This window comes from Nonomuraea gerenzanensis (assembly GCF_020215645.1).
Taxonomy (GTDB): Bacteria; Actinomycetota; Actinomycetes; order Streptosporangiales; family Streptosporangiaceae; genus Nonomuraea; species Nonomuraea gerenzanensis.
Genome location: NZ_CP084058.1, coordinates 8773770 through 8829455 on the forward strand (window position 1 = coordinate 8773770; position 55686 = coordinate 8829455).

Genomic DNA, 55686 nt, shown 5'->3' on the forward strand with positions numbered 1-55686 from the left:
AGGAAGCCCGGCGTGCAGAACCCGCACTGCAGCCCGTGACACTCGGCGAACGCGCGCTGCACGGCCGACAGCTCGCCGCCCGGTCCCGCCAGCCCCTCCACCGTGGTGATCTCGGCGCCGTCCACGGTCACGGCGAACGTCAGGCACGACCGTACGGGCCGCCCGTCGAGCAGCACCGTGCAGCAGCCGCACACGCCGTGCTCGCAGCCCACGTGCGTGCCGGTCAGGCCGAGGTCGTGGCGCAGGCAGTCGGACAGCAGCCGCCGCGCGGGGACGCGGGCCCGCCTGGCCGTGCCGTTCACGACGAGGGTGATCTCATGCTCCACGGGCCGCCGCCCCTTCCCGCGCCGCGTCGCGCAGCGCCCGCTCGGCCAGCACGCCCACCAGGTGCCTGCGGTAGGCGGCGGAGGCGTGGATGTCGCCCTCCGGATCGGTCACGTCGCGCACGGCGGCCGCCGCCTCCCGCCAGTCACGGCACCCACCCCGATCGGCCCCGCCCCGATCGGCCCCGCCCCGATGGTCGGCCGCGCCCCTGTCCAGATCGACCACGACGGGTCGCGCGCCGACCCCGATGCAGGCGACCCTGGCGCTGTCGGGGGTGACCACGGCGCACACGCCCGCCAGCGCGTAGTCGCCGTGCCTGCGCGCGACCTCCTCGAACGCGACCCCGACCCCCTCCCCCAATGCCGGGAAAAATGCCGACACGGCCAGCTCGCCCGGTCCGACCGCCGACTCCATGGGCCCGACGAAGAACTCCTCCGCCGGCACCTCCCGCACCGTGACCCGGCCGTCCCAGCGGGCCACCCGCACGCTCCCGCCCAGCACCGCCAGCACGGCGGGCAGCTCGGCCGCCGGGTCGGCGTGCACGAGGCTGCCCACCACCGTGCCCCGGTTGCGGATCACCGGGTGGGCCACCAGCCTGAGCGCCCGGGTCAGCAGCGGGTGCACCCCGGCCCGCTCCACGTCCGCGTGCCTGGCCAGCGCCCCCACCGTCACCCCCGCCCGGCCGGCCTCGATCCCGTCGAGCCCGGCGACCCGGTTGATGTCCACGAGGTGCTCCGGCGCGGCCAGCCGCATGTTGAGCATCGGGATGAGGCTCTGCCCGCCCGCCAGCACCTTCCCGCGGACCTCCGCGAGCGTGCGCAGCGCCCCCGGCAGGTCGCGGGGTGCGTGGTAGGTGAACGGCGGCGGCTTCACCCGGCCTCGCTCCTGACGGGCTCGGGGTCGCGGCCCGCGATGGCGCGCAGCAGGTGGTAGCCGCCCAGCACCACGATCGTGCCGAGCGCGATGCCCTCCAGGGTGAAATCGCCGCCGATGGCGTGCTTCACAGGTCCGATGGCCAGGATCATGCCCGCCCCGATCGGAACCATGTTCACGGGGTCGGCGAAGTTCACCCGGTTCTCGATCCAGATCTTCGCGCCGAGCAGGCCGATCATGCCGTACAGGATCACGGTCACGCCGCCGAGCACGCCGCCCGGCGTGGCCGCGACCAGCGCGCCGAACTTCGGGCAGAGCCCGAACGCGATCGCGATGAGGCCGGCGATGTAGTAGGCGGCGGTGGAGTAGACCTTGGTGGCCGCCATGACGCCGATGTTCTCGGCGTAGGTCGTGGTGGGCGAGCCGCCGACGGCGCTGGTGACCATGGTGCCGACGCCGTCGGCCACCACGGCGCGCCCCACGTACGGGTCCACGTCCGTCCCGGTCATCTCCCCGACGGCCTTGACGTGCCCGATGTTCTCCGCGATCAGCGCGATCACGGCGGGCAGCACCAGCAGCACGGCCGAGGTCCTGAAGTCGGGCGCGTGGAAGCTCGGCAGCCCGAACCACGGCGCGTCGGCCACCGACTGGAAGCTCACCCGGTCGTGCGGGAAGGCGGTCGCCACGCAGTACGTGCCCTCGGCCGGGCAGGGGTTGCCTGCCGCGTCACGCAGGTTCGCACCGGGCAGCACGGACGTGACCGGCCCGGCGACCCTGTCGAGCACCCACGACAGCACGAACCCGGCCACCAGCCCGACCAGCACCCCGATCCGCCCGATGAACCCCTTGAACGCCACGATCACCACGAACGTGATCAGCATCGTGACGAGCGCCACCCAGTGGTCCTGCGGCCAGTAGACGTCCGCCACCACGAACGCCAGCCCGAACCCGATCAGCATCACCACCGCGCCGGTCACCACGGGCGGGAAGACCCGGTGGATGACCTGGACGCCGAGGAAGTGGATGGCCAGCCCGGCCAGCGCCAGCACGAACCCGGCGACCAGGATGGCGCCGGTGACGATCGCGTCGGCGCCGCCGGTGTCGCCGCCCGCCGCCGCCCTGATGGCGAACACGCCGCCGACGAAGGACGCGCTGGTGCCCAGGTAGCTGGGCACCTTCCCCTTCACGATCAGCAGGAACAGGATCGTCGCGACGCCCGACATCATCACGGCCACGTTCGGGTCCAGCCCCATGACCAGCGGGAAGACGAACGTCGCGCCGAACATCGCGATCACGTGCTGCGCCCCGAACCCGATCATCCGGGGCCAGCTCAGTCTCTCGTCGGGCCTGACCACCTCGCCGGGAGCCAGGTGCTTGCCGTCACCGTGTCTGGTCCATCCCATAACCATGCGAGCCCCTTGTGCACTGGGCGCCGGACGTACCGTTGCGGGCACATTAGGCCCGGTGGCACGCTCCTACACGGGCATGATCTGCCAAATCTGACCCGCCGACCAGAGAGAACCTCGCGCACACGGCGGCGACCGCCGTGTGAGGGGGCTACCGGCGCACGGCGCGCAGCAGGTGGTAGCCGAGGAGCAGCACGATCGTGCCGAGCGCGATGCCGCTGAGCGCGAACGTGCCGGTGATCGGGAAGGCGACGGGGCCGATGGCGCAGATGATCCCGGCGCCGGTCGGCACGAGGTTGCGCGGGTCGGCCAGGTCGACCTTGTTCTCGATCCAGATCTTGGCGCCGAGCAGGCCGATCATCCCGTACAGGATGGTCGTCACGCCGCCGAGCACCCCGCCGGGGGTGGCCGCGATGAGCGCGCCGAACTTCGGGCAGAGCCCGAACAGGATCGCGATGACCGCCGCGATGTAGTAGGCGGCGGTCGAGTAGACCCGGGTGGCCGCCATGACGCCGATGTTCTCCGCGTACGTGGTCGTCGCGGAGCCGCCCACGGAGGTGGCCACGACGGTGCCGATGCCGTCGGCCATGACGGCCCGGCCCATGTAGGCGTCCACGTCGGTGCCGGTCATCTCGCCCACGGCCTTGACGTGCCCGACGTTCTCCGCGATCAGCGCGATCACCACGGGCAGCACCAGCACGATGGCCGACACCTCGAACACCGGCCCGTGCAGCGACGGCAGCCCGATCCAGTCGGCCTGCGCCACCGCGTCGAGGTTCACCCGGAAGTGCTCGGTCACCTCGCCGCTGTCGTCGGGCGCCGTGATCGGGCCGCCGACGAGGTCCCACACGTAGGACAGCAGGAAGCCGAACACGAGCCCGAGCAGCACCCCGATCCGGCCGAGGAAGCCCTTGAACACCCCGATGAAGACGAACGTGGCCGCCATCGTCAGCAGCGCCACCCACGGGTCCTTGGGCCAGTAGACGTCCGCCGCCACGTACGCCATCCCGAACCCGATGAGCATCACCACCCCGCCGGTCACGATCGGCGGGAAGACCCGGTGGATGACCCCGACGCCGAGCTTGTGGATGGCGAACCCGCACGCGGCCAGCACGACCCCGACGGCCAGCAGCGCCCCGGTGACGGTCGCGTCACCGCCCCCGGCCGCCCTGATCGCGACCACGGCCCCGACGAAGGAGGCGCTCGACCCGACGTAGCTGGGGATCCTCCCCTTCACGATCAGCAGGAACAGGATCGTCGCGACCCCGGACATCATCACGGCGAGGTTCGCGTCCAGCCCCATGACCAGCGGGAAGACGAAGGTCGCGCCGAACATCGCGATGACGTGCTGCGCTCCGATCCCCACCATCCTGGGCCAGCTCAGCCGCTCCTCCGGCTTGACCACCTCGCCCGGCGTCAGGCGCTTCCCATCGCCGTGCACCTTCCACCCCAGCGCCACGAACACACCTCGATCTCCCGCCTGAACTGCGGGTATGTCTCCTGTCTGATGCTGGAGAGCACAATAGAGGGTGCCCCGGGATGCACGCGCACCGGCTAGGCGACGTGGATCTCGAACCCGTCGCCGCTGACCACCTGCCCGGCCCTGATCTTGGCGCGCTTGCGCAGCTCCACCTCGCCGTCCACCTGCACCATGCCCTCGTCGATGAGCTGCTTGGCCATCCCGCCCGTCTCGGTGATGCCGCAGTACTTCAGCAGGTCGCACAGCGGGATGTAGTCGTCGCGCAGTTCGAAGTCCAGAGATTCCACAAGGCAGCAGCCTAGATGCCGCGCATCCGCAGCACGTGCAGGGCCAGCGTCAGGTTCAGCCGCAGGTGGGGGTCGTCGGTGAAGTTGCCGAGCAGCCGCTCCAGCTTGCCGATCCGGTAGCGCAGCGTGTTGTAGTGGAAGTGCAGCCGCCGGGCGGTCTCCGCCACGTTCAGGTTGGTCTCCAGCAGCGACTGCAGCGTGCGCCGCAGGTCGGCGTTCTCGGCGTCGTCGTCGGAGGCCAGCGGGCCGAGCGTCTCACGGACGAACGCGTGCAGCTCCTCGGTGTCGTTGACCAGCGACAGCAGCCGGTAGACGCCGAGCTGGTCGAAGTGCGCCACCGCGCCCGGCCCGTGCAGCTGCCGGCCCACCCTGGCCGCCTTCAGCGCCTGCGAGTACGCCTCCGGCAGCGTCTCCGCGCCGGGGCTGGGCCGGGAGGTGCCGGTGGAGAACGTGGCGGGCGGCACGTCGGCGAAGGCGGAGGCGGCGTCCTTGGCCACCCGGGAGGCGTCGATGGCGGCGTCCACCACGGCCACCACCTCGTGCGAGAACCCGGCCACGGCGCCGCGCGGGTCGTGCCGCCTGATCGCGGCGGTCCAGCAGGAGACCAGGCGGTCCTGGGCGCTGCGCTCGTCGCCGTCGGGGTCGAGCTCGGCCACCAGGACGGTCACCGGCCGCGACAGGTCCCAGCCGAACGCCCGCGCGCGGGTGGTGACCCGCTCGGCCGTGCCGGCCCTGCCGGTGAGCACGTCGCGCAGGAAGTCGGCGCGGTACTTGCTCTCGACGGCGTTGACCGCCTCCTGCCGGGTGACGACGAGGGCGGCGACGGTGGCGGCGCGCTCCAGGATGCCGACGTCGCTGTCCCTGATCGCGGCGGCCGGGCTGTAGGCGACGATCCTGCCGTGGTGGTGGCCGCCCGCGAGCACGGGCACCGAGGCGAACGAGCGGGCGCGGGCGGCGGGCGTACGGGGCCGCGGGGCGGGCAGCCCCTCGCGGGAGATCGACTCCCGCAGGACCGCCACGTGCTCGCCCGGCCCGGCGGTGGCCAGCACCTGGCCGGAGCCGTCGACCGCCGCCACGGCCACGTCGAGGAGCTGCGCCACCTCGGCGGTGACCTCATCCAGCCCGCCCCCGGCCAGCACCACCTGGACCAGCGCCCGGTGCGCCTCCTCCGCCCGCGCCAGCACGGCGGCCTGGCGGTTGAGTATGTCGGTCAGCACCTGGTTGAGGATGTCGTCGAAGCCGACGTCGTTGGGCAGCAGGATCAGCGGGAAGCCGAGCCGGTCCGCCTGCTCCACCATCTCGCCGGGCAGCTCGTCCACGTAGCGGCCGAGCTTGATGGCCAGCGCGGCCAGCCCGCGCTCGTCGAGGTCGGCGACCAGCCGGCCGAGCGACTGCGGCGTGTTGCGCAGCGGGTAGCCGGTGGTGAGCAGCAGCTCGTGCGGCTTGACCCAGGCCAGGATGTCGGGCACCTCCATGACGTTGAGCCGTTGCACGATGCGGCCGAGCCCGCTCTCACCCGCGATCAGCCTGGCCTCCGCGAGGGTGGACACGCCGAGCACCTCTCCCACGGAGACGCCGTGGATGATCGTGCCGGTGCTGGCGAGACGGACGGGGGGCTCCATGGGGAAATTGTGAACCCGGAAGCGGTCTGTCAGGAAGAGCCAACCAACCCGCTGACTGTTGGCAAATTTACCCGTACGGAGGGTTCGGCGGCCGTTCTACGGTCAGGTCCAAGGTCGGTTGGGAGGTCCGGTGACCGTCAGTACATCCGCGCGGCGTACCCGCGTCCACGTCACGGGCGCGGCCAGCACCGCGGTCCGTCCCGTCCTCGAGTCCCAGCGCCGGCCCGCCCGCGTGCTGGCCGCGTTCCCCGCGGGCGTGTACCTGGAGGTCAGGACCGACCTGGAGCCTTCGGTGATCGCCGTCATCACGGGCGAGGCCACCCGGCTGCCGAACTCCGTGCTGCTGTCCGGCCCGCTGCCGCACCTCACCGTCGGTGACGACGCCTCGGTGGGCGACCGGACGATCGAGCTGGGCCCGCTGAGCCTGAGCGTGCGCCGCTGGTGGGATCCCGCGCCGCCGCTGGGCCGGATCGACCCGGCCCGCCTGGAGGACGACCTGCCGAAGGATCCGCCCGGCGCCGGCCTTGCGGGCAACGGCGCGGTGGACATGCTGGCGAGCAGCTGCGCCAAGGGCTGGCTGCTGGGGGCGGTGACGGCGGCGGAGCAGCTCGTGGGGCTGGGGCCCGGGCTGACGCCGAGCGGTGACGACGTGCTGGCCGGGCTGCTGGTGACGTTGCGGCACCTGGGCGCGGCGGCGGCGTGCGACCGGGCGGTCTGGCTGGCCGACTGGCTGGCGGCGACCGTGACGTTCGACGCGCGCACGCGTACGACGCCCCTCTCGGCCACGCTCCTGCACTGCGCGGCCAGGGGCGAGGCCAGCCCCGAGGTGACCGCCGTGCTGCGCGCCGTGGCGGGCGGCTCGCCGACCGAACCGGCCCTGCGCCGGCTGCACCGGCTCGGTCACACCTCGGGCACCGACCTGGCGCAGGGCATCGCCATCGGCGTGGCCGCCGTCCGCTCGCTGAGCGGGGCGCGATGACCGGCCTGCCGCAGGCGGTGCTGGTACGGCGGGGGGCCTACCACGACTCGGTCACGCTCATGCGGGTCAGCCGGGCGCTGTCGGAGCTGCCCGGCGTGGCCGCGGCCATGGTCGCCATGGCGACGGACCTCAACGTCTCGATCCTGCGCGAGATGGGCTTCCCCGTCCCCGAGTCCGACCCGGGAGACCTGCTGATCGCCGTACGCGCGCGGGACACCGACGCGGCGGCCGGCGAGGCGGAGCGCCTGCTCACCGAGGTGGACAGGCCGCGCGCCGCCCCCGAGGAGCAGCCGCCGCTGACCACCCGCTCGGCCGCCGCCCGCGGCCCCGCCGATCTCGTGCTCGTCTCCACCCCCGGCGAGTACGCCTACTTCGAGGCCCTGGACGCCGTCGAGGCCGGCCTGCCCGTCATGATCTTCAGCGACGGCGTCACCGTGGAGCGCGAACGGCGGTTGAAGGAGCTGGCCGAGGCCAGGGGCGTGCTGGTGATGGGCCCCGACTGCGGCACCGCCGCGATCGGCGGCGCCGGGCTCGGCTTCGCCAACGTCCTGACGCCCGGCCCTGTCGGCGTGGTGGCCGCGTCGGGCACGGGGGCGCAGCAGGTGACGTGCCTGCTCGACTGGGCGGGCGCCGGGGTGAGCCACGTGCTCGGGGTGGGCGGCAGGGACCTGTCCGCCGAGGTGGGCGGCCTGTCGGCGCGGCGGGCGCTGCGCATGCTGGACGAGGATCCGGCCACCGAGCTGATCGTGCTGGTCTCCAAGCCGCCCGCGCCGGAGGTGGCACGGGCCGTGCTGGGGCAGCCGCTGCGCACCCCCGTGGTGGTGGCCCTGCTGGGCACGTCCACGGGCGATCTCACGCAGGCCGCCGAGCAGGCGTTGCTTGCTCTCGGCAAGCCCGTCCCCGAATGGCCGTCCTGGCTCGCGCCGCCGGGCACGCGCCCGGCGCCCAAGCGCGTCAAGGGCCTGTACTCGGGCGGCACGCTCAGCACCGAGGCCGCGCTGCTCGCCGGTCAGGGCGACTTCGTGGACTACGGCGACGACGCCTACACCCGGGGCAGGGCCCATCCGGTGATCGACCCGACGCTGCGGGTGGAGGCGCTCGCCCGCACCGGGGAGCGGGACGTGGTGCTCATGGACGTGGTCCTCGGCCACGGCGCCGACCCCGACCCGGCCGCCTCGCTCGCCCCCGCCGTCGCCGCCACTCCCGCCACGGTCGTCATCGCCCTGATCGGCACCGAGGGCGACCCTCAGGACCTGCACCGCCAGGCGGCGGCCTTCCGCGAGGCGGGCGCGTCGGTCTTCACCTCCAACGCCCAGGCCGCCCGCCACGCCAGGAGCCTGGTGTGACGCGCCAGGAGCCGGGGTCGGCCATGCCGGGAGCCTGCGGTGACGCGCCAGGAGTCCCGTCCAGCGCGCCAGGAGTCCCGTCCGACGTGCCAGGAGTCGCCGTGACCAGCAGCCTGCTGACCTCAGCCCCGCGCGTCATCACCGTCGGCGCGGGCCTGCTCGACGAGGCGCTGCACGCGCAGGCCGTCGCCACGGCCCCGGTGGCCTGGCGCCCGCCCCTGCCCGGCACCGCCGACGCCCTGGCCAGGGTGCTGAGCGACCCGCGCCGACAGGAGGCCAACGCGCTGGCCGTGCGCAGGCTGACCTCGGCCCGCCCGCACCTGGTGGGCGTGCGCCGGGCCGCCGAGCTGCTCGACGCGGACACGTTCCTGCACGCGGGCCCGCCCATCACGTGGGAGCGCGCCTCCGGCCCGATGCGCGGCGCGCTGATCGGCGCGATGCTCCTGGAGGGCAGGGCCGCCGACGAGCACGAGGCCGCCGGCAGGCTGGCGGCGGGCGCGGTCGCGCTGCGCCCCTGCCACGAGAACGCGGCCGTGGGCCCGATGGCGGGCGTGGTGAGCCCGTCCATGTGGCTGTTCGAGGTACGCGACGACGAGCACGGCGGCACCGCGTACTGCTCGCTGAACGAGGGCCTGGGCAAGGTGCTCAGGTACGGCGCGTACGGCCCGGAGGTCCTCGACCGGCTGCGCTGGATGGACCGGGTGCTCGGCCCCGCGCTGGCGGCGACGCTGGAACGTACGGGCCCGATCGATCTGCGCTCGCTGATCGCGCAGGCCCTGCAGATGGGCGACGAGCTGCACAACCGCAACCGCGCCGCCACCTCGCTGCTGCTGCGCGAGCTGGCCCCCGCCGTGGTGGAGGCGGCGCCGGGCGCGGCGGCCGAGGTGCTGCGCTTCGTCAACGGCAACGACCACTTCTTCCTCAACGTCGGGATGGCCGCCGCCAAGGCGGCCACGGACGCCGCCCGCGACGTGCCGGGCTCGTCGCTGGTCGTCGCGATGGCCAGGAACGGCACGGACTTCGGCGTGCAGGTCTCGGGGCTGGGCGGGCGCTGGTTCACGGGCCCCGCCGGGGTGCCGGACGGGCTCTACCTCGGCTCGTACGGCCCGCAGGACGCCAACCCCGACATCGGCGACTCCACGATCACGGAGACGTCGGGCCTGGGCGGCTTCGCGATGGCGGCGTCGCCGGCGATCGTGCGGTTCGTGGGCGGGGAGGTGGCCGACGCGGTGCGGGCGACCCGCTCCATGTACGAGATCACGCTGGCCGAGCACCCCGTCTACCAGATCCCCGGCCTCGGTTTCCGCGGCACCCCGGTCGGCATCGACGTCACTCTGGTGGCGCGGACGGGTTTGCTCCCCGTGGTCAACACGGGCATCGCGGGACGCGTCGCGGGGACGGGTCAGGTCGGCGCGGGCCTGGTCACCCCCCCTACCGAAGCCTTCACCAGCGCGTTGCTGGCCCTTGCCGCAGAGAGTAAGTGATCCATTTTAATGCCGACATATCGCCACGTCAGCGGCGATGTAAGACAGCATCGCCTTCCCATGCGGATTCGCCGCCGATATCGTAACGAACCTCATAATCTGCAAGTAGCGTGAAGAACGCACGTGACGGATGAGGCGAGATGGGGGCGGGAACATGGCAGGCGACCGCTTGCTCAGCGGACCCGGCTCAGAGGGAGGGGCCACGGGGGGCGCTCCGCAGAGCCAGGGCCGGCTGATCGGCAGGCGCTACCGACTGATGTCGCCCGTCGGCAGGGGCGGCATGGGCATGGTGTGGCACGCCCACGACGTGCTGCTCGACAGGGACGTGGCCGTCAAGGAGCTGATCCTGCCCTACGGCCTGGACCACGCGGGCAAGCAGGTGGCGCATCGGCGCATGCTGCGCGAGGCCCGCTCGGCCGCGAGGCTGACGCACCCGGGCATCGTGACCGTGCACGACGTGGTGGAGGAGGACGGCCGGCCCTGGATCGTGATGGAGCTGGTCCGGGCGTGGTCGCTGGAGCAGGCCGTACGCCAGAGCGGGCCGCTCCCGGTGATCCAGGCGGCCGAGATCGGCATCCGGGTGCTCGACGCGCTCATGGTCGCGCACGCGGCCGGCATCCTGCACCGCGACATCAAGCCGGGCAACGTGCTGCTCACCCAGGACCGGGTGGTGCTGACCGACTTCGGCATCGCGGCCATCGAGGGTGACGTCACGATCACCCAGACGGGGCTGCTCATGGGCTCGCCGGCGTACATCCCGCCGGAGCGCCTGTCGGGCCAGCCGATCACGCAGGCGGCCGACCTGTGGTCGTTCGGCGCGACGCTGTACGCCGCCGTCGAGGGCCGGCCGCCGTACGAGGGGCCCGACCCGGTGGCGGTGCTCGGCTCGGTGCTCACCCAGGACCCGATCAGGCCGCAGCGGGCCGGCTCGCTCATGCCGGTCATCGAGGGCCTGCTGCGCAAGAACCCGGCGGAGCGGCTCACCGCGCCCCAGGTCATCGAGATGCTGGAGGCGGTGCTGCGCGCCCACGGCTCCCCCAGGCCGCGCGCCCCCGAGACGCTGCCCAGCCAGGCCGACCCGACCCCCGCCGGGCTGCTGCCGCCGCTGGACACCCCGTCGGGGCCGATGCCCTCGCGCATCGTGGAGACCCCGTCCGGTCCGGTGCGGGTGCCGTACGACCCGCTGAACAGCCCGTCCGGCGGCCACGCGATGCCCTACGAGGGCATGACGAGCCCGTCGGGCAGCCACCGCACCGACCAGCTCCCGCCGCTGCCGCGCGCTCCTCAGCCGCAGCAACGCGGCACCTACGACTCGCCGGCCGGCTCCTCGGGCGGCTACGACTCACTGGCGAGTTCTTCGGGCGGCTACGACTCGCTGAGCAGCAGCTCGGGCCCCTACGACTCCTTGAGCAGCAGCTCCGGCCCCTACGACTCCCTGGGCAGCAGCTCCGGCCCCTACGACTCCCTGAGCAGCAGCTCCGGCCCGTACAACGTGCAGGCGGGCCCGCGCCCGCCGTTCGGCGCGCCGCCCGGCCCCCGGCTTGGACGCGATCTCGACGACCTGGACGACCCGAGCGGCCCGCACCCGCAGCCGATCCTGCCGCTGACCACGGACAGCCGGACGTCGTCCGCCGCCACCCCGTGGCCGCTGGCCTCGCCCGACGACCTGCGCGAGCAGTCGCGCGACCTGTCGCACGACATCTCCCGCAGCCGCCTGGCCACCCTGCCCGGCGGCGGTCCGCGCACGGGCAAGAGCCGGCGCCGGGTGGAGGACGAGGACGGCCCCTGGATCCGCGACGGCCGCCCCACCGCGCTGACGATCATCAGCTCCCTGGTGGCCGTGGCCGTCGTGGCGGGCGCCCTGTGGATCGTCCTGACGGGCGGCTCCTCACAGACGCCGATCCCCGCCTCGGCCACCGTCTCGGAAAGCGCCACGACCGACGACGCCTCCGAGCCGTCGATCATCCCCGAGGGGTACCAGGAGCACACGGGCCCCGGGTTCTCGGCCGCCGTGCCGGTGGACTGGAAGCTCGCCACGTCGGGCGGCGTGGCCACGTTCAGCGGCCCGAAGGACTCGGGCATGCGGATCCTGGTCGAGCGGGCCGCCCCGCAGGCCGACGGCGGGCTGTCGGAGCTGAGCCGGCTGGAGGCCGACGGCGGCATGGAGAGCTACATCCAGGTGCAGCTCCAGCGCGTCGACTACCGCGACTGGCAGGCCGCCGACTGGGAGTACACCTACACCACCGCCAACGGTGTCCCCATGCACGCCCTGACCAGGTACGTCTCCATGGACACCGCCGCCTTCAAGATCACGATCGATCTGCCCGAGCTGAAGTGGGACGACCAGGCCGACAGCCGCAAGTTCTTCTTCGACACGTTCAGGCAGGCCACCTGAACCGTATTGCACTGACCGTTCCAAAACGGGTAACGTGCCTGCCATGGCGCGACCGAGGAAGTTCGAGGAGGACCGGGCGGTCGAGGCGGCAATGCGCGCGTTCTGGGACGCGGGCTACGAGGCCACCTCGACCCAGGACCTGTGCGCCGCCACGGGCCTGGGGCGCAGCAGCATCTACAACACGTTCGCGAGCAAGCGCGACCTGTTCGAGCGATCACTGCGGCACTACATGGACGAGCGCAACGCCCGGCTCTCCGAGCTGATGGAGGGCGAGCTGCCGATCAAGGAGAAGGTCAGGACCGTGCTGTGGTGGGCGGTCGAGCCCGACCCCGACGACCCGGCCGGCTGCCTGGTGGTCAACTCCCTGGTCGAGCTGGGCCCGCGCGACGCGGAGATCGCGGAGGTGCTGCGCCGCGACAACGACAAGCGGGTCCAGATCGTCAGGGCCGCGCTTGAGGCCGCCCGCGCCCGCGGCGAGCTCGACGCCGGGCGGGACCCGCTGGCCCTGGCCCGTTTCCTCGCCGCGACGGTCAGCGGCCTGCGCGTGGCGGCCCGTGGCGGGGCCGACCGCGCCACGCTCGAGTCGATCGCGAACACCGCGCTGGCCGTCTACTGACTTTTTCGTGCCATCATTTTGAACTGATCAATCCAAAACTATCCGGAAGGGAGTCCGCCATGCCGTTGGCGGTCTACATCCTGGGGCTCTCGATCTTCGCTCAGGGCACCTCCGAGCTGATGCTGGCCGGGCTGCTGCCCGAGATGGCGCGCGACCTCGGCGTCTCGGTGCCCGACGTGGGGCTGCTGATCTCGGCGTTCGCGATCGGGATGCTGGTGGGCGCGCCGGTGCTGGCCGTCGTGACGTTGCGGTGGCCGCGTCGTACGGTGCTGCTGGCGTTCCTGGCGCTGTTCGCCCTGACACACGTCGCGGGCGCGCTGACGTCGAGCTACGGCGTGCTGTTCGCCACCCGCGTGGTCGGCGCCTTCGTCTACGCCGGGTTCTGGGCCGTGGCGGCCACCACCGCGATCGGCCTGGTGCCCGCGAACGCCCGCGCCAAGGCGATGAGCGTGCTGGCCGGCGGGCTCACCGTGGCCACCGTCATCGGCCTGTCCGCGGGCACGGTGATCGGGCAGCACCTCGGCTGGCGGGCGGCGTTCTGGGCGGTCGCCGGCCTGTCGGCGCTGGCCGGCATCGGCGTGTTCGCCACCATCCCCGGCGGCCGGCCCGACGGCGCCGTCACGCCCCGCGTGTCCGACGAGCTGCGCGCGCTGGCCAGGCCCGCGCTCTGGCTCGCCTACGGCACCACCGCGCTGACCACCGGCGCGCTGCTGTCGACCTTCAGCTACCTCAGCCCGCTGCTGACCGACGTCACCGGCCTGGACCCCGCCTGGGTGCCTGCCGTGCTCGGCCTGTACGGCGTGGGCGCCCTCATCGGCATCACCATCGGCGGGCGGATCGCCGACGCGCGGCCCTACCCGCTGCTGTACGCGGGTGTCACCGGCCTCGTCCTGACCTCGGCGGCGCTGGCCGCGTCCGCGTCCGTGGCCCTGCTCGCCGTCCCGCTGATCTTCCTGCTCGGCGCGTTCGGCTTCGGCGCCAACCCCGCGCTGAACGCCCGCCCCTTCGCCCTCGCCGCGAACGCCCCCACGCTGGCCGCCGGCATGAACGTGGCCTCGTTCAACGCCGGCATCACCGCCGGCCCGTGGGCGGGCGGCCTGGCCATCGGCGCGGGCCTCGGCTACGCCTCCGTCGCCTGGATCGGCGCCGCGATCGGCGTGGCCGGCCTGGCCGCCGTGGCGCTCGGCGCGAGCCTGCACCGCAGGAGCACGATCGCCGGGCAACCGGCCGAAACCCGTGAGATACGGTCTGCCGTATGAGATTGGCGAGTATCTCCTACTATCCCGTCAAGTCCACCTCAGGGCACGAGGTCACCGAGGCCGAGGTCCAGCCCTGGGGGCTGGCGGGCGATCGCCGCTACCTCATCGCCGACGAGAGCGGCGCGGTGCTCACCGCCCGCGTGGTGCCGCGCCTGCTGGCCTGCGTGCCCGTGCTCGACGCCGGCACGCTCACACTGACCGGCCCGCACGCCGAGCCGCTCACGGTGACCCCCACGTCCACCATGCCCGCCGCGTCCGCCACGTCCACCATGCCCGCCGCGTCCGCCACGTCCACCATGCCCGCCGCGTCCGCCGTGTCCGCCGTGTCCGCCGTGTCCGCCGTGTCCACCGTGCGCCTGCCCGCCGCGGAGGTGCGGCTCACGGACTGCGGCGACGAGGCGGCCGAGTGGCTGAGCGCGCTGGCGGAGCGCCCCGTGCGGCTCAAGTGGCTCGACGACCCCACCCGCCGCCCGGTCAACCCCCTGTACGGCCGCCCGGACGACCGGGTGAGCCTGGCCGACGCCTTCCCGCTGCTGCTCACCACGACCGCCTCGCTCGCCCGACTCAACGACTGGATCGCCGACACCGCGCTGGAGCTCGGCGAGGAGCCGCGGGCGCTGCCGATGCGCAGGTTCCGGCCGAACGTGGTGATCGACGGCGTGGCGGAGCCGTTCGCCGAGGACGAGTGGAAGCGCGTACGCATCGGCGAGGTGGAGTTCCGCGTGACCAAGGGTTGCGATCGCTGCGTGCTCACCACGGTCGACACCACGACCTATCGCAAGGGCAAGGAGCCGCTCAGGACGCTCGCCCGTCATCGCAAGCGTGACGGCAAGGTGTGGTTCGGCGTCAACCTGATCCCCGACCTGATTCCCGGCACCTACGGTCGCATCGCGCAAGGAGATCCCGTCATCGTGCTCTAAGGATCACGACGAAAATCCTTATTTCCCGATAAACAGGATCACCGTCCTCTTTGGGGCACTGTTAGCGGTTATGCGAGACTTCACGGGTGACCAGTGCCCCCACAAAGCCCGCTGTCTCGCCCTCTGACCGGATTCAGCGCGTTCAACGCAGAACTCTGGCGGTCCTCTCGGCGGCGCAGATCGTGGGCGGTGTCGGCGTGGCCGTCGGCCTGGCGCTCAGCTCCGTCGTGGTGGACGAGCTGTCACGCTCGACGGTCATCAGCGGCTTCGCTGGCACGGCCACCGTGCTCGGCGCGGCGCTGCTGGCCCTGCCGACCGCCAAGGCGTCGGGCCGGGGCGGGCGCCGGGCGGGGCTCTCCCTGGCGTACACGGCGGCGCTGGTGGGCTGCGTCGTCTCGGCGCTGGCCATCAGCCTGCGCACGTGGCCGCTGCTGCTCGCCGGCCTGGTGCTGGTGGGCGGCGGCAGCGCGGGCAGCCTGGCCGCCCGCTACTCCGCGACCGACCTGTCGCCGAAGGACCGCTCGGCCCGCCACCTGTCGCTGGTCGTCTGGGCCTCGACCATCGGCTCGGTGGCCGGCCCGAACCTGGCCGAGCCCGCCGACCGCATCGGCAGGAGCCTCGGGCTGGTGGAGAAGGCGGGGCCGTTCGCGTTCGCCGCCCTGGCCTTCGCCCTCGCGGTGGTCGTCATCCTCGTCTTCCTCCGGCCCGACCCGCTCACCCTCGCCCGCGCGGGCGCACCGGTGGAGGAGTCGGGACGCAACCGCACGATCCGCACCGCCTGGCAGACCCTGCGCAGCACCCCGATGGCCCGCCGCGCCCTCGTCATGATCGCCGTCAGCCACACGGCGATGGTCTCGGTCATGTCGATGACCCCGGTCAAGCTGCACCACGACGGCTCGAACCTGGACGTCATCGGCATCGTGATCAGCCTGCACATCGCCGGCATGTACGTGCTCTCGCCGGTCGTGGGCTGGCTGGCCGACAAGGCGGGCAAGGTGCCGGTGCTGGTGCTCGGCTCTGCTCTGCTGCTCGCCGCCGCCGCCCTGGCGGGCACGGCCGGGCACCGGGTGTGGCAGGTGACCGCGGCGCTGGTGCTGCTCGGCCTGGGCTGGTCGTGCGGCCTGGTGGCCGGCTCCGCGCTGGTCACCGAGTCGGTGCCGATCGAGCGCCGCCCCGCCGTGCAGGGGCTGTCGGACCTGCTGATGAACGTCTGCGGCGCCACCGGCACGATCGTCGCGGGCGCGATCGTGGGGCTGCTCGGCTACGGCATGCTCGGGCTGGTGGTCGGCGTCATGGTCGCCCTGGCCGGCCTCTGGCTGACCGCCGTCTGGCGCCGCACCTCCTGACACCGCCCCAGCCGCCACCGCCCTGCCCCGGCGCCGCGCCCTGGCGGCCCGCCTCATTTGGCGTCGGCGTAGGACTTGACCGCCACCGCCTCCATCGGGAACCGCACCGGGGTCGCGCCGAACAGCAACCGGCTGGCCTCCGCCGCCGCGGCCGCCACCGCCGCGATCACCTCCTCGGCCAGCTCGGCCGGGCAGTGCACCATCACCTCGTCGTGCTGGAAGAACACCAGCCGCGCCGGCTCCGGCAGCCGCCCCCGCAGCACGGCCAGCAGCGCCAGCGCCCACTCGGCCGCCGTGCCCTGCACCACGAAGTTGCGGGTGAACCGCCCCCGGTCCCTGGCCGCGCGCCCGCCCTCCGGCCCCGACACCAGCTCCTTCCACCGCGCCGACGGGGGCGGGCTGGTGCGGCCGAGCCAGGACCGCACGATCCGCCCCTCCTCCCCCGCCTTGGCCGCGTCCTCGACGAACTGGTAGGCCTTCGGGAAGCGCTGCCGCATCACGGCCAGCAGCTTGGAGGCGTCGCCGCTGGTGCCGCCGTACATGGCGGACAGCATCGCGATCTTGGCGTTGCCGCGCTCGCCGCCGAACGACTGCGCCAGCGCGGAGTACAGGTCGATCTCCCCCGCGGCCCTGGCCAGCCCCACGTCGCCGGCCATCGCCGCCAGCACCCGCGGCTCCAGCTGGGCCGCGTCGGCGACGATCAGCAGCCAGCCGTCGTCGGCCACCACGACCCGCCGCATGACCTTGGGGATCTGCAGCGCGCCGCCCCCGTTGGTGGCCCACCGCCCTGACACGACGCCGCCCACCACGTACTCGGGCCTGAACCGCCCGCCGCGCACCCACTGGTCGGCCCACAACCACCCGTGGGCGCTGAACAGCCGGGCCAGCTCCTTGTAGGCCAGCAGCGGCGCCACCGCCGGATGGTCGATCTGCTTGAGCTCCCACTGCCTGGTCGTCTTCAGCGCCACCCCGGCGCCCTTGAACGCCTTGACGAGCTGCTGCACCGAGTCGGGGTTGACCGCGTGCCCGAACGCGGCCGCCACCTCGTCGGCCAGCGCCTGCAGCTTGGCCGGGCGCATGCCGTGCACAGGACGCGGCCCGAGCAGCTCGGTGAGCAGCGCGTCGTGCACGTCCCTGCGCCACGGCATGCCGTCGTGCGACATCTCGGCGGCCACCAGCGCGCCGGCCGACTCGGCCGCCACCAGCAGCCGGAAGCGGCCGGGCTCGGGCAGCGCGGCGATGCGCGCGAGCTGGTCGGCCAGCACCTCGGCGACCTCCGCCGCGCCGAGCGGCTCGGGCGCGAACAGCGTGCCCGGCGCGCTCGGCTGCTCGTCCGGCACCGGCAGGGCGTGCAGCCTGGCGTGCGCGGCCCTGGCCGAGCGGGGCTCGCCGTAGCGGCCCTCGTACGCGAGCAGCAGGCCCTCCGTCAGCGCGAGGTCGTGGCAGCGCGCCACCCGCACGCCCCGCTCCAGCAGCGCCGGGTACGACTCCCGCGCGTCCGCCCAGACCCAGCGGGGCCCTTCGGCGGCCTCCAGCTCCCGCACGGCGCCCGCGAGGTCGGCGGGACGGCTCACCGCGCCACCGACCGGCAGCACCGTCTCCCCCGCGACCACGACATACACGAGGTCAAGGGTGCCAAACGCCCCCGACAGAATCGACGACGGCCTGGCACCCGGCCTCCCTCAGGTGAGGCTGATGCGCACCTCGTCCTCCACCGGCGGCTCCAGCTCCTGCGCCAGGCACCCGGTGGCCGCGAAGCAGCGCAGGGTCAGCTCCTCGGGGGTGACCGTGGCGTGCAGGAACTGCTTGAAGAACGGCGGCGTGTCCCAGTCGGACAGCTCGGACAGGAAGCGGTGGAACACCTTGTCCACCGGCAGCCGCAGCGGCCACGGCCAGGCGCCGAGCAGCCGCGCCGCCCATCGCATCCGCCGCGTGATCCGCACGGGCCCCGTCGGGCTCCTGACCGGCTCGTTCCTGATGTGCTCCGACATGATGCACAGCGCCTCGGAGGGCGTCAGGCAGAGCCACTTCATCCGCAGCCGCTTGGCGTAGAGCTGGCTGTAGAAGGACAGCGAGTCGCCGCGCAGCGGGTAGCACTTGAACGCGTCCTCGTGCACGCCGGAGACGTCCACCCGCTCGATCGTGTGCGTGGCGTGCATGAAGGCCCCGCCGCCGCCCGACACGATGTACTGGATCACCCGGTCGCCCACCCGCACCGGATAGCGCTGGTAGTTGTGCACGTCGCCGCCGATGGCCGCGACGTAGCGGTGCGCCGGGTCGCGCACGATGTCGTCGATCGTCCCGCCGCCCTCCAGCGGCGACGGCTTGTACTTGTTGCCGGTGTAGATCGGCTTGCCGGTCACCAGGATCTTCGGCCGGGGGTCGAGCGAGACCCGGCGCAGCCACGCGGTCTGCTTCTCGTCGATCACGTTCCTGATGCCGGTGTCGACGCCCACGACCAGCAGGCTGTCGCTCTCGATCGTCCAGTACGGCCCCGGCTGCGTCGCCTGCTGCGCCGGTCTGCCCCTGAGCTTGCGCGCCTCGGCCAGCTTCGCCTCGTCGATGGTCTCCGGCTTGCGCCACAGCAGGCCGCGCAGCCCCCGGTCCGGCTTCGGCTTGAGCGGCGGCGCGTCGCAGAAGACCCGCATGAAGCCGCCGAGCCCGTCGTACCAGTCGTGGTTGCCGGGGATGGCGTAGATGGGAGCGTCGTAGTCCTGGTACGGGCGGAAGAACTTGTCGGCGTACTCGTTGCCCGATCCCGTCGGATAGATCACGTCGCTGGCGATGATGGCGAAGGACGTGTCCTTGCCCAGTTTCACCATGCCCGGAACAACGGCGTACTGCGAGGCGTCGCCTTCCCCGGTATCGCCCAACAGAAGAAAACTGAATTGACTCCCGAGAGACGGTTTGATGCGAAATTCCGGATCAATCCCGCGAGCCTCCTGGGACTCCACCCAGCGCTTCCGCACCTCTCCTGACGGATCACCGAACAACCCCGCCAGGATCTCGTTGCGAGACAGCCAGAGTGTCCGCACATTCAGCCAGGAAAACCCCTGCTTATTAGGTCTGAGCTGGGCAAACGCGCCCGGTTGCACACAGGCCCAACCGGCGCCCTCCTCCGACACCCGGGAGGAAACCTGCTTTCCGCGCTCAGCCGCGACTTCCACCATGACCACATCTTTACCGCGATCTACCCTTTGCGCATCCTGAACGCTCCGTACCGCTGGGAACACAGAAGGTGGGCAATGGTGTAACCTCACCCCCCAAGCAAGCGGTTGGGACTGCCCGGGAGGCTCCCATGACCCGTAACAGCCCGGACGACGCGACACGCAAAGACACTTCCGCGGTGGCGGCCATCGAGGGCCTGCTCGCGTTGGCGGCCGGCAGGCCGCGCTGGGCCGGGGGCGCGGCGCTCAACAACGCCGGCGAGGCGATCGCGCGCAGCCGGGCGCTGGTGGCGCAGTCGCCCGGCGAGCACACCGAGCTGCTCGCCCGGTGCCTGCAGACGACCGCGAGGCTGCTGCTGGCGCGAGGGCGGGCCGTGGAGGCGCTGCCGCTGGCGCAGGAGGCGGTGGCGCTGAGCCGCTCGACCGGCGGCGCCGCGCTGTCCGTCGCCCTGCGGCGCCTGGCCCAGGCCCAGGAGGCCCTGCACCGCTACAGCGACGCCGCCGCCACGCTCGCCGAGGCCGACCGGCTCCGGCCCTCGTCCGACCCGCCCTCCGACTGACCGCTCTCGGACTGGCCCGCTCTCGGACTGGCCCGCCCTCGGACTGGCCCGCCCTCGGACTGGCCCGCCCTCGGACTGCCCCCGCTCTCAAACTGAGCTGCTCGGGCTGGCCGCGCTCTCCGGCTGGCCGCGCTCCCGGAGCGGCCATGCGCGGGTTCAGTCGCGCGGGACGAGCACGCCGGGGTTGAGGATGCCTGCGGGGTCGAGTTCGGCCTTGACCGCCCGCAGGATGCCCGCGCCGACGGGGCCGATCTCGCTCGCGTACGCGTCCAGGTGATCGCGGCCCACGCCGTGGTGGTGCGTGATGGTGCCGCCCGCCGCCACGATGGCCGCGCTCACCGCCGTCTTGGCCCGCTCCCACTGCGCCACGGGGTCGGCGTCCTGCGGGGTCACGACGGTGAAGTAGAGGCTGGCGCCGGTCTCGTACACGTGCGAGATGTGGCACATGACGAGCGGCGAGCCGAGCGCGCCGAGCAACGCCAGCCGGACCGCGTCGTACAGGCGCGGCAGGTTCGCCCAGAAGCCGGCCGTCTCCAGCGTCTCGACGGTGGCGCCGGCGGCGAGCAGGGAGTCGCGCAGGTAGGGGGCGGAGAAGCGGCCGTGCTCCCACGCCTCGCCCGGCTCGGGCCCGAGCGGCTCGCCACCCAGCCGCGCCAGCACGGCGGAGGCGGCGGCATGCCGGCTCGCGACCCGCGCCCCCTCGTAACCGGCGATCAGCAGGCACCCCGAGCCCCCCGCTCCGCCGGAGCCGGAGCCGCCCGCCCCTCCCGGGCCCGCGCCGATCTCGTCCGGCTTGGCCAGGCCGATCATCGTCTCGGTCTCGTCCGAAAGCCGCAGCACGGTCGGCAGCGGCCCTTCCTGGGCGAGCGCCCGCACAGCGGCCGATCCCTCCGCGAACGAGGCGAACCGCCACCCTTCGTACCGCCGCTCGCCAGGAGCCCTGCGCACCCGCAGCCGCAACGACGTGATGACCCCGAAGGCCCCCTCGGAGCCGAGCACGAGCTGCCGCAGATCGGGCCCCGCCGCCGACTTGGGGGCGCGCCCGAGCTCCAGGGTGCCCGACGGCGTGGCCAGCGTGAGCCCCACGACCAGGTCGTCGAAGCGCCCGTACCCGGCGGAGGCCTGCCCGCTGGACCGGGCCGCGGCGAAGCCGCCGAGCGTGGCGTACTCGAAGGACTGGGGGAAGTGCCCGAGCGTCAGCCCGCGCGCGGCGAGCAGCCGCTCGGCCTCGGGCGCCCGCGCCCCCGGCTCGAACCCGGCCACCATGGACTCCTCGTCCACGAACAGCAGCCGGCCGAGCCGCCGCAGGTCGAGCGCGACCACCCCGGCGAAGCCCGAGCGGTCGGCGGCCAGCCCGCCCACCACGGAGGTGCCGCCACCGAAGGGCACGACCGCGACGCGCTCGCGCGAGCACAGCTCCAGCAGCTCGGCCACCTCCTCGTGCGAGCCGGGCAGCACCACGGCGTCCGGCGCGGCGGAGCCGTCGCCCGCGCGCATGCGCAGCAGGTCGGGCGTGGACTTGCCGCGCGTGTGGCGGACGCGGGCCTCGTGGCCGGTCAGCACGTGCTCCGCGCCGACGACCCCGGCGAGCGCGCCGAGCAGCGGCTCCGGCAGCGTGACCGCCGGGAGCACCACCTCTTCCAGCGTGGCGGCGGGCGTGCCGGGCGCGCGCACGCCGAGCAGGTCGCGCAGCAGCGCCCGCACCGGCTCGGGCAGCTCGCGGGCCCTGGCGGGATCTCCCCAGCCCGACCACGACATCGGTTCTCCAGTCACGCTTACACTGTGACACATGACGTCGATTCGTCACAATGAGGCCGTGCTGGACGCGGCCCGCGACTGCGTGCTGGCCTACGGCGTGCGCAGGACGACGCTCACGGACGTGGCGCGGCGCGCGGGGGTGTCGCGGATGACCATCTACCGCCGCTGGCCGGACGTGCGCACGCTGGTGGCCGACCTGATGACCAGGGAGTGGGTGCGGGTGGTCGAGGGGCTGGACCTGTCGGATCCGGTACGCGCCGTCGTCGCCGGCGTCAGGGGGCTGCGGGGGCACCCGTTGTGGCGCAAGATCGTGGAGGCGGATCCGGAGCTGCTCGTGCCGTACCTGCTGGATCGGCGCGGCGCCAGCCACGAGGCCATCCTGGAGGTGCTGGAGCCGGTCGTCGGCGATCCGGCCAGGGCCAGGGCGGTGCTGCTCGTGGCCCAGTCGTTCCTGCTGTCCGCCCCGACCATGCTCGACCCCGTCACGCTGGACGAGCTCGACGCCGAGCTCGCCGCCCTGCTGGAGGCCTACCTTGGATAGCTCGCTGAACGCCGCCAGACGCTCCCGGGAGCTGCGCCGGGTCGCGGAGGAGCGGGTGGACGTGCTGGTGGTGGGACTCGGCGCGACGGGCGCGGGCGCCGCGCTCGACGCCGCGTCCCGGGGGTTGAGCGTAGCGGCGATCGACGCGCACGACCTGGCTTTCGGCACGTCCAGATGGAGCTCCAAGATGGTGCACGGCGGCCTGCGCTACCTGGCGAAGGGTCAGGTCGGCGTGGCGCACGAGAGCGCGGTCGAGCGCGGCATCCTGCTCCGCCGGACCGCTCCGCACCTGGTCAGGGCACACCCGTACCTGCTGCCGCTGACCCCGGCCGTCTCCCGCCGGCAGGCGGCGCTGGTGATGACCGGCTACCGGCTCGGCGACGGGCTGCGGGCCGCCACGCGCACGCCGCGCCGCCTGCTGCCCGGCCCGACGCGGCTGAACGCGGCCCGCGCCCACACGCTGGCGCCCATTCTGCGCACGGAGGGGCTGCGCGGCGCGCTGCTGTCGTGGGACGGCCGGCTGCTCGACGACGCCCGCCTGGTGGTGGCCCTCGCCAGGACCGCCGCCGCGCACGGGGCCCGCGTGCTGACCCGCTGCCGCGCGCTGCGCCTGACGGGCCACGGGGCGCAGGTGCGCGACGAGCTGACGGGCGAGGAGTTCACCATCCGCGCCACGGTCGTGATCAACGCGGCCGGGGTGTGGGCCGGCGGGCTGGACCCCCAGGTGCGGCTGCGCCCCTCCCGCGGCAGCCACCTCGTCCTGGAGCCCGGCACGCTGCCCGGGCTGATCGCGGGCGTGCACGTGCCCGTCCCCGGCGAGAGCAACCGGTTCGCGCTCGTGCTGCCGCAGCCGGATGGGCGGATTTACGTGGGTCTGACCGACGAGCCGGTGGACGGGCCGGTGCCGGACGTTCCCGAAGTGCCCGAGGAGGACGTCAGAACGCTGCTGGGAGTGCTGAACGGGGTGCTTGAGGTCCCAGTGACCAGGGAGGCGGTTGCGGGCGCGTACGCGGGCCTCAGGCCGCTCCTGGCGGCCGACGGGAGGACGGCCGACCTGTCGCGGGAGCACGCGGTGTTCTCGGAGGGCGGGGTCGTGACCGTCGTGGGGGGCAAGCTGACGACATATCGCCGCATGGCCGAGGACGCGGTGGATCGAGCGGTCTCGTCCGGCAAGCTCCGGGCCCGCCGGTGCCGTACACGGCGCATCCCGCTCGTCGGGGCCGGCCCGAGGCCGTCCGGGGTGCCCGCGCGCCTGGCCGAGCGGTACGGCGCCGAGGCCGGGGCCGTGCACGCGCTCGTGAAGGAGCACCCCGAGGAGGTCGGGCTCGGCCTCACCAAGGGCGAGCTGCTCTGGTCGGTCCTGCACGAGGGCGCGCTCGACGAGGGCGACCTGCTGGACCGGCGGACCAGGATCGGCCTCGTCGGGCGCGACAGGGATCGGGCCCTGCCCGCGACACGGGACGTCCTGGAGCGGTTCTCCCGCGCGTAAAGCCGCCGATCCGTTAGGTTAGTCTTACCTAAGTCAGATCGAGGAAGGGGCGGGAGCGTTGGCGAGGGGCTGCGAGCATCCCATGGGATGCCACACCGGCGAGATGCCCACACTGGCCAGCGCCACCGTGGGAGCCCGGCTGTGGCTGCTCGTCGAATACACCGGAGCCTGGCCCTCCCGCCTGGAGAACTTCGAACTTCCTACGGAAATCTCGAAACTCGTCCGGCGGGCGCTCGAACGCGGTATCAGGCCCCAGCTGATCCGCCGTCCCGGCAAGCGGACCCGCCCACGGGAGCAGGGGATCCGTGTGCTAGTGGGCTATGCGGCGGGCGAGAACCCCTGGATAGCGCAGGGTGTCATCGCAGGTCCTGACGATCTTGACCTGGACGCGCTCGTGGCCGGAGTGGTCCCGGAGTCCTGCATACTTGAAGACGAGCCGGTATTTCTGGTCTGCACGCACGCCAAGCGCAATGTGTGCTGCGCCCGCATTGGACTACCCCTCGCTCGGTCCCTGGCCGAAATCTTGCCGGACAGAGTGTGGGAAACGTCACACGTTGGCGGCGATCGCTACGCCGCCAACCTCGTGTGCTTGCCACACGGAATTTTCTACGGCAGCATGTCTCAGGCTGCTGCATCGGCAGCGGCTAACGCGTACCGGTCGGGCGAGATCATTCTCGACCGCTACCGGGGACGCGCAGGCATCCCTGAGCCATTGCAGGCCGTCGAGCACTTCGCCCGAGCCCATACGGGAGAGTGCTCCGTCGGCGCGGTGGCCGTGGAATCCTCCAGGACGGACGGCGACGTCACCGAAGCCATTGTGCGCTGCGGCGACGTCCGGCTCCAGGTTGTGATCGAACCATCGGCGTTCTCGGCGCCGTGTGGTACGGCTTGCGCCGAGACGATCACCACCTACCGGCTGGTTTCGCTGGACAGGCTCACGCCTGTGCGGTACGCCACGCCCGCTCTCGCCTGACTAGGGAACATCACGGCCCGACGTTGCGTTGGAACAGTGACGCCAAAAGCGTCCAATGCGGCTCAATTACCGAAATACCTCTCACGAAGGTGGTTTTCTCATGTCTCAGGTACGTCGGCAGCTCGCCCGCCCGCGCCCCAGCTGGGGTTGGCAGGATGATGCCGCGTGCCGGGGTGAGGACCTCGTGCTCTTCTTCGGCCCCGATGGGGAGCGGCAGCCCGAGCGTGACGTACGAGAGCGGAAGGCCAAGGCGATCTGCGCCCAGTGCCCTGTCCGCAACGAGTGCCTAGACTACGCGCTGTCCCGGCCGGAGAAGTACGGCACGTGGGGCGGTCTCAACGAGGACGAGCGCGCCAGCGAGCGTCGCCGTCGCATGCGCCGCGCGGCCAGCGCCGGCATCTCCGCCGCCTGACACCCGGCAGCATCACCATCATCGCGTGATCACGCAGTTGTCCCGATGAGCCGGAGCCTGGACCTCATGGCCCAGGCTCCGGTGAACCCGGTCGGGGCAACTGCTTGATCAGGCCCGGGTGGTCCCACCCCAGCACGTGATTTCGCACCGCGGGCGCCGTCCGCGGTGGCGAAGTCAGCACATACATCGTAAATCCCCACATTTCCCGACCTGTCCGACATCTGGTGGTCATCGCCCGTTGCCGTGCGTTCGGGATCGTGTCATGTCGCCGCCCTACTGTGCCCGGCATGAAACGCATCGCCATCCTGATGAGCGCGGGCGCGCTGGCCCTCGGCCTGACAGCCGCCCCCGCCGCCGCGGACCCCGACCGGCCCTCCTTCGGGCAGGCCACGCTGACCGGGTTCGCCTCCCTCCCGGCGTTGACCTTCGTCCCCGGCAGCGAGCCGTCGGGCTCCCTCCTCGGCACGTCCCCCGTCAACGGCGTCACCCCGCCGTTCAGCGGCCAGCCCGTGCAGGGCTTCAGCGGCATCGCGCGCCGCCACGACGGCACCTACGACGTGCTGTCCGACAACGGCTTCGGCAACAAGGCCAACAGCGCCGACTTCCTGCTGCGCGTGCACCGCATCAAGCCGGACTTCAGGTCCAAGGGCGTCCAGGTGCTCGGCGGCTTCAACCTGACCGACCCGCGCGGGTTCGTCCCGTGGGCCCTGACCCGCCAGGACCGCACGCTGACCGGCTCGGACTTCGACGTCGAGTCGATCGTGCGCTCGACCGACGGCACGTACTGGATCGGCGACGAGTTCGGCCCGTTCCTGCTGCACTTCGACCACAGGGGCCGTCTCATGGACGCGCCCGTCGCGCTCCCCGGCGTCCAGGCCCCCGAGAACCCCGGCCTGAACGGCGGCCGGCCCGACCTGGCGAGCAGCAAGGGCTTCGAGGGCATGGCCAGGGGCGTGGCCGGCCGCCATCTGTACCCGCTGCTGGAGGGCACGGTCAGCGGCGACCCCGCGGGCACCCTGCGCATGTACGAGTTCGACCTGCGCAAGCGCGCCTACACCGACCGGCGGTGGACCTACGAGCTGGAGGACCCGGCGCACGCGATCGGCGACGCCATCGCCGTCGACGAGAACCGGTTCCTGATCATCGAGCGGGACAACGGCCAGGGCGACGCCGCCCAGGTCAAGCGCATCTACCTGGCCGACAAGCGCGACAGGGACCGGGACGGCGCCCTGGACAAGACCCTGGTCGCCGACCTGCTGAACCTCAACGATCCGCGCGGGCTGGGCGGGGCGCCGGGCACGTTCCGGTTCCCGTTCCAGACGATCGAGGACGTGATCATCCTCGACGACCGCACGCTCGGCGTGCTCGACGACAACAACTTCCCCTTCTCCGACGGACGCACCGCCGGCAAGCCGGACGACAACGAGTTCATCACCGTACGGCTGACCCGCGGCCTCAAGGCCGACCCGCGCGTGTACCGCTGACGCCTGCACCGGCCGCCGTCCATGGGGACGGCGGCCGTCAGCGCGCTCGCCATCGGGGTGGCCGCCATCCGCGTGGCGGATGCCCGCCGATAGGGTCCCTGCCATGCCAGCACCGTTCACCTCACCGGCAGCCGCCGCAGCCGACCTCGAAGAGATCATCCGCCTGGCCGTGGAGACACTCCGGCAGGCACCGGAGCCCGCCTGGGACGCCAAGGCGGGCTCACTCGACTGGACCTGCTGGGAAACGGCCGAGCACCTGGCCGACGACCTGTTCGCCTACGCCGTGCAGCTCGGCCTCACGACCCCACCGCTGGACGTCGACGTCCCCTTCGTGGTGGAGAGCCGCAGGCCGGGCGGCCCGGCCAACGCCGTGCACGCCGACCGCGCCGCGGGCGTCACGGGCCTGATGCAGGTGCTGCAGGCGAGCGGCGCGCTGCTGGCCGCGATGGTACGCACCGCGCCGCCGCACGCCCGGGCCCACCACGGCTTCGGTCCGGCGGACGCCTCGGCCTCCGCCGCGATGGGCCTCACGGAGACCCTCGTCCACGTGCACGACCTGGCCACGGGGCTCGGCCTCGCCTGGGACCCGCCCGCCGGGGTGTGCGCCCGCGTGCTGGCCCGGCTCTTCCCGGACGCCCCGCGGGACACCGCCCCCTGGCCGACTCTGTTGTGGGCGACGGGCCGCGCCGAGCTGCCCGGCCGTCCCCAGCTGACACGCTGGCGCTGGCACAACGCGCAGCCGTGACCGAAAACCCGCGCCGGCGAGACCGTAACCCGGCGCCCGGCCGGGCCTCAGACGATGAGGTCGTCGAACTCCCCGTCCTTGGCCCCGAGGACGAACGCGGTGATCTCGGCCTGGGTGTAGACCAGCGCCGGTCCTTCGGGAAAGCGTGAGTTACGCATGGCGATCTCCCCCGTGGGCAGGTTCGCGACTTCGACGCAGTTGCCGTTGGGGTTGCTCCGCTTGCTCTTGCGCCAGACGACGGGAAGGCGGCCGGCGGGCGTTCCGTTCAGGAACTCGTGCATGGGGGCAGCTCCTCGCGATCTTACGGATGCACGTGCATCCGCGTTTGCGAGGTGACAATACGGCAACAGGAAGTGCTCCATATAGCGGACGACCAAAAATCCGCGTATGGAGTGGATCACAGGGATATCAGCAGCTCATCCGGAAATAAGCCGTTCCAGGAAGCGCCGGGTGGCTTTGGGCTCCTCCGCCTGGATGCTCAGCCGGTCCATGACCTCCATGTAGTGGTCGCAATCGGCGGCCTTGTCCAGGTAGAGGGCGCTGGTGAGCTGCTCCATGTAGACGACGTCGGGCAGCTCCCGCTCCGGGAAGCGCAGGATGCTGAAGCTGCCGCCGGCCGCCGCGTGACCACCGCGGTCGAACGGCATGATCTGCACGGTGATGTTGCGCTCGGCCGTGACCTCCAGCAGGTGCGCGATCTGCTCGCGCATGATCTCCGGGCTGCCCAGCGTGCGGCGCACCACGGCTTCGTCGATCACGGCCCAGAGCGTCAGGCCGCTCTCCAGCCGCCCCTGCCGGGTCATCCGCAACGCGACCCTGCGCTCCAGCTCGTCCTGGGACGCCTTCTCGTGCGCCAGCTCGATCACCGCCCTGGCGTAGGCGGGCGTCTGGAGCAGGCCGGGGACGAACTGGTTCTCATAGGTACGGATGCCGGCCGCGGCCCCCTCCAGCCCGATGTAGACCTCGAACCAGGCGGGCAGCAGGTCGCCGTACTTGTGCCACCAGCCGGGGGCGTTGGCCTGCTTGGCCAGCGCCAGCAGCGGCTCGCGCTCCTCGGGGTCGGTGACGCCGTACAGGGTGAGCAGGTCGGCCACGTCGCGCTGCTTGAAGCTGACCTGGCCCAGCTCCAATCGGCTGATCTTCGCATGAGATGCGCGAATCGAGTACCCGGCGTCCTCGCGCGAGATACCCTTTTCCGTGCGGAGCCTGCGCAGTTGCGTCCCCAGGAGGATCCGCAGCACCGTCGGGCTGCCCGGCGAGTAGCTGAGAAGCTTCCCTTCCGTGCTCTGTGCGCTCACGCCACCGCTCCTAGATCCTCTGCACGTGCAGATGCGATTCGCATCGGTAAACTACGAAAAGTCTTGCATCGGTAAGCACTCCCCGTAAAGATGGGCATTGGATCACCAGACCGCGCTTCGGGGGCCAGAATGACGACTTTCGACGCTCGGCCGCAAGCCGCCATCGCTGCCCGGCCACCACGATGGCTTTCCTCCGTCCTCATGGAGGGGCACACCGGTGAGTGCGACGCCGTGTTCCCCTTTCATCGTGGCACGGCGCTGGAGCCGTCCTGTGTCGCCACGGCGCGCCGGTTCGTCGATCAGACGCTCACCTCGTGGGGCAACCTGGAGCACGCCTTCGACGTCCAGCTGGTGGTCTCGGAGCTGGTGACCAACGCCATGCGGCACGGCGGCGGGGCCGCGCAGCTGCGGCTGCTCTCGCACGAGGCGGAGCTGGCGTGCGTGGTGACCGACTACAGCCGGACCGTGCCCGTGGCCGCCGCGCCCGACGTCTTCTCGGAGTACGGGCGGGGGTTGCGGCTGGTGGACGCGTTGTGCACGGCGTGGGGGTGGCTCTCCCCCGAGGGCACCCGCAAGGTGGTCTGGGCGATCATCGCGAGCTGAGACCCGGGTTCGGGGTCGCGCGGCGTCAGTCGCGGCCCAGCAGGTGCAGCACATCGGTGTCGCTGAGCTGGTCGAAGCGCTCGTACCACTGCCCCACCGCCCTGAAGTCGAGCGGCATCCTGAGCACGACCACCTCGTCCGCCTCCTCCCGCAGGGACCGTACGGTGTCGCGGGCGCCGACGGGCACGGCCAGCGTCACCCTGGCGGGCTTGAGCGTCGCGACCGCCCTCAGCGCAGCCCGCGCGGTGCCGCCCGTGGCCAGGCCGTCGTCGACCACGATCACCTCCCTGCCCTCGACGGGAGGCAGCGGGTGGTCGCCGCGGTAGGCGCGCACCCGCCTGGCCAGCTCCCGCCGCTCCTGCTCCACCACGTCGGCGACGTCGTCCGGGGTCATGCCCAGGCGTTGCAGCAGCACCAGGTCGAACACCGGCTCGCCGCCCTCCGCCACCGCCCCCACCCCGAGCTCCGGCGTCGGCGGGTAGCCGATCTTCCTGGTCACCAGCACGTCCAGCACGGCGTCCAGTCTGCGCGCGATGGGCACGGCCACCGCGACGCCGCCGCGCGGCAGGGCGAGGACCACGGGGTCGTGCGCGTCCCGCAGCCGCTCGGCGAGCTGCGCCCCTGCGTCGGCCCGGTCTGCGAAGAGCTCCATGACCTGTGCCTACCCGCTGACGCCCGCTCCTCGCCTGCCCGGACGCACCCGGGTGAGCGGGCGCACGGGCAGGCCAGGCGGACGGATGGGCGGGCGGGCACGCGGTCGGGTGGCCCGGCGCGCGGTCAGGTAGCCGGGCGCACGGGCAGCCGGACCGGCTGCGCCCGGGTCAGGGGCGGCTGCGGCCCGAGCGGCGCATCTCCTTGGTGATGAGCTTCCACTTGTTCTGCTGCTCCTTGCGCAGCCGGGCATCGGTGCGGGTGGCCATCCAGGCAGCCTCCCGCTGCAGCTTGCGCCAGCTGTCCAGGCGCCGCTCCGGCAGCTCACCCCGCTCCAGCGCGTCGAGCACGGCGCACCCCGGCTCCCCGTTGTGCCCGCAGTCGCCGAAGCGGCACTGCTCGGCGAGGGACTCGATGTCGGAGAAGACGAGATCGACGCCCTCTCCGATGTCGTACAGGCCGATCCGCCGGATGCCCGGGGTGTCGATGACGAGGCCGCCGCCGGGCAGCGGGATCAGCTCCCGGTGCACGGTGGTGTGCCGGCCGCGCCCGTCCGCCGCGCGTACCTGCTGGGTCTCCATGACCTCGCCGCCGGCCAGCGCGTTGACCAGCGTGGACTTGCCGGCGCCGGACGGCCCGAGGATGACGGCCGTGCGCGAGCCGCCCAGGTGCTCGCCGACGACCCGGACCCCGTCACCCTGCAGCGAGGAGACGGCGTGGACGGGCACGCCGGGCGCGGCGAGGCGGACGTCGGCGAGGAGGTCTTCGAGGCCGCTCTCGAACAGGTCGGACTTGGTGATGAGCACGACGGGCGTGCCGCCGGACTCCCAGGCGAGGGCGACGAGGCGTTCGATGCGGCCGAGGTCGGCGAAGTCGGTGGCGTGCATGGACGGCTCGGCCACGAAGACGACGTCCACGTTGGCGGCGAGCACCTGGCCCTGGCCGTCGCCCGACAGGCCGCCGACCGAGTCGCGGCTGACGCCGCCCCTGATGAAGGCGGTCGTGCGGGGCAGGACCTCGTCGAGCTCGTAGCGGCCCTCGGGCAGCCACTTGAGCGCCACCCAGTCGCCGACGCACGGCAGTGCCACCGGGTCGGCGGCGCAGGCGCGGCGTACGCGGGCGCTGTAGCGGGCGTGGTGCTGGCCGTCGGCGGCGATCACCTCGGCGGCGCCGCGGTCCACGCGGGACACGCGGGCCGGGACGGTGCCCTCAGGCAGCTCGGCGGCGCGCAGATCGGTCCAGCCGAGCAGGGAAAGATCGTGAGACAACGTAGTGAAACCTTTGATCGAGAAGGAAGTGAAGCAGAGAACGGGCTGCTCAGACGAGCGCCCGGAGGTGGACTGAGGACACGACGAAGACGGTCACCCGCATAGTCCTCACCTCCTCGATCAGTTGTCGGGTCGACTCTACGCAGAGTGTCCCCGGCGATGCAATCGGATTATCTTCCGCGATCTGTTGAACCGCTCCCGGGCGGCTTCCCGTACCACCTCTCGACGGACTGAGAAAGGGGAATGATGCGAATCAGCACGTATCCCCCGCCCTCGGCCGAGGGAGCCGCCCCGATGGGCAAGCCGCGCTTACGACACTGGATCCGGCGCGTACGCCCGGACGACGAGGTGGTCGTGTCCGCGCTCTACCGGGAATACCACAGGCCGCTGCTGGCCTTCGTGATCCGGCTGACCGCGGGCGATCGGCAGTGGGCGGAAGACGTGGTGCAGGAGACCATGATCCGGGCCTGGCGGAGTGCGGAGCAGCTCGATCCCGACTCGGTCTCGCTGATGCCCTGGCTCGCCACGGTCGCCAGACGTATCGTGATCGATGACCGGCGGCGAAGGGACGCCCGCCCCCAGGAGTCGGGTGACGGGCCGCTGGAGAGCATGCCCGTGCCTGACGAGATGGAGGGACTGCTGCACCAGGTGGTCGTGTCCGAGGCGCTGAAGGCGTTGTCACCGGCACACCGCGAGATCCTCAACGAGACGATCCTGCGGGACCGGTCGGTCAACGACGCCGCCGTGGCGCTCGGCATCCCGGTGGGCACCGTGAAGTCCCGGGTGTACTACGCCGTCCGCGCGTTGCGCATCGCCTTGGAGGAGAGGGGGGTGAAGGCATGACGTCGAGAGTCGAGCACACGGACGTCGGGGCGTACGCGCTCGGGCTCCTGGACGAGGACGACCGGCTGGCCTTCGAGGCCCATCTCCTCGGCTGCTCCTCCTGCCGCTACGAGCTGTCCGACCTGGCGGGGGTGGCCAGCGTGCTGCACGGGATCGGCCCCGTGGAGGACCTCGGCCCTCCTTCCGTCGAGCCCCAGGGCGACGTGGTCGACATGCTGCGGCGCAAGAAGGCGGCCGACCGGCGGACGCGCAGGGGCACGTTCGTGATCGGGATGGCGGCGGCGGTCACGCTGGTGGCCGGCGGGCTGACGATCGGCACGCAGCTCAGCGCCGACGACCCGCCGCAGGTCGCGCAGGGGCACAGCGGCCACATGGGGACGAACATGGGGCCCGCCGAGCAGTTCTACGCCGACGGCAAGCCCATCGAGGGCAAGGGCGTGGAAGGCGTGACGGGCGGGCTGGTCGTGGAGTCCAAGGGCTGGGGCACACACGCGGCGCTCAAGCTGTCGGGGGTGAAGGGGCCGCTGGAGTGCGAGCTGATCTCGGTGGGCAAGTCGGGCGAGCGACGGGTGATGACGGGGTGGTCCGTACCTCCAGCCGGGTACGGAGTGCCGGGGTCGCCCGATCCGCTCTACATGCACGGCGGCAGCGCCACGCAACTCCAGGACATCGATCACTTCGAGGTGGTCACCTCGGGGGGTAAGAAGTTGCTCACCATCCAGGCCTGAAATCGTTCGGGAGATGCCCTCTCACCGCTGGTGGGAGGGCTTCTTCGTGTGCCGGTGAAAAATACGGGGCCGTGGATTGAACCTTCTCGGGGTCCGGCGCGTACTGCCTGCCGTACCGATTGGAAAATCGAGCCTTTTACGGGGTTTCATCATGTATATCCGAAAGATCGCAATTTATGGGGCTTTAGGGGCGTGTGCGCTCGCCGCCCCCGCTGTGCCCGCGTCAGCGTCCGCATCGACGTCCGCGCCCACGCCCGCGCCCGGGGCCGCGCTCGCGTCGGCGTCGGGGTCGGGGTCGGGGTGGGGGTCGGGGGACGACGTCTATCTCGCGGCGGGCCTGCGCGGCGCGAACGAGGTGGACAGCGCCGGCGACAAGGACGGCCGCTCGGCGGTCGTGCTCAGGATCAGCGGCAACGAGGTCACCTTCGCGGCCCGCTGGCACCGGATCGGCGCCCCGACAGCCGGTCACGTCCACGCCGGGGCCCGGGGCGTCAACGGTGACGTGCGGCTGGAGCTCCTGCCCGCGTCCCTGCCGTCCTCCGTGCGTGGCGTCACCGGCACCGTCAGAGCCACGGACGAGCTGGTCAGAGCGCTCGTCGCCGACCCCGGCGGCTTCTACGCCAACCTGCGCGACGCCGCCCACCCCAAGGGCGCGGTACGGGGCCAGTTCCACCGGCTGAGCAAGCCCGTGGACCTCGGCGGCGTGCTGCACGGCAGCGACCAGGCCACGCTCTCCGCCCAGGCGGACGGCGGCCAGGAGGCCCCGGCGGACGACGGCCGGCGGCGCGGCGACCCGGACGGCAAGGCCACGTGGTGGCTGCGGCCGGACGGCTCCTCCCTCGCCTACACCGCCTCCTGGACCGGCCTCGGCCGGGTGACGGCGGGCCACCTGCGCAAGGGCGCGCCCGGCAGGAACGGCGCGGTGGTGGCGGATCTGTTCGCGGCCCCCGAGGGGCTGCCCGAGAACGTGACCGGCGTCGCGGGGGTGATGCCGGTCACCACCAAGCTCGTCAAGCGTCTCGCGGCGAACCCGGGCGCGTACTACGCCAACCTGCACACGCTCGACTTCGACGGCGGCGCGGTGCGCGGCCCGCTCTCCGGCGCGGCGTTCACGCACCCGCGGGCGCTCACCGCGGAGGTGCTGCGCGGTGAGCAGATCTACGCCTGCACGCCGCTGCCGGCGGGCGGCCACGGGTTCACCCAGCTCGGCGTGACGGCCACGCTGCGGCGCGGCATCGACCACTCGTTCGTCACGCCCGCCTCGGGGCCGCCGCAGTGGATCGCCCCGGACGGCAGCGCGGTGCGCGGCTCGGTCGTCACCAGGACGCCGAACGGCAGCCACATCCCCGAGCTGGTCCTCGACGCCACCCGGGCGGGCGCGAGCACCGGCCTGCTCGCCCACGCCACCCAGATCCTGCGCCTCAACACGACCGGCGGCACCGCCCCCGCGGGGCCCTGCCGGCCGGGCGCCGAGGCCAGGGTTTCGTACGGGGCCGACTACATCTTCCTCGGCTAGGGCCTTCCCGGGGGGCGATTCGGTCCCGTCCTCTGAGAAGGCCGTCCCCGGCCGATCCGGACCAGTCCTCCGGGCCGGGATCGGCCACCGCGACGGGGTACTCCGGCCCACCCCGCTCGCACGAAGCGCCCCACCGCGCACCGGGAGCCCGCGCGGTGGGGCGCTTCCTCATGCCAACATCGATTTACAGGCCGGGCGCGGGGAACTGCGCGGTCAGTTCGCTGACCTCGTGGTGCACGCGGGTGATGACGTCCTCGGCGTCGCCCTTGGCCAGGGCGGTGACGACCTCGTCCATCCAGGCGCCGATCTGCCGCATCTCGGCCTCGCCCATGCCGCGCGAGGTCACCGAGGGCGTGCCGATGCGGATGCCCGACGGGTCGAACGGCTTGCGGGTGTCGAACGGCACCGTGTTGTAGTTGGTCTCCAGGCCCGCTCGGTCGAGCGCCTGCGCGGCCGGCTTGCCGCCGATGCCCTTCGGGGTGAGGTCGAGCAGGATCAGGTGGTTGTCGGTGCCGCCGGAGACGAGGTCGAAGCCGCGCGAGGACAGCTCCTCGGCCAGCGCCTTGGCGTTGCGGACCACCTGGTGGGCGTAGTCGCGGAAGGCCGGCTGGGCGGCCTCGTGCAGGGCGACGGCGATGGCGGCGGTGGTGTGGTTGTGCGGGCCGCCTTGAAGGCCGGGGAAGACGGCCTTGTTGAGCGCCGTGGCGTGCTCGTCGGTGGTGGCCATGAGCATGGCGCCGCGCGGGCCGCGCAGCGTCTTGTGCGTGGTCGTGGAGATCACGTCGGCGTGGCCGACCGGGGACGGGTGCGCACCGCCCGCGACCAGGCCCGCGATGTGCGCGATGTCGGCGGCCAGCACGGCGCCGACCTCGCGGGCGATCGAGGCGAAGCCCTCGAAGTCGATCGTGCGCGGGATCGCGGTGCCGCCGCAGAAGATCAGCTTCGGCCGGTGCTCCAGCGCGAGCTGGCGGACCTCGTCGAGGTCGATGCGGCCGGTGTCCTTGCGGACGCCGTAACGGACCGGGTTGAACCACTTGCCCGTGGCCGAGACCGACCAGCCGTGCGTGAGGTGACCGCCGAACGGCAGGCCCATGCCCATGACCGTGTCGCCGGGCTGCGCGAACGCCAGGTAGACGGCGAGGTTGGCGGGCGAGCCGGAGTAGGGCTGCACGTTGGCGTGGTTGACGCCGAACACGGCCTTGGCCCGCTCGATGGCCAGGGACTCGATCTGGTCGATGACCTGCTGGCCCTCGTAGTAACGCTTGCCCGCGTAGCCCTCGGAGTACTTGTTCGTCAGAACGGTGCCGGTGGCCTCCAGGACCGCCTTGGACACGTAGTTCTCGGAGGCGATCAGCTTGACCGTGTCGGACTGGCGGCGCTCCTCGGCCTTGATGAGCTCGGCGATCTGCGGGTCGACGCTAGCGAGAGAACTCATGACTCTCCTGTCATCGTTGACGATGTGCGAAGACCCAGGCGCACGGCCTCCGCTCCTTTCGCTCCCTGGTGGTCGATCCCACCCAATGCGCCAGTCGCGTCTCGTTCCTAGACCTTATCGGATGAGCCAGGGGGCTCATTTCCCGGTGATCAGCAGGTTCGCGAAGTGTCCGAGCGCCTCCAGGTTGGCGCCGCGCATGGGACCGCGCGTCTCGAGCATGCCCGTCAGGTCGGGGCCCTCGACGTACTCGGTGACGAGGTAGGCGGTGCCCCCCTCGATGCCCCCCTCGATGCCCGCGTCGAGCACGGGCGCCGTGCAGAACCTGGCCACCTGCCTGGCCGCCTCGGCCTCCCGGGTGAAGCGGCGCCGGAAGTCCTCGCGCCCGGCCAGCTCGGGCCGCAGCACCTTGAGCGCGACCGGGGAGAAAGCGGGGTCCTGGGCGAGGTAGACGATGCCCATGCCGCCTTCGCCCAGCTTGCGCAGGAGGGTGTACGGCCCGATGCGCCTGCTCTGATCGTTCATCCTGTCCTCAGTGGGAGGGCCGGTCACGCCTCGGTGACGGCCACGTTCTTGATCGAGCCGAGCGGCCCCAGGTTGACGTCCACCCGGTCGGCGGTCTCGGGCAGCCCCTCGAAGACGGCCCAGAGCTGGAGCTGCGCGCCTTGGCCGAACGGCGCGTTGGGGACGGCGAAGCACTGGCAGTGGCCGTCCTTGAAGGCGGGGTGCAGCGGGTTGCCGACCCCGGGCGGGACGATACTCACCCGCGACACGGTCGCGTCGAAGACGCTCGAGCCGAGCTTGCCGTGCAGGGGCGCGTTACCGGTGCCGACGTTCTTGACCGTCCACTGCAGGCGCGCCCTGGTGCCCTGCCGCACCAGGGAGTCGATCCGCACCTCCAGGCGGCTGCCCAGGGCGTCGATCGTGCTGACGGCCGCCGGTGTGCCCGGCTCCTTGCCCGGCTGCTCCCAGGGGCGTACGGCGGCGAGGGTGACGCCCACGCCCACGGCGGCGGCGAGGACCCCGATGAGGATCGGCGTCCAGGGGATCCTGCGCGGCGCGGACCGTGACGCGGACCGTGACGCGGACCGGGGCGCGGACCGCGCCAGGGGCGTCCAGCTCTCCGCGACCGCCTTGGTGGCGGCGGCCACCGGCACGCCATTGCGGCCGAGGAGCCCGTCCACGAGCTGCTGGGCGGTCGGGCGGCGCGCCGGGTCCTTGTCCAGCGCCCGCTCGACCAGGGGCCTGATGCGCTCGTCGAGCCCGTCGAGCTTGGGCGCGTGGTTGATGACGCGGTAGACGACCTCGGGCACGCCGCCGGTGCCGAACGGCGGCCTGCCGGTGCCCGCGAACGTCACCAGGGCGCCCCAGGAGAAGATGTCGCCCGCCGGGGTCACGTGCTCACCCCTGGCCTGCTCCGGCGACATGTACGCGGGCGTCCCCATCGCCGTGGCGATCGTCGCCGCCGCCCCCGGAGTGTCGGCGAGCTGGGCCACCCCGAAGTCGATGACCCGCGGCCCGACCGGGCTGAGCAGCACGTTCGACGGCTTGAGGTCGCGGTGCACGACGCCCGCCTGATGGATGGCGGCCAGCGCGGTGGCCACGCCGACGGCCAGCGCCTCCAGGTTCGAGCCGGTCAGCGGGGCCCGGGCGACCACGGAGGCCAGGTCGGGGCCCTCGACGAACTCGGTGACCAGATAGGCGGTGCCGCGGTCGTAGCCGGCGTCCAGCACGGGCGCGGTGCAGAACCTGGCGACCCGCCTGGCGGCCTCGGTCTCCTTGCCGAACCGCCGCCTGAACTCCTCCCGCGCGGCCAGCTCCGGGCGCATCGTCTTCAGCGCCACGCGCCGCCCCGACGGGTCCCGCGCGAGATGGACGACGCCCATCCCGCCCTCTCCGAGCTTGTCCAGGAGGGTGTACGGCCCGACCCGCTGCTGCACGCTCACCGGTGGGATTATTCCGGACATGATCCGGCCGCGGAATGGCTATCTGGTGCGGCCCACGCCCGGCCAGAGCCGGTCCACCTCGGCGTTCAGGATGGCCCCGATGAGCACGGCCAGCGCCGTGATGTAGAGCCACAGCAGCAGCGCGATGGGCGCGGCCAGCGAGCCGTACACCGAGACGGGCGAGAACCAGGCCGCCAGCACGGCGCGCAGCACGGCCGCGCACAGGATCCACAGGAACAGCGCCAGGATCGCCCCCGGCAGCTCGCGGTACCACTTGGTGCGCACCGGCACGCTCACGTGGTAGAGCACGGTGAGGAAGAGCACCGAGCCGATGATGACGACCGGCCAGTAGAGCAGGTCGATGAGGATGCCGTAGTCGGCGGGCAGCGCGTCCTTGATCAGGGTCGGGCCGACGACGAGGATCGGCATGACGATGATGCCGATGATCAGACCGATGACGTAGAGGCCGAACGACATCAGCCGGGTGCGGATGATGCCGCGCTCCTCCCCCAGCCCGTAGGCGACGGAGATGAGGTCGACGTACACGTACAGGGCCCTGGAGCCGGACCAGAGCGACAGCAGGAAGCCCAGCGAGATGATCGACACCTTGCCGGCGTCGTCGCTGAGCACGTCGGTGAGCAGCGGGTTGATCACCTTGTTCACCGCGTCGTCGGTGAACAGCAGCCCCGCCTGGTCGATCACCCAGGTCTTCACCTGGGCCACGACGGTGGGGCCCAGCCAGGTGCCGAGCTTGCCCAGCACGCCGATCAGGCCCAGCACGAACGGCGGCAGTGACAGCAGCGCGAAGAAGGCCGCCTCGCCCGCCAGGCCGGTGACGCGGTAGGTGACGCCGGCGTTCGTGGCGGCCCGCACGATCGCCCACGACTTGGTGTCGAGCACCCAGTTCAGCCTGGCCCGGGCATGGGAGACGAGCCCGCGCTTGGGCCTGGGAGGCGCATCGGTGGACGTCATGGCACCCAACGGTATTTCGCAGTGACTCTACGGGACAGCTTACGTCCCGGACCTGCCCTAGTCGTCGTCGACGATGCGCGCGCCCAGCGGGAGGAGGGAGACCGGGATGAGCTTGATGTTCGCCACGCCCATCGGGATGCCGATGATGGAGATGAACAGGGGGATCGAGGTGACCACGTGGCCGATGGCCAGCCAGATGCCGGCGACCAGGAACCAGATGATGTTGCCCAGGAGTGAGAGGACACCGGCGTCCGGGTCGCGGACCACGGTGCGGCCGAACGGCCACAGCGCGTACTTCGCGATTCTGAACGAGGCGATGCCGAACGGGATCGTGATGATGAGGATGCAGCAGATGATGCCCGCCAGCGCGTAGCCCATCGCCAGCCAGATCCCCGCGAACACCAGCCAGATGATGTTCAGGATTGTGCGCATGCTCACAGCATGTCACGGATCATGAGGCGAGCGTCATCCGGAATGACCCCGATCAACCCCTGACATCGGGCTCCGGCCCTTTCCGGGTGGCCCGGCGAAACACTGCGCGATCCGCATCCAGGACCGCGCGGGCTCGCCCGTCAGCTCCAGGCCGGTGTCCGACAGGTGGATGCGCTGGGTGACGGCCAGGCAGAAGTCGAGCACGGTGCCGCGGACGAGGGAGGCGGCCCCGGCCGGGCCGGCCGTCCAGGTGCCGCCGTCCGGCAGGGCCAGCTCCACGCGTACGGGCTCCTCGGGGACGGGCAGGCCGCGCACGGCGAAGCTGTACGGGCGGGCCCTGAAGCCCATCGTGGCCACGTGCCGCAGCCGCGCCGTCGGCTCCCTGACGACGCCGAGCGCGTCGGCCACGTCCTGGCCGTGCGCCCACGTCTCCATCAGCCGCGCGGTGACGAACGAGGCGGCCGACATCGCCGGGCCGAACCACGGCACGCGGTCGCGGGCGCCGAGCGTGGCGAAGACCTCCAGGCTGTGCGCCCGGGACGCGCGGAACCAGGCGTGCAGCTCCCGCGGCGCGCTCCCGCGCGACTGCGCCGCGACGTCGTCCACGGAGGTGAACCGCCGCACCCAGTCAGGGAAGCCTTCGGGGTCGCCCGCCGCCCGGACGGCGGCGTCGTCGAACCAGGCCAGATGGCTCACCTGGTCGCGGACCGCCCACCCCTCGGCGGGTGTGGGCCGCTCCCAGTCGTCGTCGGAGAGGGGCTGCAGCAGGGCTTCGAAGGACGCGGTCTCGGCACGCAGATCGTCGAGCAACTCGGCCATGAGGTCCACGCGCGCCAGCCTAACCGGAACGACGTTCTGGGAGAATAATGCTTAACGTGATCTGCGACAGCTGTAAGGACAAACGCCACGAGGACTGCCGCGGCGGCTCCTGGTGCGACTGCCAGCACAAGGAGCAGGCGCTGCCGGAGGAGTCGGAGCTCGACTGGCCCCGGCAGGGCTGAAGGCCAGGCAGAGGGGGCCACTATCCCACACTCTGGACCCGGTATTGGACATCTCGGACAGCCGGAGTAGTCTCGAAGCATGCCAGCGGACCCCATGCTCGTCGGTCGACGACACGTCGATCTTCAGCGTGTCCGCAGTGCCATCTGTTGCGACGCCCGCTAACCCATCTCGATTTCTACCGCTGAGCGCGTCGCACTCCATCCTCTCCAGCCCTGCCCTTCGATGATGAAGGCAGGAGGACGTTGCGCGCGCCCATGATCCGAAGGACGCGCAATGAGCACCCCTGCCAGCCGCACTCCTGCCAGCCGGCACCACAAGCGCCCGCGCGGCGAAGGCCAGTGGGCCCTTGGCTACCGTGAGCCGCTCAACAAGAACGAAGAGAACAAGAAGAACGACGACGGTCTCAACGTCCGCCAGCGCATCATCGACATCTACTCCAAGCGGGGCTTCGACTCGATCGACCCGGCCGACCTGCGTGGCCGCATGCGGTGGTACGGCCTCTACACCCAGCGCAAGCCGGGGATCGACGGTGGCAAGACGGCGGTGCTCGAGCCGGAGGAGCTCGACGACAGCTACTTCATGCTGCGGGTGCGCATCGACGGCGGGCAGCTCGACCTGGCCCAGCTCCGCACGATCGCCGACATCTCCAACGACTACGCCCGCGGCACCGCCGACATCACCGACCGGCAGAACATCCAGCTCCACTGGGTGGAGATCGAGTCGGTGCCCGACATCTGGGAGCGGCTGGAGGCCGTGGGGCTGTCCACCACCGAGGCGTGCGGCGACACCCCGCGCGTGATCATGGGCTGCCCGCTGGCCGGCATCGACACCGACGAGGTGCTCGACGCCACCCCGCAGATCAGCGAGATCTACGACCGGGTCGTCGGCAACCCCGCCTACTCGAACCTGCCGCGCAAGTTCAAGACGGCGCTGAGCGGCTGCCCGGCGCACTGCACCGTGCACGAGATCAACGACGTGGCGTTCGTCGGCGTGGTGAACGAGCGCGGCGAGGCCGGCTACGACCTGTGGGTGGGCGGCGGCCTGTCGACCAACCCGATGCTGGGCAAGCGGCTCGGCGTGTTCGTCAGCCCCGAGAAGGCGGCCGACGTGCACGAGGGCGTCGTCGGGATCTTCCGCGACTACGGCTACCGGCGGCTGCGGCACCGGGCCAGGATCAAGTTCCTGGTCAGCGACTGGGGGCCGGAGAAGTTCAGGGACATCCTGGAGACCGAGTACCTCAAGGAGAAGCTGCCCGACGGGCCCGCCCCGCAGCAGCCGCGCAGCAACCGGCGCGACCACGTGGGCGTCTTCCCGCAGAAGGACGGCAACTTCTACGTCGGCTTCGCGCCCAAGGTGGGCCGGGTCGACGGCGACAAGCTGCACCTGATCGCCGACATCGCCGAGCGGCACGGCTCGAACCGGGTGCGCACCACGGTCGAGCAGAAGATGGTCATCCTCGACATCGCGCCCGAGCGGGTCGACTCCATCGTGGCCGAGCTGGAGGCCAACGACCTTCAGGTCAAGCCCTCCACGTTCCGCCGGCAGACGATGGCCTGCACCGGCATCGAGTACTGCAAGCTCGCCATCGTCGAGACCAAGGCCACCGCGATGGACCTGATCGACGAGCTGGAGCGGCGGCTGCCCGACTTCGACGAGCCGCTGACCATCAACCTCAACGGCTGCCCCAACTCCTGCGCCCGCATCCAGGTCGCCGACATCGGCCTGAAGGGCCAGCTCGTCGTGGACGAGAACGGCGACCAGGTCGAGGGCTTCCAGATCCACCTCGGTGGCTCGCTGGGGGTCAACGCCGGGTTCGGCAGGAAGGTCCGCGGCCTCAAGACCACCGCCAAGGCGCTGCCCGACTACGTGGCGCGCGTCGTGTCCAACTACGACAGCCAGAAGAAGGAAGGCGAGTCGTTCGCGGACTGGGTTCAGCGAGCAGACGAGGCCGACCTGAAATGACCACACGAGCGGTTCCCTTCCACTGCCCCTACTGCGGCGAAGAAGACCTTGAACCCTACGAGGGAGACGGCGGCTGGTACTGCCGCGCCTGCGCTCGTGCCTTCAAGCTGAAATTCCTTGGAATCGGAGTGAAGATATGACGCTGGTCGACATAGAGGTCGGGCTCAGACAGCAGCGTGGCACGCTCGACCTCCAGGACATCGTCGAGTCCGCCGCCGAGTTCCTGGAGGGCGCCCCCGCGCGCGAGATCATCCGCTGGGCGGCGGCCACGTTCGGCGACCGGCTGTGCCTGACCTCCTCGATGAGCGACGCCCTGCTCATCGACCTGGTCAGCCGGGTCAAGCCCGGCGTGGACGTGTTGTTCATCGACACCGGCTACCACTTCGCCGAGACCATCGGCACGCGGGACGCCGTGCAGCAGGTCTATGACGTCAACGTGATCGACATCAAGCCGTCGCGGACGGTCGCGGAGCAGGACCGCGACCTCGGGCCGCGCCTGTTCGGCCGCAACCCGGACCTGTGCTGCTACCTGCGCAAGGTGGAGCCGCTGAACCGGGCGCTGGAGCCGTACCTGGCGTGGATCTCCGGCATCCGCCGCGACGAGTCGCCCAGCCGGACCGGCACCAAGGTCGTGGAGTGGGACGCCAAGCGGCAGATGGTGAAGGTCAACCCGATCGCCTCCTGGACGCAGGAGGACGTGGACAACTACATCGCCGACAACGGGGTGCTGATCAACCCGTTGCACTACGACAACTACCCCTCGATCGGCTGCGCCCCGTGCACGCGGCAGGTCGCCGAGGGTGAGGATCCGCGCAGCGGACGCTGGGCGGGCCTGGGGAAGGTCGAATGCGGCATTCACCTGTGATCCCCAGCGGGGGACCCGTCCCGTTGGCAGGCGGGACGGCCCCCGGCCGCGTGCCACTGGTGGCGGTGGCGCACGGGTCACGTGACCCGCGCGCCGCCGCCACCGTGGCCGCGTTGCTCGACCGGGTGCCGCTGGACGTGCGGGTGGCCTACCTGGACCACTGCGCCCCGACCCTCGGCCAGGCCCTCACCGGCCTGCGCGAGGCCGTGGTGCTGCCTCTGCTGCTCACCGAGGCCTACCACAGCCGGGTGGACCTGCCTGCGGCGCTGAACGAGGTGCGTGCGCGCGAGCCCCGGCTGCGCGTCCGCTACGGGCACACGCTGGGCCCGCACCCGCTCCTGCTGACCGCGCTGGAGCGGCGGCTGGGCGAGGCGGGCGTGCCGGCGGGCGACCCCGACACGGCGGTGGTGCTGGTGTCGGCGGGCTCCAGCGACGCGCGGGCCAACGCGGTGGTCGCGGAGACCGCGCGGGCGTGGCGGCGGTCCGGCTGGTGGACCGTCACCCCCGCCTACGCCTCCGCCGCCTCCCCCACCCCGGCCGAGGCCGTCGCCTCGCTGGTGCGGGCGGGGGCGCCTCGGGTGGTCGTGGCGCCGTACCTGCTGGCTCCGGGGTACTTCGCCGACAAGGTGCGCCGCGACACGCTGGCGGCTGGGGCGTCGCTGGTGGCCGATGTGCTGGGGGCTTCACCCGAGCTGGTGGACGTGCTGCTGGAACGGTACGAGGCCGCACAGCGCCAGCCGGTCACCCTGGCGGGCTGAGCCTGGGCGGCGCCCCGGGCCGCCCACGGGGACGCCGGCCGTGGTGGCCAGTGTGGCGCAGCGGTGCGGCGCGGATCACGTGGCCGCGCCAGGCGGTGCGGCCGCCGCAGCGGCGCGGTGGGGTGTCAGAGGCCGAGGTGGCGGTGCTGGTCGCGGATCTGGCGGCGCAGTTCGCGCTCCTGACCGCGGATCTGGCGCCCGATCTCGCGCCAGTCCTCCCCGTGCAACCGCCGCCAGTGCTCGCGCCACGCCGCGAAGCCGCGCTGGAGCGGCTGCGCCTGCGAGTCGCCGATCACCTTGACGTCGCCCATCACGGCGTACGCCTGCACCCGCACCACAGGCACGTTCATCCCCGGCGGCGCCTGCTGGACGTTCACCTTCTTGTCGCCCATGACCGCCATCCCGTCGAGGTCCACGTACACCCCGTCAGGCACGATGATCTTGACGTCGCCCATGACGGAGACGGCCAGGATCTCCACCCGGTCCGTGCGCACCTCCGCCTCGCGCAGGTCGAGCAGCACGTCCCCCATCACGGCGACGGCGCCGAGCTCCTGGTCGATGCGCCAGGTGCCGCGCCGCTTGGAGTCGCCCATGACGCCCACGAACCACCGCCGCTTCTTGCCCTGCGGCGCGGGCGCCTGCATGGGGGCGGCCACGCCGGCGCCGGGCAGGTCCTGGGTGAGCAGGGCCAGCTCGGCGTGGGTGGTCGCGGTGTAGGCGGCCTCCGTGCGGTCGGTCAGCTCGGCGAGCGTCAGACGGCCCTCGACCGAGGCGACACGGAGCTGCTCGACGACGGCCTCGCGCTCGGCGTCCGACGCGCGGACCTCACCGGGATCAGTCATACTCGCAACATATCGCGTTTGGGGCCGGAAGCAGCATCCTCCTTGGGGAGGAATCCTGCCATCCGTCGAAACATGCACATTCGGGATGGAATCTGAACCGGTCCGTGGGCGGGGCACGTACCACGCGATGACACGGGGCCCCGGCCTTGGTCCGGGGCGCGGCCGGACCAGGCTAGGGTCCCTTGTCATGCATGCAGAACAGCTCTACCGCGCGGCGTTGATCGGAGACATCGAGACCGTGGGCAAGCTGCTCGCCGGTGGCCTCGATCCCAACACGCCCAGCGAACGTCCGGAGGATGGCTCCGAGGAGGGCGGGCTGGCCCTGTGCGCGGCGGCCTCCCGTGACCGCACGGAGGTGATCACGGCCCTGCTGGCCGCCGGCGCCGACGTCAACGCCAGGGAGGACGGCGGCTGGACGGCGCTGCTGTGGGCCGCCGCCAACGGCCACGCCGACGCCGCCAGGCTGCTCATCGAGGCGGGCGCCGAGGTGGACGTCACCAACGACGTCGGCGACACCCCGCTCACGCTCGCCGCCAGCCGTGGCGCGCCCGGCGTGGTGCAGGTGCTGCTGGAGGCGGGCGCCGACCACGAGAAGTACGACGGCGACGGCGACACGGCGCTGGAGGTCGCCCTCGGCTGGGCGGGCGTGCATCTGGAGAGCGCGCTGCTCGAGCAGATCGAGCAGGACGGCTGGGAGTACGTGGTGGCCCGCCAGTACGCCAAGGACGGCACGGAGCTGATCACCGTGGCCGGCCGCTCCGCCGACGGCGAGCAGAGCGAGCAGGTGCAGGCCCAGCGCGGCCACGCCGCCGTGGCGACCCTGCTGGAGGACGCGGCGGGCATCCAGTCGCCGGTGGAGCAGCTCGTGGCCAGGGCGCTGGCGCACCGCGACGTCGACGAGGACGCCGAGACCTGGTGGATCGTGGCCGACTCGCTGGGCAGGCGGGCCGACGACGAGACGTACGAGGCACTGGCCCGCCTGTGCGTGAGCGAGGACGCCAGGGAGCGCGAGTTCGGGGTGGACGCGATCGCGCAGTTCGGGTTCTCCGACGGGGAGAAGCCGTACCTGGAGCGGACGCTGCCGCTGCTGCAGAAGATGGTCACCACGGAGGGCAACCCGCAGGTGCTGCGCTCGGTGCTGGCCGCGCTCGGGCACCAGGGCGATCCGCGGGCGCTGCCGTACGTGCTGGACATCCTCGGCCGTCCCGGCCACAAGCGCACGATGACGGACGCGATCGCGCTGTCCGACGTGCTGCCGCCGGACCATGAGGAGGGGCTGGCGCTGCTGATCTCCATGACCGAGGACGACGACTCGGAGATCCGCGACTGGGCCACCTCCGGCCTCGCCGGTCTGGCCGCCGACACGCCGCGGATCAGGGAGGCGCTCGCCGCCCGGCTGTCGGACCCTGACCTGCGTACCGTGGCCGAGGCCACGCGCGGCCTGGCCGACCGCGGCGACGAGCGGGCCGCGCAGGGGGTGGAGAGGGTGCTGGCGGAGAGCGACGACGAGTACGCCAGGGAGCTGGTCACCCGGCCCGCCGCGGAGTCCTGACCCGCGGGGGGCTCGGTCGTCGTCGAGCACGCGGCTCAGTCCTGACGCGCACGGGCTCGGTCGCCGTCGAGCAGGCGGCGCGGTCCTGGGCCGCGCAGAGCTCAGTCGCCGTTGAGCACGCGGGTCACCCAGTCGAGGGTCCCCGTGCTCAGGGCCTCCTCGGCCAGGCGCTTGCCCGTCTCGGTGGTGATCGCGGCCAGTGAGCTGTCGATCCAGCCCTGGACGTTCTGGTGGCCCTGCTCGCGGTACTCGACGGCCTGGATGAGGCACTCCAGCTTGTCGGCGTCGCGGGCGCAGACGGCTTCGAGGGTGGCCTTCTCCTCGTACTCGGCGACGGCGTCGCACACGACGGAGGCCACCTCCGCCGGCAGGCCGCGCACCTGGTCGGCGGTGACGTCCTCGTTGGAGGCGGCCTTGAGATAGCGCTTGCCGATGTACGGGATGTCGGTGACGCGGGTCTCCTGCGTGTCGTGGAAGAGGCTCATGAACGCGGCCCGCTCCGGGTTGCCGCCCTCCATGCCGGCGATGACGGCCGCGATGACCGCCGCGCGGAAGGAGTGCTCGGCGATGCTCTCCGGATCGCGTACGCCCGCGACCAGCCAGCCGGTTCGCTTGTAGCGCTTGAGCAGCCCGAACTCGTACAGAAACCCCGCCAGACCCGTCACGTCACCTGCCACGAGGACCCCCTTCTCGTCATGCGCGGAGTCTGATTCTTCCCCCGAAACCACAAGACGAATGCCGTGACCGGCCGACTGGTCACGGCATTCGCCCAGGGCGTCGTGCGGGCGCACGCCTGGGCGCTCAGGACGTCCGCACGCCGGGCGCGAGGGCACGGGCGCACGCCGGGCGCGAGGACACGGGCGCACGCCGGGCGTAGGAGGCGTGCGCCCCCGGTGCAGGGCGCGGGCGCCTGCCCGGCCTCCGGTCAGCCGTAGTTCTCGTCGCCGAACGGGGACCACTTGTGGAAGTCCCACTTGAACGGGTCCTCCTTGTGGTGGTCGTCCTTGATCGGCTTGTGGCCGTCCTTCACGGGCGGCTCGACCGGCTCGACCGGCTGCTCGGCCCGCTCGGGGGCGGGCTCGACGTGGTCGCGGTGGTGCCGGTCGCCCGAGTGGAAGTCGTGCTCGTAGTAGTGATCATGGTGGCGGTGGTGACGGTGGTGGTGGCCGTGGCAGCGCCAGCCGCCGCACCAGCGCCGGCCCCAGCCATTGCCGCACCAGCGGTCGCCGCAGCCCAGCACCGGCTTCTCGCCTGCGACGTGGGAGACGCCGGTGGGGACGGCGGTCGCGCCGGCGACCCCCTGGCCCGCGGGAAGCAGCATGATGCCGGCGGTGGCGCCGGCCAGCGCAAACGCCGCAATACGCCGATAAGCACGACGCTTCTGTGATATTTCGGAATTCACGTGCATTGTTTCCGTCCTGGGTAGTTCGACCCGGAATGCCGCAACCCTTTTCTCAAGGGCACTCGGACAAGGGCAGACGTACCCATGCACAGAATCCCATTTACCTCCACCAACCCAAACAACCCGTCAAATCCCAAGCCGGAAATGACCGCCGCAGATATCAGCCCTATTTGCGGGGTTACGGGCCTGAAAGGCTGGGGGCAGTGGCCAGCACGTCCCTGGCCAGGGAGAGATCACCTTCCAGCTCGGCGGGGAACTCGGCCGGATCACCCCGTCCGCCGAGCAGGAAGCAGAACTGCTTCACGTCCGCCGTGATGCGCGCGTCCGGCTCGCCCGGCGCGGCGTCCGCCACCCCCAGCGCGATCCGCCACTCTCCCCCGCCCGCGCCGGTCAGCGTGAGGTGCAGGGTGCGGCCCGCACCGTCCACGCCGCCGAAGAGCATCGTGAAGGGCAGCAGGCGGGCGCACAGGTCGGCGGTGGGGTGGATGTGCTGCGCGATCGGGTCGGGCAGGCGGATCTCGGCCGTCTCCGCCGCGTCGGAGGTGTGCACCCACGTCTCCAGGCACCTGGCCAGGATGTGGTCGTTGACCGGGGCCTCCAGGCCGTCGACCGTGGCCGGCGTCGCGGGCGGCAGGTCGGCCAGATGGCGGCAGAGGGCGTCGGCCTGCGCGCGCCAGTCCCTGCGGGTCTGCTCGGGGCTGCGCGCCCGCTCGTACGCCTGGACGTCGTTCGTCCGGGACGCCGAGTCGACGGCACCGATCGGCGGGCCCAGCACGGGAGCGCCGACGGAGGCGGCCAGCAGGCCGTCCTTGGCGGCCAGGTGGGCGACGAGCTCCTGGAGCGTCCAGCCCTCGACGATGATCCGCGACCAGTCGTCGTCCACCGCCGAGGCCAGCAGCGCGTCCATGGCGGCCACGCGGCCCGCGTACGGCTCCGCCCAGGCGGCGGTGGGTGCCGCCGGCCGGCGCCTGGCCCTGGCCCCGGCGAGGAGCTGGGGCCGCAGCGAGCGGGCCGGCACCTCGGGGTCCTCCATCAGCGCGTCGAGGTAAAGACGCTCGACGGGGTCCATCACACCTCTTCCTCAGTATGCGGCTCCACCTGAGCCGTGTGCGGCGGCCAGGCGTCCATCACACTTCTTCCTCTGCCAGCGCGTCCGCCAGGCGCCGTAACGCCAGCCGGATGCGCGACTTGGCCGTCCCCTCCGGCACGCCGAGCTCCTCGCCCACCTGCCGATAGGTCCTGCCACCGAAATAGGCCAGCTCCACCGCCTCGCGCAAGCCCTCGGGCAGTGAGGTCACCGCCTGCCGTACCCGCTGGGCCTCGTCGGCGGCGAGCACGGTGTCCTCCAGCCGCACGGGCTCACGCTCGAACAGCCTGGGCCCCAGCGCCGACACCCTCCTGCGCTCCTCGGCCCGCACGTGGTCGACCGCGCGCCGATGCGCGATCGTGGCGAGCCAGGCGCGCAAGGTGCCGCGTTCCGGGTCGTAGGCCAGTGGCCGCTCCCAGAAGACCAGGAACACCTCCTGCGTGATGTCCTCGGCGATCACCCGGTCCCTGGTGACCCGCAGGGCAAGACCGAAGATCAGCGAGGAGAGCCGATCGTAGACCTCCCCCAACGCGGACTCATCGCCGCCGACCACCCGCTGGTGCAGCAGGCGGTCGTCGTACGGTGCCTCCACTGGCACCACACTCCCGTTTATTCCGGACCAAGGCGGCGGGTGCGCCGCGACCCGAGCATGTCACTATTCGCACCAAATGTAGAGCCGGATGACCGACCGGCAAGACTCTTTCGGGCCACGATAGGGTCGAACGGTAACAACGGAGGGAGCATTCGCCATGGCCACCACTCGCACCGCCACCACCCAGTGGAAGGGCGCCCTGATCGACGGTTCGGGCACCGTCTCGCTCGACACCTCGGGTGTCGGCACCTTCGAGGTCTCCTGGCCGTCCAGGGCCGAGTCCGCCAACGGCAAGACCTCCCCCGAGGAGCTCATCGCCGCCGCCCACTCCTCCTGCTTCTCGATGGCGCTGTCGCACGGCCTGGCCGGCGCGGGCACACCGCCGGAGTCGCTGCAGACCAGCGCCGACGTGACGTTCCAGCCGGGCGAGGGCATCACGGGCATCGTGCTCACGGTGAAGGGGCACGTCCCCGGCATCACGGCCGAGCAGTTCCAGGAGGCGGCCGAGACGGCCAAGGCCAACTGCCCCGTGAGCAAGGCGCTGGCGGGCACCACGATCAGCCTCAAGGCCGAGCTGCTCTAGCTCGCGGCGCACCTACGGAGAGCGATCAGGTCATTGGAAGACCAAGAGCGCTTTAGCGTGCGACAATCGGGTCACATGCGCGAGGTCTGGCCGGGCGAGCCCTATCCACTCGGCGGCACCTGGGATGGCGTTGGCACCAGCTTTTCGGTGTTCTCCGAGGTCGCCGAGCGGGTCGAGCTGTGCCTTTTCCACGATGACGGCTCAGAGGAACGCGTCGACCTCCCCGAGGTCGACGGGTTCGTCTGGCATGGCTACCTGCCGGGCATCCAGCCGGGGCAACGCTACGGCTACCGGGTGCACGGGCCCTACGAGCCGTCGCACGGCCACCGGTGCAACCCTGCCAAGCTGCTGCTCGACCCGTACGCGAAGGCGATCGACGGCGACCTGGAGTGGAACCAGGCGCTGTTCCCCTACTACTTCACCGACCCCACGCGGCGCAACACCGAGGACAGCGCCCCCTACATGCCGAAGAACGTGGTGATCAACCCGTTCTTCGAGTGGGGCAACGACCGGTCGCCGCGCGTGCCGTACCACCAGACGGTGATCTACGAGGCGCACGTGCGCGGGCTCACCATGCGCCACCCCGACGTGCCGCCCGACCTGCGGGGCACCTACGCCGGGGTGGGGCATCCGGCGATCATCGAGCATCTGCTGTCGCTCGGGGTGACGGCGGTCGAGCTGATGCCGGTGCACCACTACGTGCCCGAGCACTTCCTGGTGGCCAGGGGCCTGACCAACTACTGGGGCTACAACACCATGGCCTACCTGGCACCCCATGGGCGCTACTCCAGCTCGGGCACCAGGGGGCAGCAGGTGCTGGAGTTCAAGGCCATGGTGCGGGCGCTGCACGAGGCGGGCATCGAGGTCATCCTCGACGTGGTCTACAACCACACGGCCGAGGGCGACCACATGGGCCCGACGCTGGGCTTCAGGGGCATCGACAACGTCGCCTACTACCGGCTGCACGACGGCGACCGGCGCTACTACCTCGACTACACCGGCTGCGGCAACTCCCTCAACGTGCGCTCGCCGCACGCGCTGCAGCTCATCATGGACTCGCTGCGCTACTGGGTGCTGGAGATGCACGTCGACGGCTTCCGCTTCGACCTGGCCTCGGCGCTGGCCAGGGAGCTGCACGACGTCGACCGGCTGAGCGCGTTCTTCGACCTGATCCAGCAGGATCCGGTGATCTCGCAGGTCAAGCTGATCGCCGAGCCGTGGGACGTGGGCCCGGGCGGCTACCAGGTGGGCAACTTCCCGCCCCTGTGGACGGAGTGGAACGGCAAGTACCGCGACATCGTCCGCGACTTCTGGCGGGGCACGCACTCGGCGCTGCCCGAGTTCGCCTCCCGCCTGACCGGCTCCGCCGACCTGTACGAGTCCTCCGGCCGCCGCCCCGTAGCCTCGATCAACTTCGTCACCTGCCACGACGGGTTCACGCTGAACGACCTGGTCTCCTACGACCACAAGCACAACGAGGACAACGCCGAGGACAACCGCGACGGCACCAACGACAACCGCTCCTGGAACTGCGGCGCGGAGGGCCCGGTCGAGGACCCGCAGATCGTCACGCTGCGCCGCCGCCAGCGCCGCAACTTCCTGGCCACGCTGTTCCTGTCGCAGGGGGTGCCGATGCTCTCCCACGGCGACGAGATCGGCCGCACCCAGCGCGGCAACAACAACGCCTACTGCCAGGACAACGAGCTGGCCTGGGTCGACTGGTCGCTGGTGCACGCAGAGTCGGAGCTGCTGGACTTCGTCCGGGCGCTGTCGAAGCTGCGCCGCGAGCACCCGGTCTTCCAGCGGCGGCGCTTCTTCCACGGCCGCCATCCCGACAACGGCGCGCGCGACCTGGTGTGGCTGACGCCCGGCGGGCAGGAGATGACGGCCGGCGACTGGCACATCAGCTACGCCAAGTCGCTGATGGTCTACCTGAACGGCGACGCGATCACGGAGATGGGGCCGCGCGGCGAGCGGATCACCGACGACTCGTTCCTGCTGCTGATCAACGCCCATCACGAGAACCTGCCGTTCACGCTGCCCGGCGAGGAGTTCGGCGAGCGGTGGCTGCCCGTGCTCGACACCACCCACGACGTGGTGGAGGAGGCGTTCGCGGAGGACGGGTGGCAGGCGGGCGACGTGGTGGCCGTCACCTCGCGCTCGCTGCAGGTCCTGCGCCGGCCCAGGCCCGCCAGGTCCTGAGCGCCGCGCGCAAGGCGCGGGCCGCGGGTCCCTGAGCGCGGCTCAGAAGACGCGGGCCGCGCTGGCGGTGAGGAAGACCAGCGTGAACGCCGCCACCCCGGCCAGCCCGTGCAGCGTCACGGCCAGGACGGGGAAGCCGCGCCCGGCCATCTGGTGGCGGCCGGCGCCGAGCCACCGGGTGAACATCGTGAAGCCGAGCAGCGAGGCCGCCGCCAGGCCCGCGAAGGCCGCCCAGGCGAGCGCCCGGCTGCCCGTGGCGAGGCCCGCGACGTAGCAGGCCAGCGCCGAGACGGCCAGCACCGGGTGCGCGAAGACGACGGCGGCGGGGAAGCGGGTGACCTTGGCGCGGCGCAGGCCGCCCCCGGACAGCCACAAGGAGAGCAGATACACCCCGGCGAGCGCGGCGACCGTCCATGCCACGGCGGTGAGCAGCCCCACAGCGTGCCTCCCGTCAGTCCCCATCCCTATCGTCACGTTAAGCGGACAAATGCTGGTACGTCCTCCGATACGGAAAAGCGGTATCCGTCCGCAAAACCCCTGGCCGATGGAGTGTCGGTGGCGTGTGCCAAGGTAGAGGGGTGCGGCGCATCTATCCCGACATACAGGACAATCCGGATATCGTGCAGGCTTACGCCTACCCCGACGACCGGCCATGGCTGCGGCTCAACATGGTCGCCAGCGCCGACGGCGCCGCCTGGCTCAAGGGGCGGTCAGGGCCGCTGTCGAGCAAGGGCGACAAACGCATCTTCCAGACGTTGCGCGGGCTGGCCGACGTGGTCGTCGCCGGCGCCGCGACCGTGCGCAAGGAGGGGTACGGCCCCGTCCCGCCGCGCGACACGTGGGCGGAGATCCGGCAGGGGCGGCCCGAGGTGCCGCCCATCGCGGTGATCACCCGCAGCCTCGCCCTCGACCTCGACGGCGAGCTGTTCTGCGACGCGCCGAGCAGGACCATCGTGATCACCTGTGAGGCCGCGCCGCACGAGCGGCGCGCGGAGGCGGCCAGGCGCAGCGACCTGATCGTGGCCGGCGAGGAGAGCGTGGACATGCGGCGGGCCGTGGCCGAGCTGCACGAGCGCGGGCTGACCAGGGTCCTGTGCGAGGGCGGGCCCCGCATCAACGCCCAGCTCTCGGCCGCCGACCTGGTCGACGAGCTGTGCCTGTCGATCAGCCCGCTGCTGGTCGGCGGCGGTGCGGCGCGCATCCAGAACGGCGAGCCCGCGCAGGTCACACTGGATCTGAGCCAGGTGCTGGAGGAGGATGGCGTCCTCTTCTGCAAGTACACGAGGGCCACTCACGGGGACGACGAGGGAGCGCAGCCATGACCGACGAGCCGACCGCACCGGAGGTGCCCGAGGAGCCGGAGCCGGTGCCCAACCTGGTGGTGCGGCCGCCGGTGGCGCCGATGCTGGCCAAGCCGGTCAAGGCCATGCCGAAGCAGGACGGCACCCTGCTCTACGAGCCGAAGTGGGACGGGTTCCGCTGCATCATCTTCCGTGACGGTGATGAGGTCTACTTGGGCAGCCGCAACGAGCGGCCGTTCACCCGCTACTTCCCCGAGCTGGTCGAGGCGGTCAGGGCCGAGCTGCCCGACAAGGTGGTGATCGACGGCGAGATCGTGCTGCCGGTGGGCACGCAGCTCGACTTCGACGCCCTGCAGCAGCGCATCCATCCCGCCAAGTCGCGGGTGACGATGTTGTCCGAGCGCACGCCGGCCCAGTTCATCGCCTTCGACCTGCTGGCGCTGGGCGAGGAGTCGCTGATGGAGACGCCGTTCTCGCAGCGGCGGGCGCGGCTGGAGTCCCTGTTCGGTGAGAAGGCGGGCTCGGTGCGGCTCACGCCCGTCACGACCAGCTACGAGCAGGCACTCGAATGGTTCGAGACCTTCGAGGGGGCCGGGCTCGACGGCATCATCGTCAAGCCGGGCGACCAGCCGTACGTGCCCGACAAGCGCACGATGTTCAAGGTCAAGCACGAGCGCACCGCCGACGTGGTGATCTGCGGCTACCGCGAGCACAAGACCGGGCCGATCGTGGGCTCGCTGCTGCTCGGCCTGTACGGCGACGACGGGCGGCTGCACCACGTGGGCGTGGCGGCCTCGTTCCCGATGAAGCGCAGGGCCGAGCTGGTCGAGGAGATCAAGCCGTACCTCGCGGAGCTGAGCGAGCACCCGTGGGGGCACTGGGCGGAGCAGGCGCAGGCCAACCTCGGCCAGCCGGCCGCCGGGCCGGCGACGGGCGGGCAGCGGGTGCCGGGCGCGGTGTCGCGGTGGAACGCCAAGAAGGACCTGTCGTTCATCCCACTGCGGCCGGAGCTGGTGATCGAGGTGGCCTACGACCAGATGGAGGGTGACCGGTTCCGGCACACGGCGCAGTTCCGGCGGTGGCGGCCGGATCGTACGCCCGAATCGTGCACGTATGAGCAGTTGGAGCGTCCGGTTAGTTACAACCTTGACGACATCCTTGCCCGGTAACGCCGTATCCCGTTATATCTCGACATATGGCAACAGGGGATGAGTTAAAGGCCGCAGTGTCCGCGCGTCGCGACCTCGGGCCGGAGTTCGAGGACGCCGTCGTGGAGTCGTTCCTCGACAAGATGGGGCAGGAGATCGACCGGCGGGTGGACGAGCGGCTGGCTCAGGCCGGGCCGAAGGGCGGCAAGCTGGCCAGGCCCGGCCCGTCGGAGGGCCAGCGGCTGGCCCTGGCGATCGTCTCGCTGTCTCTGGCGACGCTCTCGACCGTTCTGTTCGTGCTGGTCGACAGCGAGAGCAGCGCGGCGTTCTGGATCTGGCTCGGCACCATCATCGTCAACGGCCTCTACAACGCGCCGCGCAAGGGTTAGGCCAGCCAGATCAGCCCGGCGAACCGGCCGCCGGGCTGCTCCCTGCGGTGGGAGTAGAGCTCCTGCGACTCGATCGTGCAGCGCGCGTCGTGCCGCACGTCGGTCAGGCCCGCCGCCCTGAGCTGGGCCTCGATCCCGGCCCGCAGGTCGAGCGCGGGCGTCTGCCAGGACGTCGTGGACCAGGTCGCGGGGACCTTGGCCGCCACCCGCTCGCGCAGGTCGGCGGGCACCTCGTAGCAGCGGCCGCACGCGCCCGGGCCGATCAGCGCGACCATCCTGCCCGGCTCGGCGCCCTTGGCCGCCATGGCCTCCACCAGCGCCGTGGCGATGCCCGCCTCGGTGCCGGGACGGCCGGAGTGGGCCGCGCCGGCCATGCGGGCGACCGGGTCGGCCACCAGCACCGCCGGGCAGTCGGCCCCGAGCGAGGCCAGCGCCAGGCCGGGCTCGGTGGTGAACACGCCGTCGAGCGGGGGCGGGTCGTCGCCGAACGGCTCGCTCACGTACGCGACGTCCGCGCTGTGCACCTGACGCATGAACACCACGGCCCGCACGCCCAGCTCGGCCCGGAGGCCGTCGCGGTTGGCGCGCACGTTCGCCGGATCGTCGCCGACGAGGCCGCCGAGGTTGCGCGAGCCGTAGGGCGGGGCGCTGACGCCTCCGTGGCGGTCGGTGACGGCGACGTGGACACCGGGAGCGAGCTGCATGCCCCCGATCCTAGAGCCCCTGCCAGGCGACCTGCCGCTCGGCGAGGAAGGCGGGCACGGCGGCGTGGAAGTCGGCGCTGCCGAACACCGTGGCCACGATGTCGTCGCCGTCCGGCAGGTTCGCCACGCGCAGCCGCCGCAC

Annotated in this window: 57 protein-coding genes and 1 riboswitch (2 of these 58 running past the window's edge); of the genes, 30 read left to right on the forward strand and 27 right to left on the reverse strand. The window is 71.9% G+C overall.

Annotated elements, in window-relative coordinates:
* From LCN96_RS40775 to LCN96_RS40800, 6 genes are all read right to left on the reverse strand, one after another.
* Window positions 1-326, reverse strand: partial view of a (2Fe-2S)-binding protein gene (locus tag LCN96_RS40775; protein ID WP_225267756.1) — the 5' portion only. It extends 154 nt beyond the left edge of the window; 326 of the gene's 480 nt are visible here — the first part of the coding sequence; its start codon is at window positions 324-326; its stop codon lies beyond the left edge, outside the window.
* Window positions 316-1197 (reverse strand): FAD binding domain-containing protein, encoded by an 882-nt coding sequence (locus tag LCN96_RS56930; protein WP_263657384.1) that lies wholly within the window; start codon window positions 1195-1197, stop codon window positions 316-318. The genes LCN96_RS40775 and LCN96_RS56930 overlap by 11 nt, the downstream gene beginning before the upstream one ends.
* Window positions 1194-2606 (reverse strand): uracil-xanthine permease family protein, encoded by a 1413-nt coding sequence (locus LCN96_RS40785; protein WP_225267757.1) that lies wholly within the window; start codon window positions 2604-2606, stop codon window positions 1194-1196. Before LCN96_RS40785 ends, LCN96_RS56930 begins: the two co-directional genes overlap by 4 nt.
* 148 nt (window positions 2607-2754) lie before the next feature.
* The gene (locus LCN96_RS40790) at window positions 2755-4062 is read right to left on the reverse strand and encodes a uracil-xanthine permease family protein (protein ID WP_225267758.1); all 1308 of its coding nucleotides are present in this window, start codon (window positions 4060-4062) and stop codon (window positions 2755-2757) included.
* 95 nt (window positions 4063-4157) lie between these two features.
* Window positions 4158-4370, reverse strand: a complete 213-nt coding sequence (locus LCN96_RS40795) for an RNA-binding S4 domain-containing protein (protein WP_225267759.1) — start codon at window positions 4368-4370, stop codon at window positions 4158-4160.
* A gap of 11 nt (window positions 4371-4381) precedes the next feature.
* On the reverse strand, window positions 4382-5992 hold the full coding sequence (locus tag LCN96_RS40800) for a PucR family transcriptional regulator (RefSeq protein ID WP_225267760.1): 1611 nt from the start codon (window positions 5990-5992) through the stop codon (window positions 4382-4384).
* Window positions 5993-6122: 130 nt separating this feature from the next.
* Here LCN96_RS40800 and LCN96_RS40805 point away from each other — a divergent pair, with 130 nt between their 5' ends.
* The 8 genes from LCN96_RS40805 (at window position 6123) to LCN96_RS40840 (ending at window position 16337) form a co-directional block, all read left to right on the forward strand.
* On the forward strand, window positions 6123-6971 hold the full coding sequence (locus LCN96_RS40805) for a DUF2877 domain-containing protein (protein WP_225267761.1): 849 nt from the start codon (window positions 6123-6125) through the stop codon (window positions 6969-6971).
* Window positions 6968-8317 carry an FdrA family protein gene (locus LCN96_RS40810; RefSeq protein WP_225267762.1) on the forward strand — a complete coding sequence of 450 codons (1350 nt, stop codon included), beginning with the start codon at window positions 6968-6970 and terminating at the stop codon, window positions 8315-8317. Before LCN96_RS40805 ends, LCN96_RS40810 begins: the two co-directional genes overlap by 4 nt.
* A 101-nt stretch (window positions 8318-8418) precedes the next feature.
* On the forward strand, window positions 8419-9801 hold the full coding sequence (locus tag LCN96_RS40815) for a YlbE family protein (protein ID WP_225267763.1): 1383 nt from the start codon (window positions 8419-8421) through the stop codon (window positions 9799-9801).
* Window positions 9802-10057: 256 nt separating this feature from the next.
* On the forward strand, window positions 10058-12196 hold the full coding sequence (locus LCN96_RS40820) for a serine/threonine-protein kinase (RefSeq protein WP_225267764.1): 2139 nt from the start codon (window positions 10058-10060) through the stop codon (window positions 12194-12196).
* A 43-nt stretch (window positions 12197-12239) separates the two neighbouring features.
* Window positions 12240-12812 carry a TetR/AcrR family transcriptional regulator gene (locus LCN96_RS40825; RefSeq protein WP_225267765.1) on the forward strand — a complete coding sequence of 191 codons (573 nt, stop codon included), beginning with the start codon at window positions 12240-12242 and terminating at the stop codon, window positions 12810-12812.
* Window positions 12813-12871: 59 nt separating this feature from the next.
* A complete protein-coding gene (locus tag LCN96_RS40830) occupies window positions 12872-14071 on the forward strand; it encodes a Cmx/CmrA family chloramphenicol efflux MFS transporter (protein ID WP_225267766.1) in 1200 nt (399 codons plus the stop codon).
* On the forward strand, window positions 14068-14991 hold the full coding sequence (locus LCN96_RS40835) for an MOSC domain-containing protein (protein WP_225267767.1): 924 nt from the start codon (window positions 14068-14070) through the stop codon (window positions 14989-14991). The genes LCN96_RS40830 and LCN96_RS40835 overlap by 4 nt, the downstream gene beginning before the upstream one ends.
* Before the next feature lie 182 nt (window positions 14992-15173).
* Window positions 15174-16337 (forward strand): MFS transporter, encoded by a 1164-nt coding sequence (locus tag LCN96_RS40840; protein ID WP_225267768.1) that lies wholly within the window; start codon window positions 15174-15176, stop codon window positions 16335-16337.
* Between the two features lie 53 nt (window positions 16338-16390).
* Here the strand turns inward: LCN96_RS40840 and LCN96_RS40845 are convergent, their stop codons facing one another.
* Both LCN96_RS40845 and LCN96_RS40850 read right to left on the reverse strand, forming a co-directional pair.
* Window positions 16391-17959 (reverse strand): bifunctional 3'-5' exonuclease/DNA polymerase, encoded by a 1569-nt coding sequence (locus LCN96_RS40845; protein ID WP_311132049.1) that lies wholly within the window; start codon window positions 17957-17959, stop codon window positions 16391-16393.
* Window positions 17960-18019: 60 nt separating this feature from the next.
* A complete protein-coding gene (locus LCN96_RS40850) occupies window positions 18020-19462 on the reverse strand; it encodes a metallophosphoesterase family protein (protein WP_404823990.1) in 1443 nt (480 codons plus the stop codon).
* Between the two features lie 221 nt (window positions 19463-19683).
* Between LCN96_RS40850 and LCN96_RS40855 the strand changes: the two genes are divergently transcribed.
* Window positions 19684-20064: a hypothetical protein gene (locus tag LCN96_RS40855; RefSeq protein WP_225267769.1), complete on the forward strand. Its 381-nt coding sequence runs from the start codon at window positions 19684-19686 to the stop codon at window positions 20062-20064.
* A 156-nt stretch (window positions 20065-20220) separates the two neighbouring features.
* Here LCN96_RS40855 and LCN96_RS40860 read toward each other — a convergent pair whose 3' ends face one another.
* On the reverse strand, window positions 20221-21822 hold the full coding sequence (locus LCN96_RS40860) for an FAD-binding oxidoreductase (protein ID WP_225276164.1): 1602 nt from the start codon (window positions 21820-21822) through the stop codon (window positions 20221-20223).
* 31 nt (window positions 21823-21853) lie between these two features.
* On the opposite strand from LCN96_RS40860, the gene LCN96_RS40865 reads away from it, so the two are divergent.
* The 6 genes from LCN96_RS40865 to LCN96_RS40890 all read left to right on the forward strand — a co-directional run bounded on the left by LCN96_RS40865 (window position 21854) and on the right by LCN96_RS40890 (window position 27466).
* Window positions 21854-22363, forward strand: a complete 510-nt coding sequence (locus LCN96_RS40865) for a TetR/AcrR family transcriptional regulator (protein WP_225267770.1) — start codon at window positions 21854-21856, stop codon at window positions 22361-22363.
* The gene (locus tag LCN96_RS40870; protein ID WP_225267771.1) at window positions 22356-23852 is read left to right on the forward strand and encodes a glycerol-3-phosphate dehydrogenase/oxidase; all 1497 of its coding nucleotides are present in this window, start codon (window positions 22356-22358) and stop codon (window positions 23850-23852) included. The genes LCN96_RS40865 and LCN96_RS40870 overlap by 8 nt, the downstream gene beginning before the upstream one ends.
* Before the next feature lie 103 nt (window positions 23853-23955).
* Window positions 23956-24825, forward strand: coding sequence for a sucrase ferredoxin (locus LCN96_RS40875; RefSeq protein ID WP_225267772.1), 870 nt, complete (start codon window positions 23956-23958; stop codon window positions 24823-24825).
* 100 nt (window positions 24826-24925) lie between these two features.
* The gene (locus LCN96_RS40880; RefSeq protein ID WP_080036407.1) at window positions 24926-25237 is read left to right on the forward strand and encodes a WhiB family transcriptional regulator; all 312 of its coding nucleotides are present in this window, start codon (window positions 24926-24928) and stop codon (window positions 25235-25237) included.
* A gap of 287 nt (window positions 25238-25524) precedes the next feature.
* Window positions 25525-26721 carry an esterase-like activity of phytase family protein gene (locus tag LCN96_RS40885; protein WP_225267773.1) on the forward strand — a complete coding sequence of 399 codons (1197 nt, stop codon included), beginning with the start codon at window positions 25525-25527 and terminating at the stop codon, window positions 26719-26721.
* A gap of 103 nt (window positions 26722-26824) precedes the next feature.
* On the forward strand, window positions 26825-27466 hold the full coding sequence (locus LCN96_RS40890) for a hypothetical protein (RefSeq protein WP_225267774.1): 642 nt from the start codon (window positions 26825-26827) through the stop codon (window positions 27464-27466).
* Window positions 27467-27513: 47 nt separating this feature from the next.
* Here the strand turns inward: LCN96_RS40890 and LCN96_RS40895 are convergent, their stop codons facing one another.
* Window positions 27514-27747, reverse strand: a complete 234-nt coding sequence (locus LCN96_RS40895; RefSeq protein ID WP_225267775.1) for a DUF397 domain-containing protein — start codon at window positions 27745-27747, stop codon at window positions 27514-27516.
* 135 nt (window positions 27748-27882) lie between these two features.
* On the reverse strand, window positions 27883-28764 hold the full coding sequence (locus tag LCN96_RS40900) for a helix-turn-helix domain-containing protein (protein ID WP_225267776.1): 882 nt from the start codon (window positions 28762-28764) through the stop codon (window positions 27883-27885).
* 201 nt (window positions 28765-28965) lie between these two features.
* Between LCN96_RS40900 and LCN96_RS40905 the strand changes: the two genes are divergently transcribed.
* Window positions 28966-29367: an ATP-binding protein gene (locus LCN96_RS40905; protein ID WP_225267777.1), complete on the forward strand. Its 402-nt coding sequence runs from the start codon at window positions 28966-28968 to the stop codon at window positions 29365-29367.
* Between the two features lie 25 nt (window positions 29368-29392).
* Here LCN96_RS40905 and LCN96_RS40910 read toward each other — a convergent pair whose 3' ends face one another.
* Together LCN96_RS40910 and rsgA are read right to left on the reverse strand one after the other, a co-directional pair.
* Window positions 29393-30019, reverse strand: a complete 627-nt coding sequence (locus LCN96_RS40910) for a phosphoribosyltransferase (protein WP_225267778.1) — start codon at window positions 30017-30019, stop codon at window positions 29393-29395.
* Window positions 30020-30188: 169 nt separating this feature from the next.
* A complete protein-coding gene (gene rsgA, locus LCN96_RS40915; protein ID WP_225267779.1) occupies window positions 30189-31286 on the reverse strand; it encodes a ribosome small subunit-dependent GTPase A in 1098 nt (365 codons plus the stop codon).
* A 294-nt stretch (window positions 31287-31580) separates the two neighbouring features.
* Between rsgA and LCN96_RS40920 the strand changes: the two genes are divergently transcribed.
* The 3 genes from LCN96_RS40920 (at window position 31581) to LCN96_RS40930 (ending at window position 34373) form a co-directional block, all read left to right on the forward strand.
* Entirely contained in the window at window positions 31581-32129 is a 549-nt protein-coding gene (locus tag LCN96_RS40920) for a sigma-70 family RNA polymerase sigma factor (RefSeq protein ID WP_263657385.1), read from the forward strand.
* Window positions 32126-32857: an anti-sigma factor family protein gene (locus LCN96_RS40925; RefSeq protein WP_225267780.1), complete on the forward strand. Its 732-nt coding sequence runs from the start codon at window positions 32126-32128 to the stop codon at window positions 32855-32857. Before LCN96_RS40920 ends, LCN96_RS40925 begins: the two co-directional genes overlap by 4 nt.
* Window positions 32858-33071: 214 nt before the next feature.
* Complete coding sequence (locus LCN96_RS40930) at window positions 33072-34373, forward strand: CHRD domain-containing protein (RefSeq protein ID WP_225267781.1); 1302 nt, start codon at window positions 33072-33074, stop codon at window positions 34371-34373.
* 184 nt (window positions 34374-34557) lie between these two features.
* Here the strand turns inward: LCN96_RS40930 and glyA are convergent, their stop codons facing one another.
* From glyA to LCN96_RS40960, 6 genes are all read right to left on the reverse strand, one after another.
* Window positions 34558-35832 (reverse strand): serine hydroxymethyltransferase, encoded by a 1275-nt coding sequence (glyA, locus tag LCN96_RS40935; protein ID WP_449867120.1) that lies wholly within the window; start codon window positions 35830-35832, stop codon window positions 34558-34560.
* Window position 35833: 1 nt separating this feature from the next.
* Window positions 35834-35916, reverse strand: a riboswitch (ZMP/ZTP riboswitch).
* A gap of 27 nt (window positions 35917-35943) precedes the next feature.
* Complete coding sequence (locus tag LCN96_RS40940; protein ID WP_225267783.1) at window positions 35944-36330, reverse strand: serine/threonine-protein kinase; 387 nt, start codon at window positions 36328-36330, stop codon at window positions 35944-35946.
* Between the two features lie 23 nt (window positions 36331-36353).
* Entirely contained in the window at window positions 36354-37751 is a 1398-nt protein-coding gene (locus LCN96_RS40945) for a serine/threonine-protein kinase (RefSeq protein ID WP_225267784.1), read from the reverse strand.
* 39 nt (window positions 37752-37790) lie between these two features.
* Entirely contained in the window at window positions 37791-38723 is a 933-nt protein-coding gene (locus LCN96_RS40950; RefSeq protein ID WP_225267785.1) for a YihY/virulence factor BrkB family protein, read from the reverse strand.
* Between the two features lie 57 nt (window positions 38724-38780).
* Window positions 38781-39155: a YccF domain-containing protein gene (locus LCN96_RS40955; RefSeq protein ID WP_225267786.1), complete on the reverse strand. Its 375-nt coding sequence runs from the start codon at window positions 39153-39155 to the stop codon at window positions 38781-38783.
* 33 nt (window positions 39156-39188) lie between these two features.
* The gene (locus LCN96_RS40960; protein WP_311132607.1) at window positions 39189-39974 is read right to left on the reverse strand and encodes a TIGR03084 family metal-binding protein; all 786 of its coding nucleotides are present in this window, start codon (window positions 39972-39974) and stop codon (window positions 39189-39191) included.
* 56 nt (window positions 39975-40030) lie between these two features.
* Between LCN96_RS40960 and LCN96_RS56935 the strand changes: the two genes are divergently transcribed.
* From LCN96_RS56935 to LCN96_RS40980, 5 genes are all read left to right on the forward strand, one after another.
* A complete protein-coding gene (locus LCN96_RS56935; protein WP_263657386.1) occupies window positions 40031-40156 on the forward strand; it encodes a hypothetical protein in 126 nt (41 codons plus the stop codon).
* Between the two features lie 79 nt (window positions 40157-40235).
* Entirely contained in the window at window positions 40236-40319 is an 84-nt protein-coding gene (locus tag LCN96_RS57540; RefSeq protein WP_311132608.1) for a putative leader peptide, read from the forward strand.
* A 111-nt stretch (window positions 40320-40430) separates the two neighbouring features.
* Complete coding sequence (locus LCN96_RS40965) at window positions 40431-42119, forward strand: nitrite/sulfite reductase (RefSeq protein ID WP_225267788.1); 1689 nt, start codon at window positions 40431-40433, stop codon at window positions 42117-42119.
* A gap of 136 nt (window positions 42120-42255) precedes the next feature.
* A complete protein-coding gene (locus LCN96_RS40975; RefSeq protein WP_225267789.1) occupies window positions 42256-42984 on the forward strand; it encodes a phosphoadenylyl-sulfate reductase in 729 nt (242 codons plus the stop codon).
* On the forward strand, window positions 42966-43742 hold the full coding sequence (locus LCN96_RS40980; protein ID WP_397351791.1) for a sirohydrochlorin chelatase: 777 nt from the start codon (window positions 42966-42968) through the stop codon (window positions 43740-43742). The genes LCN96_RS40975 and LCN96_RS40980 overlap by 19 nt, the downstream gene beginning before the upstream one ends.
* 125 nt (window positions 43743-43867) lie before the next feature.
* On the opposite strand, the gene LCN96_RS40985 is transcribed toward LCN96_RS40980, so the two are convergent.
* On the reverse strand, window positions 43868-44584 hold the full coding sequence (locus LCN96_RS40985) for a DUF1707 domain-containing protein (RefSeq protein WP_225267791.1): 717 nt from the start codon (window positions 44582-44584) through the stop codon (window positions 43868-43870).
* A gap of 187 nt (window positions 44585-44771) precedes the next feature.
* Between LCN96_RS40985 and LCN96_RS40990 the strand changes: the two genes are divergently transcribed.
* Window positions 44772-46136, forward strand: a complete 1365-nt coding sequence (locus LCN96_RS40990) for an ankyrin repeat domain-containing protein (protein ID WP_225267792.1) — start codon at window positions 44772-44774, stop codon at window positions 46134-46136.
* A 101-nt stretch (window positions 46137-46237) separates the two neighbouring features.
* Here the strand turns inward: LCN96_RS40990 and LCN96_RS40995 are convergent, their stop codons facing one another.
* From LCN96_RS40995 to LCN96_RS41010, 4 genes are all read right to left on the reverse strand, one after another.
* Complete coding sequence (locus LCN96_RS40995) at window positions 46238-46813, reverse strand: HD domain-containing protein (RefSeq protein WP_225267793.1); 576 nt, start codon at window positions 46811-46813, stop codon at window positions 46238-46240.
* Window positions 46814-47061: 248 nt separating this feature from the next.
* Window positions 47062-47457: a hypothetical protein gene (locus LCN96_RS41000; protein WP_225267794.1), complete on the reverse strand. Its 396-nt coding sequence runs from the start codon at window positions 47455-47457 to the stop codon at window positions 47062-47064.
* Between the two features lie 259 nt (window positions 47458-47716).
* Complete coding sequence (locus tag LCN96_RS41005) at window positions 47717-48607, reverse strand: maleylpyruvate isomerase family mycothiol-dependent enzyme (protein WP_225267795.1); 891 nt, start codon at window positions 48605-48607, stop codon at window positions 47717-47719.
* 58 nt (window positions 48608-48665) lie between these two features.
* Window positions 48666-49223: a sigma-70 family RNA polymerase sigma factor gene (locus tag LCN96_RS41010; RefSeq protein ID WP_225267796.1), complete on the reverse strand. Its 558-nt coding sequence runs from the start codon at window positions 49221-49223 to the stop codon at window positions 48666-48668.
* A gap of 151 nt (window positions 49224-49374) precedes the next feature.
* On the opposite strand from LCN96_RS41010, the gene LCN96_RS41015 reads away from it, so the two are divergent.
* Window positions 49375-49800, forward strand: a complete 426-nt coding sequence (locus LCN96_RS41015) for an OsmC family protein (protein ID WP_225267797.1) — start codon at window positions 49375-49377, stop codon at window positions 49798-49800.
* Between the two features lie 75 nt (window positions 49801-49875).
* Window positions 49876-52002: a glycogen debranching protein GlgX gene (gene glgX, locus LCN96_RS41020; RefSeq protein ID WP_225267798.1), complete on the forward strand. Its 2127-nt coding sequence runs from the start codon at window positions 49876-49878 to the stop codon at window positions 52000-52002.
* 42 nt (window positions 52003-52044) lie between these two features.
* Here glgX and LCN96_RS41025 read toward each other — a convergent pair whose 3' ends face one another.
* Window positions 52045-52464, reverse strand: a complete 420-nt coding sequence (locus LCN96_RS41025; RefSeq protein ID WP_225267799.1) for a hypothetical protein — start codon at window positions 52462-52464, stop codon at window positions 52045-52047.
* 116 nt (window positions 52465-52580) lie between these two features.
* On the opposite strand from LCN96_RS41025, the gene LCN96_RS41030 reads away from it, so the two are divergent.
* The 3 genes from LCN96_RS41030 to LCN96_RS41040 are packed head-to-tail and all read left to right on the forward strand — an operon-like array spanning window position 52581 to window position 54840.
* Window positions 52581-53324 (forward strand): pyrimidine reductase family protein, encoded by a 744-nt coding sequence (locus LCN96_RS41030; protein WP_225267800.1) that lies wholly within the window; start codon window positions 52581-52583, stop codon window positions 53322-53324.
* Window positions 53321-54472, forward strand: a complete 1152-nt coding sequence (locus tag LCN96_RS41035) for an ATP-dependent DNA ligase (protein WP_225267801.1) — start codon at window positions 53321-53323, stop codon at window positions 54470-54472. The genes LCN96_RS41030 and LCN96_RS41035 overlap by 4 nt, the downstream gene beginning before the upstream one ends.
* A gap of 56 nt (window positions 54473-54528) precedes the next feature.
* The gene (locus LCN96_RS41040; protein ID WP_225267802.1) at window positions 54529-54840 is read left to right on the forward strand and encodes a hypothetical protein; all 312 of its coding nucleotides are present in this window, start codon (window positions 54529-54531) and stop codon (window positions 54838-54840) included.
* Here the strand turns inward: LCN96_RS41040 and pgeF are convergent.
* Entirely contained in the window at window positions 54837-55544 is a 708-nt protein-coding gene (gene pgeF / locus LCN96_RS41045; RefSeq protein ID WP_225267803.1) for a peptidoglycan editing factor PgeF, read from the reverse strand. The genes LCN96_RS41040 and pgeF overlap by 4 nt on opposite strands.
* Window positions 55545-55554: 10 nt before the next feature.
* On the reverse strand, window positions 55555-55686 hold the final stretch of the coding sequence (locus LCN96_RS41050; RefSeq protein ID WP_225267804.1) for a Clp protease/crotonase-like domain-containing protein. Its footprint extends 246 nt past the window's final position; 132 of the gene's 378 nt are visible here — the last part of the coding sequence; the start codon falls outside the window, past its right edge — the gene reads right to left on this strand; its stop codon occupies window positions 55555-55557.

Bases quoted from the DNA above. Each gene is read 5' to 3' on its own strand.
- LCN96_RS40785 (WP_225267757.1), bottom strand. From the start codon at position 2,606: ATGGTTATGGGATGGACCAGACACGGTGACGGCAAGCACCTGGCTCCC.
- LCN96_RS40800 (WP_225267760.1), bottom strand. From the start codon at position 5,992: ATGGAGCCCCCCGTCCGTCTCGCCAGCACCGGCACGATCATCCACGGC.
- LCN96_RS40810 (WP_225267762.1), top strand. From the start codon at position 6,968: ATGACCGGCCTGCCGCAGGCGGTGCTGGTACGGCGGGGGGCCTACCAC.
- LCN96_RS40820 (WP_225267764.1), top strand. From the start codon at position 10,058: ATGTCGCCCGTCGGCAGGGGCGGCATGGGCATGGTGTGGCACGCCCAC.
- LCN96_RS40825 (WP_225267765.1), top strand. From the start codon at position 12,240: ATGGCGCGACCGAGGAAGTTCGAGGAGGACCGGGCGGTCGAGGCGGCA.
- LCN96_RS40830 (WP_225267766.1), top strand. From the start codon at position 12,872: ATGCCGTTGGCGGTCTACATCCTGGGGCTCTCGATCTTCGCTCAGGGC.
- LCN96_RS40835 (WP_225267767.1), top strand. From the start codon at position 14,068: ATGAGATTGGCGAGTATCTCCTACTATCCCGTCAAGTCCACCTCAGGG.
- LCN96_RS40860 (WP_225276164.1), bottom strand. From the start codon at position 21,822: ATGTCGTGGTCGGGCTGGGGAGATCCCGCCAGGGCCCGCGAGCTGCCC.
- LCN96_RS40865 (WP_225267770.1), top strand. From the start codon at position 21,854: ATGACGTCGATTCGTCACAATGAGGCCGTGCTGGACGCGGCCCGCGAC.
- LCN96_RS40875 (WP_225267772.1), top strand. From the start codon at position 23,956: ATGCCCACACTGGCCAGCGCCACCGTGGGAGCCCGGCTGTGGCTGCTC.
- LCN96_RS40880 (WP_080036407.1), top strand. From the start codon at position 24,926: ATGTCTCAGGTACGTCGGCAGCTCGCCCGCCCGCGCCCCAGCTGGGGT.
- LCN96_RS40885 (WP_225267773.1), top strand. From the start codon at position 25,525: ATGAAACGCATCGCCATCCTGATGAGCGCGGGCGCGCTGGCCCTCGGC.
- LCN96_RS40890 (WP_225267774.1), top strand. From the start codon at position 26,825: ATGCCAGCACCGTTCACCTCACCGGCAGCCGCCGCAGCCGACCTCGAA.
- LCN96_RS40895 (WP_225267775.1), bottom strand. From the start codon at position 27,747: ATGCACGAGTTCCTGAACGGAACGCCCGCCGGCCGCCTTCCCGTCGTC.
- LCN96_RS40905 (WP_225267777.1), top strand. From the start codon at position 28,966: ATGGAGGGGCACACCGGTGAGTGCGACGCCGTGTTCCCCTTTCATCGT.
- LCN96_RS40910 (WP_225267778.1), bottom strand. From the start codon at position 30,019: ATGGAGCTCTTCGCAGACCGGGCCGACGCAGGGGCGCAGCTCGCCGAG.
- LCN96_RS40920 (WP_263657385.1), top strand. From the start codon at position 31,581: ATGGGCAAGCCGCGCTTACGACACTGGATCCGGCGCGTACGCCCGGAC.
- LCN96_RS40925 (WP_225267780.1), top strand. From the start codon at position 32,126: ATGACGTCGAGAGTCGAGCACACGGACGTCGGGGCGTACGCGCTCGGG.
- LCN96_RS40940 (WP_225267783.1), bottom strand. From the start codon at position 36,330: ATGAACGATCAGAGCAGGCGCATCGGGCCGTACACCCTCCTGCGCAAG.
- LCN96_RS40950 (WP_225267785.1), bottom strand. From the start codon at position 38,723: ATGACGTCCACCGATGCGCCTCCCAGGCCCAAGCGCGGGCTCGTCTCC.
- LCN96_RS40955 (WP_225267786.1), bottom strand. From the start codon at position 39,155: ATGCGCACAATCCTGAACATCATCTGGCTGGTGTTCGCGGGGATCTGG.
- LCN96_RS40960 (WP_311132607.1), bottom strand. From the start codon at position 39,974: ATGGCCGAGTTGCTCGACGATCTGCGTGCCGAGACCGCGTCCTTCGAA.
- LCN96_RS57540 (WP_311132608.1), top strand. From the start codon at position 40,236: ATGCCAGCGGACCCCATGCTCGTCGGTCGACGACACGTCGATCTTCAG.
- LCN96_RS40965 (WP_225267788.1), top strand. From the start codon at position 40,431: ATGAGCACCCCTGCCAGCCGCACTCCTGCCAGCCGGCACCACAAGCGC.
- LCN96_RS40975 (WP_225267789.1), top strand. From the start codon at position 42,256: ATGACGCTGGTCGACATAGAGGTCGGGCTCAGACAGCAGCGTGGCACG.
- LCN96_RS40980 (WP_397351791.1), top strand. From the start codon at position 42,966: ATGCGGCATTCACCTGTGATCCCCAGCGGGGGACCCGTCCCGTTGGCA.
- LCN96_RS40985 (WP_225267791.1), bottom strand. From the start codon at position 44,584: ATGACTGATCCCGGTGAGGTCCGCGCGTCGGACGCCGAGCGCGAGGCC.
- LCN96_RS40990 (WP_225267792.1), top strand. From the start codon at position 44,772: ATGCATGCAGAACAGCTCTACCGCGCGGCGTTGATCGGAGACATCGAG.
- LCN96_RS41000 (WP_225267794.1), bottom strand. From the start codon at position 47,457: ATGCTGCTTCCCGCGGGCCAGGGGGTCGCCGGCGCGACCGCCGTCCCC.
- LCN96_RS41005 (WP_225267795.1), bottom strand. From the start codon at position 48,607: ATGGACCCCGTCGAGCGTCTTTACCTCGACGCGCTGATGGAGGACCCC.
- LCN96_RS41015 (WP_225267797.1), top strand. From the start codon at position 49,375: ATGGCCACCACTCGCACCGCCACCACCCAGTGGAAGGGCGCCCTGATC.
- glgX (WP_225267798.1), top strand. From the start codon at position 49,876: ATGCGCGAGGTCTGGCCGGGCGAGCCCTATCCACTCGGCGGCACCTGG.
- LCN96_RS41025 (WP_225267799.1), bottom strand. From the start codon at position 52,464: ATGGGGACTGACGGGAGGCACGCTGTGGGGCTGCTCACCGCCGTGGCA.
- LCN96_RS41035 (WP_225267801.1), top strand. From the start codon at position 53,321: ATGACCGACGAGCCGACCGCACCGGAGGTGCCCGAGGAGCCGGAGCCG.
- pgeF (WP_225267803.1), bottom strand. From the start codon at position 55,544: ATGCAGCTCGCTCCCGGTGTCCACGTCGCCGTCACCGACCGCCACGGA.